A 57,671-nucleotide genomic window follows, 5' to 3' on the forward strand; every position below is an offset into this window, starting at 1 on the left:
CGTTTTCCCACAGGAGTCTACGCTAATTCCACTTCACCAAAGTTAGCCATACAAATTTTCATTAAACATATTCTTTCATTTAGACTTTTTTACCTCATAAGTGATATAGCATCAGCATCAGCATCAAACTGATAATTCCAAAAAACAAATTTCACTTTTTGAAAAACTCTGAAATATAAAACTGAGCCAAGTAACAGAAAATTACTCCTCTAATTCAAACACGGAATAACACTTAGTCAATAAACAAACTTTTGATTTCCTGGGTAATCTATTAATAATGCATATACATTTTTCTGGATGATTTTTATTGAATCATCATAAGAGTTTTGATCATTAATGCTTAACCAACGACTTTTACACCTTTTTTCCAAACTTTTTGAACATGGTTTACGCCAAAAAGATATTGGAGCTTTTGATAGTTTTCCACGTTCCACAACACAATATCCGCTTGCTTCCCTACTTCAATAGAACCAATTTTATCTTCCATTTGAATGGCACAAGCCGCATTGAATGTTGCAGCACATAAACTTTCTGCTGGTGTTAATCTCATTGAAATACAAGCTAAATTCATTACAAGTGGCATCGAAGTTGTTGGAGATGAACCTGGATTGCAATCTGTTGAAATAGCCACTGGAACTCCCTGGTCTATCATTTGGCGACCTTTTGCTGCTTCTTCTCGTAGATACATTGCTGTTGCAGGTAGCAAACAGGCAACAACTCCTGCTTCAGCCATTTTAGTTATCCCTTCATCTGATGCCTTTAATAAATGCTCTGCAGAAATAGCGCCTACTTTTGCTGCAAGCTCTGCACCACCATATGGTTTTATCTCATCTGCATGAATTTTGGGAATCAAACCTAACTTTTTCCCTGCTTCTAAAATTCGCTCAGCTTGCTCTGGGGTAAAGACATCTACTTCACAAAAAACATCATTGAATTTAGCTAAATTTCGCTCGGCAACTACCGGCAATACTTCTTTGATCAAAAAGTTAACATACTCTTCTTCTCTATCCTTGTATTCTTTGGGTACAGCATGGGCTCCCATAAAAGTTGGCACAAGGTCAATTGCATGATGCTGTTGTAAATAGTTCATCACACGTAATTGCTTTAATTCATTTTCTAAATCTAAGCCATATCCGCTTTTCCCTTCAACAGTTGTTACCCCATGTGCTAAAAAGGAATCAAGGCGTTTTGCAGTTTGTTCAATAAGTTCTTCTTCTGTCGCTTCCCTTGTCATTCTTGTAGTAGCATGAATACCACCACCTGCGTTCATAATGTCCATATATGTAGCACCTTCTAAGCGCATTTCAAATTCGCGCTCACGACTTCCACCAAATGCTACATGAGTATGGGGGTCGACTAGACCAGGGGTTACAAGATGTCCTGTTGCATCTACAATATCTGCTTCATAGATTCGTTCTTGATATTTTTTTTGAAGTGCTTCTGTCGTCCCAACTGCTTTAATAACACCGTCTTCTAGCCAAATGCTTCCGTCTTCAATGATTCCTAATTCCGACATTACCTCTTTAGAACGTGGACCCTCATGATGTGAAATGTGCATTGTAGCAAGTTGAGCTGCATGCTGAATCCAAACTGGTTTTGTTATCATCTACTCATCCTTTTTCATCATTGGTATTTTAACGCCTTTTTCTTTCGCAGTTTTTTCTGCTAATTCATATCCTGCATCGACATGTCGCACAACTCCCATTCCTGGATCAGTTGTCAAAACACGTTCAATTCTTTCGCCTGCCTCTTTTGTTCCATCTGCAACAATAACCATCCCAGCATGAAGTGAATAGCCCATACCAACACCACCACCATGATGAACAGATACCCATGTTGCACCACCAACTGCATTGATTAAGGCATTTAATATTGGCCAATCCGCTACAACATCTGAACCATCTTTCATCGCTTCTGTTTCACGATTCGGTGATGCAACTGAACCAGAATCAAGATGATCACGACCAATTACAATCGGTGCAGAGATTTCACCAGATGCAACCATATCATTAATGATTTTTCCGAATCGTGCACGCTCGCCATATCCTAGCCAGCAAATGCGAGAAGGAAGACCTTGGAATTCAATTTTTTCTTGTGCCATACGAATCCAATTACATAAATGTTCATTTTCTTTAAATTCGCGTAAAATGACTTCATCTAATTTATAGATATCTTGCGGGTCTCCTGAAAGTGCTACCCAACGGAATGGCCCTTTCCCTTCACAAAACTGTGGACGGATATACGCTGGTACAAATCCAGGAAAATCAAAAGCTCTATCGAATCCTTCATCCGCAGCTACTTGGCGAATATTGTTACCATAGTCAAAGGTAATAGATCCTTTGTCCATCATCTGAACCATTGCCTCTACATGTGTTTTCATAGATGCTTTTGATTTTATTACATAATCAATTGGATTTTCTTTACGGAACTTGCTTGCTTCCTCCATCCCATAACCTACTGGTACATAGCCATTAAGTGGGTCATGTGCAGAAGTTTGATCTGTTAAGACATCTGGAATAAATCCTTGAGAGATCATTGCTGGCAAAATTTCTGCAGCATTCCCAAGTAAGCCAATTGAAAGTGCTTTTCCTTCAGCTTTTGCTTTTTGAGCTGTTTCGATGGCTTCATCAAGTGTATACACTTTAACATCTAAATAGCGTGTTTCTAGTCGTCGATCAATACGTGTTTCATCCACATCGATCGCGATACAAACTCCACCATTCATCGTTACTGCTAGAGGTTGAGCACCACCCATACCACCTAAACCAGCTGTCACTGTAATTGTATTTTGTAATGAACTCCCAAAATGTTGTTTTGCAAGTTCAGCAAACGTTTCATATGTTCCTTGCACAATTCCTTGTGAACCTATATAAATCCAGCTACCTGCTGTCATTTGTCCATACATCATAAGCCCTTTTTGATCGAGCTCATGGAAAGTCTCCCAATTTGCAAATGCTGGAACAATATTCGAATTTGCAATTAAAACTCTTGGTGCGTTCGCATGTGATTTAAAGATTGCCACAGGTTTACCTGATTGTACGAGTAATGTTTCATCATTTTCTAATTCTTTTAGTGATTTAACAATTGCATCAAAAGCATCCCAGTTGCGCGCAGCTTTACCAATTCCACCATACACAACCAGTTCATCCGGATGCTCCGCAACTTCTTTATCTAAATTATTCATTAACATTCTTAATGCCGCTTCTTGAAGCCACCCCTTTGTATTAAGCTCGCTACCACGATAGCGAATTACTTTCTCATCTGCTTTCCCCATGTTAAAACCCCCTATGCTTTGTTGCCCTTATCATTACATATTTTGAAAAGATTTTTAAGTATTTTTGTACAAAAAGGAAAAATTTCTCGCACGCTAACAGACTGGCTTTTTAGCTGATTAAAGTAGAAAAATCTTGTTTTTTCTAGAAATTTCTTAATGAAATATCTTAATATGCAATCTCTTTCATTTATACTGTGGTGGGTAGAAACTCCTTCCTTTCCGCAGAGTCTCGCGGTTTCTCCCCACTGCTCAAAAAAAAATTAATAGATCACCATTTCATATTCTCTTTAAACAAGTACACTTCTAAAATTGCCAAAATAGTTAGTTGATTAAAGAAGTAGGAATAATTCAACCTAAAAGTAGTAAATTACACCTTTTAAAATGCAAAAAACCGACTACTCGGGTAAGGAGTAATCGGTCCATTTCAAATGTCTTTTCTATTCGTAATCTATTGTAATTTCTAATGCCATTTCTACATTTCCTTGAATAGCTTTACTAATCATACAAGTTTTCTCTGCTTTCTCAGCGAGTCGTACGATAAGACGTTCATCTTTCTCTGTATAATCACGCGGAATGACGATTCGCGGTTTATGTGTAATTTTCATATAAGTGAACACACCATTTGTTACATCAACAATTCCTTCAGAATTCATTGTCAACTCAAGTGGTTCTATTTTTGCTCGTTCAAGCATTGCTGCTAGTGTAATAATGTAGCAAGTAGCTGCTGCACCAAGTAGCATTTCATCTGGATTTGTGCCAATCCCTGGTCCATCCATTTCAGGAGGAATGGATACCTTCGTTTGAAGTTGTCCTGCTGCAATTTCTCCAACAGTATTGCGACCTCCTGGCCATGATGCTGTTAAAGTAAAAATATGCTCAGCCATCTTAAATCCTCTTTTCTATTTGGCAAATGCAAAATATTTTTCTGTATTTGGATCGAATGCAAAACGTTCATTCTTCCCATTCTTTCTCAATGTAATAATATAAACCTCTTTGCCAGAATAATCCACAATCGTCTTCCCAAATACGCGATCTTTTACAACTTTACCGCCTTCTGTACGTTCAATAATTTGCGTTGCATCATCTACATTAAAAGTAGGTACATGGCTTTTATATACAAATGGTGCGATAACTAACAAACCGTAACCAATAGCGATTAATATATACTTTTTTCGAAAATTGCTTCCTTCTACTAATAAAAAATAGCTAATAAAAAAGAAGGCATTTCCCACAACGACATAAGTGATCATATCGTCTAATCCATTCACAAATAAATAATCTCTACCTATAAAATAAAAGCATAGGATTTCAATTACAGAAACAACCAATATCCCTTGCAATAAACGTTTTCTTTTGTTCAACTTCTTTTCACCTCTTAGTGATTTACAACAATTCTAACTAAAGTAGCCATTCTACCACTTCTTATACCTTCATGTATATAACAAATTATGCCATAACATGTTGTGCAAATGCTATTTTTTAAATTCATAATCACATACAGGACGGTAAGATTTCGTTCATTGTTCCCGATGATATCGTCGGGAATTTTGGATAGTTATCAAATATCGTATTTCTTTTTAAGATTTCATGTAAAATGATGGGTAATATTTTTCTCTTATTAACCCGTTCCGGTGCCTGCCCCTCCCTCCGACTGACTGACGAGCCTCCTCATTCGCTTTACAGCTCACTGCGGGGTCTCGGCTGCCAGTTTTTCGGCAGGAGTGTCGGGGCACTCACCTCCACTTTACTTCTGTTCTTACTAAATTGAGTAAACTACTAACTAATAGCATAAAACTCAATTTCGATTTACCCACACACAATCCTCACTTCTTTCTAGTCAGTCAAGTCGAATTTATCATAATATAACGAACTTTATTTGGCAGATGGTTTAATAATTACAATCCTAAATATGAATAGTAATTTGCCATTTCTCTAATACTATAAGTAGAAAATATATTAGTCGGAGTGAAAGCCGTGTATAAAGATAAAGCGCATCATACCAAATTTCATTTATTTTTGTTATTCATTGTTCTTGCTGTATTAATCTGGTCTCTTATTAAACCAAAGACCTACTCGGACTGGTTAGCAGATGGAGGTCCTATCGTAGTTGGGTTGATTATCGTCATAGCAGTATATCCAAGATTTAAATTTACTTCTCTTTCGTATGTGATTATCGCGATTTTATCGATTTTAGAGTTTATAGGCGCCCATTATACTTTTTCAGAGGTTCCGTTATTTGATTGGATAAAAGAAGAGTATGGTTTAAAAAGAAATGACTATGATCGATTAGGACATTTTATGAAAGGCTTTTCTACGATAGTTATTCGTGAGATATTGGTACGAAAAGCCCATATCAAGATAGGCGCTTGGTTAATTTTCTTTACCATGAGCATTATAATGGCGATTGCTGCCTTGTACGAGATTGCTGAAATGCTTACAAGCGTACTAACTAGTGGCTCACAATTTGCTCAAGATTTTACAGGTACTCAAGATGATCCTTTTGATTCCGAATGGGATATGACGATGGCTTTAATCGGATCGATTGTGGGCTTACTTTTACTTTCAAAATGGCATAATAAGTTGTTAAAACAGCTGAAAGAATAATAATTAAATCTACAGATAATAATTGACTGAATGCTGATATTCCTATATATATTAATCGCATTCCAACCATTAATTGAAGTATAATTAAGTTTAAGAAGGGAGTTATCAAATGAAACAAATTCAAATGAATTCCAAGGAATTGAAACGTGTTACAAAAAACCTACAGTTAGAAAACATGTCATTACATCCTTCACTTCAGAAAAAAGCTGTTTCACTCGTTAACTCTGGGATTGATATCACACCATCCGTTATTAAGAAAGCTCTACAAAATGGAAAAGTATAACACAGAAGAGAACGAAGAGTATCTTTTGAAATCGAATTTGTTAGGCATTACAAATTTGGAGAAGCTTGAAGAAGCAGAAGCTTTTTCCTTCTCCATACGTGCACTACAAATTGAGCAGGGTTCTTATAAAATTGAAGGTTTCACATTAAATTCCTTCTTAGATCTTCACAAACATCTTTTCCAGGATATCTATACATTTGCAGGCCAATTTCGCAATGTTCAATTAATGAAAGGGACAACACGCTTTTGTCAATTTCAACACTTACATTCTTATGCAACTGGTCTGTTCCAACAAATGATTGATGAAGCTCCATGGAATTCCCATGAAAACGCAGCTAAACGACTAGCTTTTTTTAAATCTGAACTCAATATGTTACATCCATTTCAAGAAGGCAATGGCAGAACCATTCGGATTTTTTTACAAGCATTTGCATTATCTAAAAGAGTAATTTGGAGTTATGATCACTTAGATCGAGAAAATTATCTAAAAGCTATGATTCACTCCGTAACGGACAATACACTTTTAGCAGAGCTGTTTATTAAAACGATTTCATTTTCAAAATAAAAAGGATTTGGATTTGCCATTTTGCTGATTCAAATCCTTTTTTAGTATCAGTTCATGGCTACTGCCATTTGTATGTATGGTTAGGCATTTTAGGTTTGATAGTCATTTCCTCAAAACAGCTCATCGACAAAAGAGATTGTCAGTGAGCTGTTCTTTTCTTTATTTATGATACCTATTTTGGTCAGTACACATAAAAAATTAGCAATAATCATGTTTGATAAATTGTGTACCAACAATAATCAATAGGATAAAGAGTACAACTATTATTACAAATTCATTCCCATGGTCTTTGCGGCCACATCCACCGTATCCCATAATATTTCACCTCCTTCTTACCTTATAATATATGGCTCGGTAGGAATGGGATAAAGTACAAAAGTGGAAATAAAAAAATTATTTTACTAGGCAAATACATCATTCATTTTTCTTATTACCATGTAATGTAGTATGAACTATTTCACTAAACTGTCCATTAATTTAAGGACATCCTTTCATAACAACATTAACACCAATAAAAAATCACCTCTAAGAAATAAAGAGGTGAAATGCACTGAAAAAGTGTAGTAATATAAAATTTTATAGTATATATCTGCTCTTGAATGAAGTTGAGATAGCTCCGCTTTCCTTGGGGGTGAACTGACGAGCCTCCGCATTTAAACGTCCCCCCTAGGTAATAACAATTTTACCTCGGTTCCTATTCCTTCCTTACTATTTATCGTAATCTCTCCATTATGCTGTGTGATAATACTTTTTGCTATTGATAAACCAAGACCAGTTCCCCCTGTTTCACGGCTACGAGCCTTATCCACCCTGTAAAATCGCTCAAAAATATGATTCTTTTCATCTTCTGGGATTCCAATTCCATAATCTTTTACACAAACAATTACTGATTGGTCATTTTTTTCTAAGAATACTTCTATTCTTTCATTACTATATTTCATTGCATTATCTAACAAAATGATGAATACTTGCTTAATCTTTAATTCATCAGCACGAATAACAAATGAATCATCTTCATAATGGAATGTTATTTCTCGCTTATAAACATATTTCAGTTCATTTAGAGTGTTTTTACACAAAGCAACCAAATTAACCTCTTTTATTTCTAAATCATTTTCCTTTTCTAGAGTAGCTAATTCTAAAAAAGTATCAGTCATCTTTTGAATTCTAGTAGCCTCTGAATGAATAGCCTGAATAGCCTCACCAGCCATTTGGTTATTTACCGCCCCATGCCGTCTTAAATAATTTGCATAGCTCTTTATGACTGTTAAGGGCGTTTTTAATTCATGAGATGCATCAGAAATAAACTGTTTTTGTTTTTCCATATTAGATTGAATCCTATCAATCATACGATTAAAAGTGCTGGCCATGATTTGAAGTTCGTCGTTTGTTCTATTTTGAGTATTAACTTTTTTAAGAACACCACTCTGTTCAATTTCTTCTATGGTATTGATCATATTGGAAATTGGTCTCATGATTATATTAGCTAGCCATCTACCTCCAAGCAAGGACAGTACAGTTGCTATTATTGTACAAAGCACTAAGATCCCACGAAGAATTTCTTTTCTCGTTTCTAGACCCGTTAACCTTTCCCCAATTTCCAAGCTCTCATTCTTTCCATTATTAATCGGAACTCGAACAATTAATACTTCTTCTTCCCCGTTTTCCGCCGAGATCAAACGGGTTTGAGCAGTCTTTTTGTTCGTGTATTTTCCTTTAATCTTTTTTAAGAGTTTCTGATCATTGGTTACTTCATAAATTACTTTGTTATTGGGTTGTATGATTCTGATATATGAATGGTCAGTTAAATAGTCTCCTAATTTTAGCTTTCCATAATGAGAGGGTTGATTTGTTTCGTAGTTTTTTAGAATATCTTCTGACTTTTGAAAAAGAACATTCTCTTCCATGTTAACTGTAGTTTTCATAAATAAAAAATAGACCGCGAAATTGATGAGCATTAGTATGCAAAGCATCCATGCAGTTGTTAGAAGATTAATTTTTGTTGTAATCTTCATCTATTTTCTCCTTTATAGTAAAACCAATCCCTCTAACGGTCGTAATAAGACTGGAAGAAACGCCTTCATTAATTTTTTTTCTTAGATGGGCTATCATCACATCAATTACATTGGTTTCACCTTCATACTCATATCCCCAAATATTCATGATGATGTTTTCTCGTGTAACTACTTTATTTTTGTTCATTACTAGATAAACCAATAACTCGTATTCCTTTGGCGTTAACGAAATGAATTTTTCATTCCTTTTTACTTCTCTTGCATCTGTGTTTATTATCAAGTCCGCAACAGTCAATAAGGAATCTCCATCCTTTGATTCTTCCTTATCAGAATAATCACGAATACAAGCACGAATTCGGGCTAATAATTCTTCAATTTCAAAAGGTTTTGTAACATAGTCATTAGCCCCCTGATCCAATCCTGCGACTTTATCAATCGTAGAATTTCGAGCGGTTAAGAGAATAACGGGAGTGTTACTGTTTTCCTTTTTTAATCTCCTAAGGATATCGATTCCACTTAATCCAGGTAACATAACATCCAATAAAATTAAGTCAATACCAGGCTGTAAGGCAGTTTCTAACCCTGATTTACCTTCATGTTCTACTGTGACTTGATACCCCTCATACTCTAATTCTACTTTTAAGACACGCGCAATCTGAGCTTCATCCTCGATTACAAGAATATGTGTTTTCAACTTCCCCCATCCCCTCTAACCATTTTTTCTATTAGCCCTTTTTCAATTTATTCCTTTTCTACTATAAGTCTTAACATTTCAAACAATAAGAAATTGAAAAACATCCAGACACCACCATATACATATCCCCCCATAATATCACTCGGAATTACATTATTTGTAGCAATATTGACAACTGTTAAGCTAATTAATACTAACAACCCGGTGATAAAAACGAATAAGGATGTATATGAATTTTTCGAATGACGAATAAGTAAAAATATGCAAGTTCCATATATGATTATTAGAAAAGTAGCTTTTAGATCAGGAAATTTTGTGGAATAAAATTCTCCAACGAATCCTTTTGATTGAAGGTAAGAAAAGATCTGTATAACTGATTCATGAAATGGCCATGCTCCAAAAATAGAAACAAAAAGTAGAAGATACTCAAGTAACCTATTTCTATTATTTTTCCAAATACAAATCATCGTTGCCCCAATAATTACACCAAGTACATAAGGGGATTGAAATACAAGCAACCCTTTCATCCAACTTAAATATATTGATGACTTCACTATATAATCAGTAATCTCATTAAACTGAGTAAACTCATTATATAAATAGTCTTGAGCCATTCCCAGCATTAAAGAAACCATACCAATCAAAACTACAGTGAGAAAAATAAGAAAAATCTCTGTTTTTCTTATGAGCTTTAATCTGTTAGTCAACCAATTAATTAAATGTATACATATATTTTTAATTTGAACTTTATAAAATCTAAAAACTAAATATCCAATTAGCAATATCGCCAAAATTACAATAAAAATAACAATATATTTACCTGCTGCTTGATGGAAGTTCTGCCAGTGAGGACCTAATTGTTTTCCTAGAGTAATAAAACAAACTCCCCATAAAAATGATCCAATATAAGCGAGAATAGCAAATTTTCGGAATGACATCTTTGAAATCCCCGAAACATAACCAGTGAAATGTCTAACTCCTGGAATAAAATATGCAAAGACCAACAAATTACTTCCTGAACGGTCAAACCAAGCAGATATTTTTTCATATCTCTCTGGGCCCAAGTGGATATACTTTCCATATTTTTCAATTAGTTTATACCCACCTAACCTACCGATCCAATAAGTTACGGTAATTCCCGCACCAGCTGCAAGAAATTCTGTCAGAAGTGCCAAAGAATAATCCATTTTTCCCTGATATATAAAATAACCTGCAAAGCTCATTAATAATTCACCTGAAATAGGTAAAGCCATAAGTTCTAGAAAAATGCCTATGAATAATATCAAATAACTGTGCTGTTCAAATAAAGTTAGTAAGTAGTCCATATACAAGCCTCCACGTTTTATAAAAAGAAACTCAGAGTAAGTATTCCTTCAAATCTAGATTTAATTACAATTTAGCACGATAAATGTTCGAATGAGCTAAGTTAATGAATTATTAATCTTAAATTAATGGAACAAATAGGTAAACAAATAAAAAAACCTAAACTCTTTTCGAAAAATTATTCTTTTTGCATCTTAATGAATTTTTAATCATTTATTCATAGATTGAAAAGTTTCCTTTCGTATACTTAGACTACCCTTTTGGAAATAAGTTTCATAGTTGAATTCATGACACTATGTAACTGCCAAAAGATTAGCTTTTTTTCATTATGATTAGTGGATTAATAATAAGGGAGGTATACGAATGAAAAAATTTGTAGAGGGAGCCATGCAAAGAGCTATTCTAATGATTGTGTGTGTTGTCCTCATTTTGACCTGGGGTGGTATTTCTGCATTCCAAATGCAACGTGATTATTTACCAGGTATTAATAATACAACGCTTTCGGTAAGTATGCGGGTACCTGGTATTCAAGCAGCTCAGGTAAAACAGCAAGTGACCGATAATTTGGCAAGTGCAGTCAAAACAGTGGATGGATTATCCAATGTGGAATCTACATCGTATGACGGTGGGTTATATATGAGTCTATATTTCCCGATGGATACAGACATGAAACAAGCAGAAGATCAAGTAAATAAAGCTTTGGCAAATGCAGATCTTCCACAAACAATAACAAGCACTCCATCGGTAACCAGATTAACAACAAGTTCATTTCCAATTTTGACTTACAGTATAACAAGTTCAAAATTAGATGAACAAACACTACGTTCTACTGCAACACAAGAAATTGTTAAACAGTTAAAATCTGTTCCAGGTGTAGCAGATGTAACAGTATTTGGGGGAGCAAAAGATGGATATGTATTAACAATCCGCATGAAAGACCTTGTAAAAAACGGATTAACATTAGATGATGTAAATAAATCTTTTGCTTTAGCTGTTCCATCAATGCCACAAGGGAATATTGTAAATAACCAATTATCAATACCTGTTTCTTTTGATGGGTTACCATTAACTGAGAAACAAATGGAAAGCGCAACGATCCAGAACAAGGATGGGAAAGCAATTCCCGTTTCAGCATTTGGTACTATTACACATTCTCTAAATGACGTTAAAACCGTTTCCAGAACAAACGGATCACCAAGTGTTACTTTAAATGTAATCAAAACTCCTTCAGCAAATATCACGGATGTCGCTGATCAAGTCAAAGACCGTGTTTCACATCTGCACTTGGATACAGTAAATCCAAAAGACGTTTCATTCCAACTTTTACTTGACCGTGGGAAAGAATTAAACAGTTCTCTTTTCGGATTGGTACGAGAAGGTTTACTTGGTTGTTTGTTCTCAATGATATGTGTATTCTTCTTCTTCCGAAATGTAAGATCTACCTTATTAATTGCTATTTCGCTTCCAATCTCATTGTTAGCGACCACGGCTTTCTTAAAGTCAATGGGGATTACGTTAAATATTTTAACGGTTTCTGGTTTGATTGTAGCGATGGGACGTATTGTCGATGATTCCATTGTTATTTTAGACAACATGTATCGAAAACGGGAAGAATCGAAAGACAAACCTTTGCTTTCCACTCTTGCATCATCTGTTACTGAAATGCTTCCTGCGATATTAGGTTCTACGTTAACAACGATTGCCGTTTATATTCCAATTGCCTTTGTTGGTGGCGTAATTAGCGCATCTTACAGTGGATTTGCGTGGACAATCGTTATTGCATTAATCATTTCATTCTTTGTTGCAATGCTTGTCATCCCTGCTCTTGCATTTTTGGGATGGAAAGGTGGAAACAGAGAAAAACAATCAATCAAGCTCGATTCAAAAATGAAACCAATCTTGCAATCTGCTTTTAAACATAAAAAAGCAATGCTTATAGGCTCTATCTTAGTATTCTTAGCTGCTGGTATCTATTCTGCTTTTCTTCCAGTAAGTTTATTACCTAGTGCAAAGATTGGACAAATTGCCATTAAAGCAGAATTGCCAAAAGGAAGTACATTAGTCCAAGTCGATTCTGAAGTACAAAAAATTGAGAAAACATTGAAGTCTAATCCGAAAGTCGAGGCGTATTCATCAAACTTTGGCTCTACTATGACACCGCAAAGTGATGATGTTTTTGACCAAGGTGGAGGCTTTATCACTTATCCAAATGTTGCCAACCTTTCTGTTGTATTGAAGAACGACAAGGATGCTGATACTGTCATCAAACAGTTACAAACTCAGCTTCCGACATTATCTAAAAATGTCACTTATACAGTAACCAGCCAGAACATTTCTGGTGATGATTCACAAATGCGTATATTGTTTACGGGTTCAGATCAAGCAACTTTAGATCAAGTAGCCCAAGAAGCAAGAACAAACTTATCAAAAATTGCGAACCTAAGTGTAGATGGGAAAGTTGATTTAACAAATGGTTCACCTAAATACAAAGTTACTTTTGATCAAAAAGCAATTCAAAATAAAGGTGTAAAAGTTGAAGATATTCTAAAAGTCATCAATCGTTACATGTCTCAATCAAAAGATGCAACCATTTCGGTTGATCATAAAGTACTTCCTGTTGACCAATATTTAGATCAAATTGCATCAGGAGTAAACTCTCCGATTACGATAAATGCATCGGCAAAGGATGTTCTATCTTCACTAGCAGCTGAAACGCTTAATGGGAAAAATGGCGAATTGGTCCGTTTTGACCAAATAGCTAAAATAACAAAAGATCAGTCTCCTTCGACTATTAGTGAACGAGATGGTCAACCGTACTCTCTTGTCACAGCACAGATTACTTCAAATGATATTAGTAAAGTATCAAACGAAGCAGACAAAACTTTAAGCAGCATGAACCTTCCTAAAGATGTAACGTACTCATTGGGAGGAATTTCTGAACAAGTTAAACAAATGATTTTCGATATGTCTGTTGCCATTGGATTATCAATCCTTTTAGTATTACTAATCATTTCTTCAATCTTCAAAGGATGGAGAGCACCATTATCTGTACTTTTAAGCATTCCGCTTGCTTTAAGTGGTGTAGTCATTGCACTCACTCTATTCCATGGAGAATGGAATTTAGCAGCATTAATTGGTATTCTGATGCTAACTGGTATTGTTGTAACAAACGGTATTGTTTTAATCGACAAAATTGAAAGAAATCGAAAAGAGGGCATGCCGCTTAAAGAAGCTGTACTATATGGTAGTCTTTCAAGGATCAGACCTATTTTAATGACAGCAGCTGCAACAATCCTTACGTTGTTACCACTTGCCTTTTCTCATAGCGCCGATACAGTTATTTCTCAAACTCTCGGTATTGTTGTAATTGGAGGTATGATTACATCAACAATAAATAGTTTTATCATCATTCCAATTATTTATGAATGGTTGCACAAAAAATCATCAGCTAAGACTAATTCAAGAACCATCAACTAAATAAAAATGGCTCTGAGAAAATCTCAGAGCCACTTTTTTGTTACCTTATTTTATTAGTCCACTGCTCATTGAGTGAAATAGTAACAAACACTCTAGGGGTAACTCAGGAAGAGCCTATACACAGCGTTAAGCATTCACTTTACTAAATTTAATAATTTTAATGATTTCCCCCTAAAGAAACCCTCCATTTAATAGGAACTAAATTAATTTTATTTGCATTAATTAATTGATTAAAATTATTTATCTCTCTAATCTCTTTACAATTCCTTAGCTCTATATTTATCCCTCTTACTATAGCTATACAATATTGATCTCCTAGTTTTTTTTGCTTTCTAACATTCATTAATTGATATATAGAATTGTTGATCAGTATTCTAGCCACTTATAATAACCACTTTTACATACACCTGTTAACTTACATAGATAAGCAACCTTATTCTTTAGTTGGTATTTTCGAATGACTTCATTTATAATTCCGTATTTTTTTCGTTGGTAATCAACGAGAGTTCTTCGCCTTCCTTTCGAGTTCTTCTACCTTTTTTTAAAAGTTCTAATTCATCTTCTAAGTATTTAATACGTACTTCAGCTTTCTCTAATCTCTTTTCATCTGATAGTTTTTTAGACGACGAGTCCTTTTCTTCACTTTCTACCTGCTCAACAAAAAAGGATAACCATGCTAACCCAACTCCAAGATACGTGATTAATGGTAATAATATCTCCTTTAATGAGAATCCAAATAAACCTATCGTTATAGTTGCTATAATTGCTAAATATAATCTGATTCTTGCTTTGATTGCTTTTATTGAAACATCCTTTACTGAAACATGATACATAAAATAACATACTGAAAACACAGCGGTTGTTGAGAAAAATAAGTTATAAAATGACCTACTGAAGTCGAAATTAATATGGAGAATTAGTTTAATAAAGGCAATATAGATGCACTCGATAAAAAAAGAAGCAAAAAATGAATATACTATTATTCCATAGAAAAAAGACCAATGACTAAGCCTATCAAACAATTGTGCTGGATTAACTGCTTCTTTACGAATAAATTTTGGTGGCTTTAACCAGTAAGATCTCAGACTTAAGATAAAAAGTAAAGTGAACGTTGTAATCTCTAATAATCCCATAAGTATTCCATTTAACACCAAACTAACTCCTTCTATGAAATACAACAAACCTCCTATCAAAATAAACATTCCTAATAGTATATTCCCAGCTCTCATCCTCCCTAAAAATCCGGGGCTCTCCAACCAATTTATTACTTCAATTGATACTAAAAATATTTTTTTAAATCTTTCCTTCATAAAAACTCCCCTGTTTTTTTGAAATATTATGTATTTTTATAGTACCATAAAAAGAAGGAATACACTTAAAAATACGAACATATTTTCTATTGGTGTATGTTTGCATTCTTAGAAGAACCATTTATAACAATTTAACAGAATAATTTAGTAGATATAGATATAAAAATCACATGTATTAGGTATACAAAAAGTCGTCCCTATATAACATAGTAAAACGACTTTTCATATTTTTAATACAATTTCTATATAATAAGTTCAAATTTCTTCTTTTCTGCCATCAAATCAATTTTATAAATTTTTTGAACAGCCTCATTTGTTATTATAGTGTAAGGTATGAACCATTTTTTTTGCTTTATGTCGTAAATTAAAAAAGCTATTGGAAATTTCTTCAAAACATATTGGTTTACTAAATAAATAACCTTGGATAAAATCACACTCTTTTTGCATAAGGTAATTTAATTGCGTTTCTTCCTCTACGCCTTCTGCAACCACATTTAATTTCAAATGTTTTGCCATTGAAATAATCATATCTACTAATGGTTCACTACTTGTACTTTGTTGGATTTTTCTCACAAATGAACAATCAATTTTCAAACAATCTATCGGTAAATCCCCCAAATAAGATAATGAAGAGTATCCTGTCCCAAAATCATCAACGGCTAATGTAATGCCTAGTGATTTTAAATCATGAAGAATCGGAATAAGGTGGGCCGTATTCATCGTCATACTTTCCGTTAATTCCAATTGTAATGATTGTGGTGCCAAATCTGTTTTTTCAAGTATCTGTTGCACAGTTTGAACAAAATTCTCTTGAAATAGCTGACATAAAGACAAATTAACAGCAATCTGAATTGGTTTACCTAATTGAACTTGTAGTTTTTTTGTTTGATAACACGCTGTTTCAAGAACCCATGTTCCGATTGGATTAATCAATCCCGACTCTTCAGCAACAGGTATAAATTCACCTGGGGAAATTCGTCCTCTTTTAGGATGCTGCCATCTAACTAACGCTTCCATTGAAATGATTTCGCCTGTTATCGTATCAACTTGAGGTTGATACTCTAAAAATAACTCGTTATTGTTTAGTGCATTATACAGATCATTCTCTAATGTTACTTTTGCTGTTCGCACATCAGACATAGATGTTTCATAAAACGAAATATGATCTGGTATATTTCTAGCTTCGTATATCGCAATTTGAGCAAAATTAATTAAATCATTCTCTGACTCTGCATCTTTCGGATAAAATGAAATGCCAATATTTAAACTATAATTCAATGAAGAATACTGAATTTCAAAAGGTGTTTCCATCAATTTCTGAAGCTGCTTACAAAACTTTAAAACATCATCGTGGCTCTGATAATGATCAATTAAAATAACAAACTGATCATCTCTTAACTTTCCAATGATGAATTCACTGGATAATTGTTTATGTAATCTTTGTGCAACCATGCTCAATAGGCGATCCGAATAAAGAGAGCCAAGGGAAGCCTTAATAGTAGCTAATCTATCAATTTCAAAAACTAATACCGCTTTATCAAACGAATTAACGTGTAAATTTTCTTTTATTTTATCTAATAAATATCGTTCGTTTGGTAATTTCGTAATATCATCAAAATACGCTTGATACTTCATTTCTTTTTCGGAATCCATAAGACTTTTTTCTGTACCCACAAGTTTCTTTACTATATCTTGATGAAGAAACTTAAAATAAATAGCTAACCCTAATTGGACGATAAGCACAATGGAAAAAATGACAATATAGGTGGCTGTTAATTTCACAGTAAAAAGAGTAATTCCAAATAAAACGATTAAAATCAAACTAAAACTGGCATATATTAAATGATCTTTAAATAAGTAAAAATCACTATCACCTTTTCCCATTATTACACCCTCCTTACAATACTAAATACACAGTAACAAAAATGAAAATAAGTAATTAGCATTAATTAAATATCTTCTCTGTTATTTATATTTAATCTTATAGAGAGGCAATAATAATTTTGTGTGTATTATTTTATACGCTATCTTTTTTATTTGTAACCAGCTTCTTTTTTAATAGAATATCTAAGTCTTGTTTGTATTTTGTATAAAAATACTCGTTACCTAAAGATTCGAATATATTCAAAGATTTATTACATTTTTCCATTCCTTCTATAATAGAATCATCTACTATATTAATCATTCCTTCATAAAACAATGATAATGTCAGTTCAAAAAACTCTGTTTTCTTTGTGGTATATGTTTTAGTAGCATTTAACAGCATTTCAGAAGATTGAAACTCATTATGTTTTATACTTAATTCTAGAAGGTTAAATAATAAAAAACTTAGTATTTTTGTATCTGAATTCAATTCCTTATATTTGTCTGCATATTTTAATAAACTTTTAGACATTAAAAAAGCAGTAGCAGGGGGAAATAAAAATAAAAAATTATTTAATACTACCAACTCATAGTAGCACCAGTCATCAATGCTTAGTAAATAATCAGCCATTTCCTTAATATATTCTTTATTTATTTTATTTACATCCAAATCATTTTCCATACAATGACACAAAATATATAAATGTCTTAAAAAGATATCACCATTTTCTTCATATTTCTCATTTACTTCATTTTTGATTTTTGAAATTTCTTCTATATTTTTCCCATAGTATAATTTTAATATATAATTATAGTCATTCATTTTTGAAGTAATTTTATAATCATTTTTAATGTAAAAAAACTCATTGTAAGATACATTACAAAAATCCAATATTTCTGTAAGTTTGTCAGAAGAAATACTATTTTTACCTGATTCGATTCGAGCAATATATGGACGAGTCATGCCAATAGCATTTGCTAATGATTGCTGTGTAATGTTTTTATTTGTACGTATTTTTTTTATAACTTGACCTATTTCCATTTTCTATCCCTCTTATTTTAAGAAATATGTATCATTTTTTTTACATTTTATTTAAATTGCATTTTATCCATTATACTTTCCTATATAACATAATATAAAGGAAGGAAGGAGAATACGATGAAAAAGAAATCTAATTTCGTTAATTTTTTAGTTGCACCTGCTGTATTACTAGTTTCAGCATCAACAATTCAACTTCTTTGGTTATTTGCAGGATTCTAAGATTTTGATCATTTTTTCTGTAAATCTATCTATAATAATCCCTGTTATCCTTGTTCAAATCCTCCATATTATTAAAGGAGGATTTTTTTTATGATGAACCATTAATTTTTAATTTCTAAACAGTCTAACAATTTATTTTATAGTTAATTCTATCACATAAATTAAGTTTCTATCCTTTTTTAGTCTATTTGGCACTTGATTGAAGGTAAACTAGCTTTTTAATGTAGGTGTTATCATTTTTGGTATAATAAAACAAATAATCATTCATAACATTTTGAATAACTCTCGCATTGGTGAAGTACTAGCTCCCACTTGGAAAGATGTAAAATTCCAAGAAAATTAAATCAGCATTCACATCGCGATTAATTATGGAAAGAATAATACCCCTTGTATATAAAATCTACAAAAACAGGAATTGCTCATACAATTAAGATGGATAAGCCTTTAATTGCTATTATCAAAGAGAGGAAAAAGAAGCATATCTAGTTTTTTACGATGCAACTTGATAAACTTATCTTTATTAATACACAGAATGTCTATATCCCACCTCCGAAAACTTAATGCACTTAACTACTGCTGAATTATATTCAAAAGATATACAATTCACCCTTCTTACAACTTATGGATTCAGTCATACATACTGTTCTCTTTAGTTCGAAGCTGATGCAAAGATAAACGAAGTACAAAATCGTTTGGGATATTCTGATATAAAACAACTATGAATATTAACGGTCACCTCTATAGAGAGATTCTAAAATCATCTTAATTTTTAACATAAAACTATATATGAAACAGTTCAAAAAACCCCTTGAAAATCAAGGGGTTTAGATAAATTGCATCAGGAGTAAACTCTTCGATTACGATAAATACTTCAGCAGAGGATGTTCTATCTTCACTAGCAGCGGAAAGGCTTAATGGGAAAAATGCGAATTGATCCGTTTTAACTAAATAGCTAAAATAACAAAAGATCACAGACAAAGCTTTAAACAGCATTAATTGCTATAGAGACAGCTTTATACCTATTATTTAGATTTTTGACTACGCTTGATTAAAATTTAAATTGTGGGGCAAGTAAATTCTATTTTTATCACTACTATTTATAAAATGTTCATTTTCTTTTATATTTGTCTATCATGTTAATTTTTTTTAGGGTACATAAAATCCTTTTTTCTATCTGTCATATGTAAAATAAAATGATCTTTTTCAATCATTCCTACATTTTTAAAATAAGCGTTTCTCTCCTCTAATTCTAGATGCTTATTCAATATATATAATATTCGTCTTTTTTCAAATATATCTGCGCGTTGAAAATAGGTTTTTATTTGCAATGCATCTCCCCTAGATAAATTCTTACAATTAGACAATGCATCTAAAACTGCTCGCCCTATATAATCTCCCGAATTTCTTTTTAAATTGAAAAAGAAATCTAAAAGTATTTCTTTATCAGTGAAGGCACCATTACTAAATAATTTAACTAAATAAATGATAATATATTCAGGAGTATCTTCATCTAGAATAATATTTTTAAAATCTTCTTTTATTTCTTTAATACTAATATGGGATAGATGCTCTTCGTACTTTGTTAATATATCAATTATATATGGTGTGAATTGAGGAAATTTTTTAATTAACAACAATATCTTTGTAATCTCTTCCCATTTTTCTTGGGCTACAACAATTTTTATTAAATTCTTTATTTTCTCGGGCTCAATAATCACTTCATCTTTAATTAAATCAAATTCTTTATCAAAATCTAATAGAGACAACTTTTCAACTTCTTTTTCAGATATTTTTCTAAATTTCAAAGGAATAACACCAGAGTAACCTCTTATAACTTTACTTAAAGAACTTCGATCAGTTATGTGATTTTTAATAGTATTTATACCGACGCTATTTTCTTCAGTTATTGTGTCGGATTCGTTTCGTTCCACTGTAGCGGCTACTACCTCAGAAGTTCTAGCTATTGCTTCAATCTCAAATGTTTTGTTTTTTTCAACAGCTTCGTTTGTTTCTATTGTAGTAGCTACTGTCTCAGTTGCTTCATTTATAACAATTTGTTTAATTTTAGTTTTAGACGAATTTACGAAAAGACCTTCCAATTGAAGTCTTTCAATTAAAATAGTTAGGCTTCTAAAAGCCTCATTTGAATCTTTAGCAAAAATTCTATAATCATCTACAAAACGATAAAATTTAACTTTTTTTCTTTTTAGATAATTATCTACTTCTATTAAGGAAGCTTCAGCTAAAATTCTAGACGCATTTGAACCCACAGGGATACCGTAGGAATCTCTATGACTCCAATAAAGTAAAAGTTCATTCAATAATTTTATAGCATCTCTATCTATAGCTTTGATAGATAATAAGGTGGATTCTAGCCTATGCAGGTTCAATCTGTCATAAAAGTTAGCAATATCACATTCAACGATAATATTATTTCCTTTTTTTATACTTTCTTTTCTTACTTCTTCCTTAAATGAAGTAAAATTAAAATTTTCATCAAATAAGATCTTTGAGCTTTTATTTTTATTAAAACGATAAGAATAAATTTTCTTTTCAGATCTATTCAATCGCTTTGCTTCTATTTCATTGGACATTAGTAAAACAAGTGTCAAATAAAATATTTCATCATATATGTCTGTCAGGGAGCAAATACGAAAAGCCGCCAAATTATTTTTAGGGACTAAAACCTTTCCATGATGTTTTATTCTTGTAAGCTCTAATTTTTTATTTAATATGTCTTGTGTTATTGAATCTACAATATTTTTTTTAGTATTTTCATCTTCTAAAAATGATATTTCAAAAAATGTATTAAAAATTTCTACATCCGTAGTACCTTCAAATAAAATATTATTTATGGCACGATTACATGCATTTCTAATTTGTTCTTTAGCGTACATATTGGAATTCTCCCATCCGTCATTCAACCACATTAATTTCATATTTTTTTAAAGAAACCTCAGCAATTGCTGTCCCCATTATTGTATTTGTAAGAAAAATGGTAATACAATTATAAAGATAATAATTATGTATACTAAGTAGCTTACATTAAGTTTTTTCTCCCCCCCTATAATCATACAAAATATTAGTATGATTTAATTATAAACAAAAACCGTAATAAGTACATAAGGACTATAAAATCGATATACATAAAGGTGAAGCACTTGCACTTACATGAAAAGATATTGAATTCAAATATAATGAAATTAGTATTAATAAGGCTTTATCACTTGGAAAAGATAACCAACAAACAACTTAATTTGAAATCTACTAAAACATTAACGCTAATTCAATTTGCTTTTTTGAGAATTTCTTCGGACGACCTTCCTTAAAACCTGGTTCATGACGGCTTTAGGCTTCAGTGGAGAAAACTTTACTTGTCCAAAAAGATTGTTACTTTGGAAATCTAAATAATATTTTAGACACCATATTCTAGGTATTATAAGTGTAATATATCCAAATCAAAAACTTTTATTTTAAGAAAGCATTAGATATGATGAAAAAGGAAAGGAATGAGGAATATGGCAAATGGCAAACGATCTAATTATATTAAACAAAAACACCCAAAACCAATCCAGCAACAGCTAAATTTTATGTCTGATGTTATTGATAAATTTGTTGATTATGGTGACGTATTTATTGATGGGTTAGATGAAAAGGGATATGAGCTAGGGAATGATTATCCTATTTATACTATGATTTACCAATTTCTTGATGTACTTGATTCTATTAGCATTTTAACTAGAAAAGGGTCTACTGTATCCGTAAAAATTTTATCCCGAACCCTTTTAGAATTGTCAATGAACCTAAGATATATTTTAGTTATGCCGAAAGAAAAAGGAAAAGCATCGTACAATGTCTGTTATCTTGAGCGTTTAAAAGCAAAGTCTAAAATTAGTGACGAAAATACAAAAGCGGGTCAAAATTTTGAAGCTAATCTTCGAAAACTAAATCAAAATTCCAAAAGATATGGTTTAATCATTTCCCCTATTATTTCAGAAAGGAATAACAGTGATAATGATGACCTCTATGAAACGTATCCGCACCTTAAAATTGCAAAAGATGAGTATGACAAGGTACGAAAAAAGTTAAACAAAAATAATCCATACAACAACCTTGAACCTAACTGGTATTCACTCTTTAATGGACCTAATAGCTTTAGAAAACTTCTCGAGAAATTTGATTTAGCAGCATATTACGAAATCTTATATGGACCACAATCAGGGGAATTGCATGGAAGTGAAGCTAATGCTATGATGCAATCGTCCGATAATGGTATTGGAATAACTATGTTACGAAATCCCGAACACCTTCAGAATGCTATTTTTGGGGTTTTAGATATTACACATAGATTGTATGATTTTATCGCAGAAAGTTATATTACAGAGAATAGGAAAAAAGAATACTATAATTGGTACAATGAAACAATTAAAGATAAGCATAAAAAAATTAAACACGAACCCTTATATTTTATAAACCACGCTTATCGAAAATAGAAATAACCAATACACAACAAATGGCCAGGGGATGCAAATTTCCAAGCCTTTTCTTAGGGTTTGCGAAAAAACTGTGTAAGCGGTTTCCTTAGATATGTATACTTCATCTGAAGTAATTTTAATTTTGTACAAATCAGAGGCTGGGAATCATGCTCATTTTTGTAACTTTTTTAGCTCTTGTTTCTTTGAAATAAAATTTGATCAAAAACAACTTACAAACCCGTATTTTACGATAAATAAGAAGAATCCATTGTGAAAAAATATTGATCAAAATGGATTCTTCTCTAGTATATTTAAGTTTGGGTTTGATTTTATAAAAAAGTTTGATTATATTCTACTTTTGATCTTAAACAATAGCGCCCGATTGTTTAAGATAGTTATTCAACTAATCCCCCGTTAGTTTAACGTATAATTTTCGTCACAATGATTGTTTATTCCTTAAAAAATTTAAGAAATCTCGGGTAAAACTTTATTTTTTTTATTTATACCATCCATCTAGGACACTAAAATAATGGAAGCAAACATAATAGTCATCATTTTATCGTGGTACCAGAGTGAAATGTAACTGACTTCCGGATGTATCACGATATTTTGTTCAACGAAAAGTGCTGGAAATGATGGTTTTTTGACAATATCCGAACTTACTTCTGTTCTGGCCGATAATGCCATTTGATGATTTTAAAATGCACTATACGATATTGAAAAAAAGAAAAAGCCTTGATATACAAGGCTTTTAACACTCTTTGAAATCATTTGATTTCATTCTATGGAGACGGTGGGAGTCGAACCACTATCTTAAAGGAATGCTTTAACTTCAGTGTTTATAAGGGATTATATTTATTTTTATAATTCATTGAATACGTATTTGACTACGAGTAATAAAAAATACGCTGCAGGGGCAAGTTTTCAATTAGCAGTACTTACTATTAAAAATAATTTCGAAGTATGCAATTATTTCAAAATGACAACCTTGTAAGAAAGGTTAAAAAGCTAAATCCTAAGTAAAGTGCAATATACTAATCCTCAAATCCTAATTTTAAAGAATAATATAAGTAAATCCTGGAAATAATAATATTAATGGAATCTTACTAAATTTTCAATTTTCATTAGGAGTTGAGAGCATGCCAAGAAGAAAAACACTTGAGGAATTTATAAAACAAGTATTTGATAAATATAGAGGGGAGTATTCAGTTTTAGGTAGTTATAAAAATAGTGCGACAAAAATTAAAATGATCCATAATACATGTGGTTGTATTTATACAGCTAGACCAAATGATATAATACGCCCTAAAGGTTCTCGTTGCCCTGATTGTCATGGAACGCCACTAAAGACAACAGATGAATTTAAACAGGAAGTATTTGAAGCTGAAGGTCTTAAATATACAGTTCTAGGTGAATACTTAAACAATCATACTAAAATTAAAATGAAACATAATGAATGCGGTTATGAGTATACAATTAAACCTAATTCCTTTTTAGAAGGTAACCGTTGTCTTGATTGTTCTAAGAATAAGCCGCTAACACATGCGGAATTTGTAAAACAAGTATATAATCTTACAGGTGATGAATTTACTGTTTTAGGTAAATATGTAAATGCAGTAAAAAAAGTTAGAATGAAACATAATAAATGTGGATATGAATGGAATGTAATACCAAGAAATTTTAAAAGTGATAGAAGAAAATCTCGCTGTCCCATATGTAGTCATGAAAATGCTAGTAAACTTCTATTTAAATCACATGAACAATTTGTTAAAGAGGTATTTGAAGCTGAAGGTTTTAATTATACCGTCTTAGGAAAATATGCAAGATCTAATACAAAGATTGGAATGAAGCATAATGAATGCGGCTTTACATATAAAGTTAAACCTAATTCTTTTCTAGATGGTGATCGTTGTCCTAAATGTAAACAACCTAAGGGTGAAGCTGCTATTGCTAAAGTTTTAGATAAGTTAAAAATTGATTATGATATACAAAATAAATATTGTATTAATCCAAAAACAAAACGTTATTTACCATATGATTTTGCAATTATGAAAAATGGAAAACCGATTGCATTTATTGAATATGACGGTAGACAACATTTTATGCCCATCGATATTTTTGGTGGTGAAGAAGGTTTCATAAATACTAAAGAACGTGATAATATCAAAAATAAATTTGCGGCAGATAGTAAAATTCCACTGTTAAGAATTCCATATTCAGAATTAGATAATGTTGAACGAATAGTTAATGAGTTTATTGAAGAGTTGGGGTTACAAAGTTAAATATTATAAAAATTTCAACTATTTTCAGCTACTGTTATTTTCAGCATTCTTATATTACTTATAAAAACGATTATTAATATTCACAAAGACAATGAAAATTGAACACGATAAGAAGAAGATAGTTTAATACCTTCTTTTGTTAAATAACTTTAGAATGATGTATATTGAATTATGCTTGATAAGTCGTATTCAATTAATGTTTCTAGGGAAATAAGTTTTTTTATAATAATTAAAAAACGTAAAATAATCCCCCCTTTTATGAAAAATAAAAATACCGCTTTTCCACAGATAGCAGACGTACTTACTTCTTTACTAACAGTCCCAAAACTCAAAATAGTGGTGAATATTTGAAATATATTTAAAGTAATAATAAAAACAGCTTAGTTGAAAATGTTAGATAGTCAAGTAAGCTAAAGAAAGACACCTATCAAAAATCAATAGGTATCTTTTTGCGAAATCTAGTTTTATTTCTATAATTATACAATAATTAGACATTTCGCAATAAAATCAAATTTATAGTGACTCAATTTTCTGCATTATTTCCGCAAACTTTTCAGATTGAGTTGGAATCCACTCATTTTTAAGATCACTTTCCAAACTACTTTTTTCTCCTCTTCTATTAAAAGTCACATTTTCAATGCAAAATTTCATTAAAAAAACTATTGATTTTAGCACAAATTTGGAACTAATAAAAGTTCTAAAAAATTCCAATGATTCATCTGTTGTAGTTAAGGTTGTGGATGCCACTTCTTTTTCTTTAAACAATTCATATACTTCCGCCAAATTAGTACTAATATGAGATAATTCTATGTTTAAGTATTTCTCCACTCTTTCAATATTGCTTAATCCCAAATAATCATTAGATTTGTTTTCAAGTATCGAAATTAAATTAGATTTTGCTAACATTGCTAATTTTATTCCTAAAAGATCTTCTTGCTCTTCATGATAACAAATTTCTCTGATAGCACCCAAATGGCTAAAATGTTTATATATTTTTGCAATTTTACTGAATTCCGAAAGAATGTTATTATAATTAACTTCATTAGCATCGAAAAACCTACTTATCATCAACCTTAAAATTTTTTCTTCAAATAAGTAATTTTCAAGCTCGTAATAATCATAATAAAATATTCTTGATTCCTCTCTATTTTTTCCAATTATAAAATCAAAGTCTCTGTCCAATAAACAAAAAAGATTAGGTATTCTTGCTTTATGTCTATCAAATGCTTTAAGTGCAGTTTTTTTCCCTGATACATTTTCATTTAAATCTTCAGCTTTTACAACTCTAAAGGGTAATTGCTTATCTTTATGAAAATAATATTTTCTAATTGCTTGAATATCATCTGATCCTTCAACAATCAATATTTTCTCTTCTATTTGAAACCCAAAGTTTTGACTTTCGGCTAAAACAGCTCCTAATATTTCTTCAGTACCACCAACAGAGTTAATTTTACGCATCAATTTCACCTAACTGACTGACAAAATTTGAATAAGCAATATTTGCTATATACGGTGAGTGAGTTGCAATTAAAAACTGATTATCTTGTATTTCTAATAACTGACTTAATAACTTATGTTGCCAAGAAATATGAAGTGACAATTCTGGTTCATCAATTATAACCAAAGGCTTAAAGGAATTTTTCTTGATTGTTAGACCAATATATGAGAAAAGCGTAACTAGCTGCTTCTCACCGGTGGATAGGCTAGTAAAATTTCGGGATAAAGAAATATTAAAATTTCTCTCATTAAATTCTAAAATTAATCTTTCCTTAAAGAATTTATCAAATGCATTTTGAAGTTGTCTAAACGGTTCTAATATTTTTTCTTGATTATTTAAATGTTCCCTATATAATGTAATTAAATTTATAATAAAATTCTCTTCATTACCAATCGATTTAAAAGATTCAAGTATAAACTCTTTTATAATTTTATCTATCTTTCTATTTACTGAATCCTTTTCCTTTTGTTTAAATTCAGTGTTTATCTCTACTTTTAAACTACCAGCTGCATCATCAGATAGTTTTTGTATGCTTTTTTTCTTATCAAAATATCCTACAATTTCAGATTTATCTAATTGGTCTTTAATCCCCAATTTATCTGACAACTGAATTAAATCATCAGCTGCACTTTCAAATAAAGACTGTTTTTCTACTTTCTTTTTATTAGTATAATTAGAATCTTTATAAATACTTTCAATAATATTTTTTATAAACTTTTTCATAAGCCCATTTAATCCTTCTGAATTAAATTCACGAATCTTTTCTGAATAATTATTAAATATAACTTCTATATCATCGTCTCCGACTCCAATGACTCTTCTATCATTTTGAAGATTACTTAATATCTTATTTGTTTCAATTATTTTCTTGTATGGATGAATGTAATCTTTAAAATAATTTATCTCCAATAAATCCTCTATATCTTTATCAATTCTTCTATAAGTAGGAAAATATAATAATGCCTCTTTAATTTCATTTATTATTTCAAATTGTGGGTTTTCATCTATTAAATCATTTAATTTCTCATATGTATTTCTGGTTTCTTCTTTGTCGGCTGATCTTCCTAGGAGATAAATATATTCATTACCCGTAGACCATGTATTATTTTTCTTTAATAACTTACAAGATATTAGCTCATCTTTAAAAAAGTGATATTCAACCTCTATTTTATTTGTATCAGTATTTTTATTTTTATTTTTATATTTATTTACAACTATTTTATTCAAATTTTTTTCATTTTTTAGAAATTCTATTTCAATTCTTTCAAATCTTAAATTAAATAAGTCCTCAAAATTTCCAGATAAAGAGTTAAATAGACTATTAAGGAGTGTAGTTTTACCAGAACCATTATCTCCAGTTAAAATTGTTAAAACATCATTAGTTTCTAACAATATTTCTTTCTCTTGATTAAATAGATTTATATAAAGACAACTTTTTATCATAAGTTAACCCCTATTCAAATTTTTGATTTTCATCTAATAATAGTATACTATCTTTTAATTGTATAGTTAATATGATCCATGTATTATTAACTACTTTGATTAAAATAAATATTTTATAGATAAAAAAGAAAGCACCATAACTTATGATACTTTCTAATTATTTTTGAGGCTGCCAATAACTCTTTCATTAGTTCTCCTTGTACCACCATATATAGTGTTAAATAGTGGGAACTATCTTTTTCAAGTGAATTAGGAATAGATTCATTTTGTTTTAGTTGTAATTTTCAGCAATCGTTCCAATAACACGATTTTGTGAATAGTTGGATTAATGCACCATATTGCAGATACTTTCCTTCTTCTGAATATTTTACACGCTGTTTAAAACCATAAATTGTTTTATTATTTCTTACATTATTATAAAGTGTTTCACAATTCGTTAAATTTTCTAGATGAATATCATTTTTGCTTCCTATAAATTACTTGATTTTCTTTGTTTAGAAATTTGTAAACATCCCCTTTCATAATTAATCAATCATCAATCTTTCTAGAATCCATGCACTTTGTTGTTCACCATTTATTGTTGGTCTAGCATTATTTATTTTAAACGGAAGGTGATTGTCTTTAAAAAAATCTTTAATTCTATCTAATCCAACTGGGTTATTAGGGTGCTTTTTGTCGAGTTTCAAAGCTTTTAAATCATTTTTAATTTGTTCTTTTTGATTTTTCAATATTGCTATTTCATTAGAACCATTCAAAAGGTTATTAAAATAATTTTCAACGTTAAATAAGTCACTGTATTCAATTACAGTAATAATGGCTTTAGGATACATTTTTTGCAGCATTTGAGTGGCTAATTCAATAATGTTTTTGCTGTAATATAATTTTTTAAGGAATTTATATTTAGTTTTTAAAAATTTCATCCTTAATAGATTAAATCGCTCCCAGTCATCAACCTTGCTTTTATCTTTGAAGCCTTCAACTTTTTTAGCCGGATTATGATTCATTATGCTTTCAAAAGATCCGTATTTCTTCATTAATTCGTTATAAGTATCAAACTCTTTTTCTATTTTCTTCATTTTTAGATACATGGATTGTTTTGTTAGCACTCTAAACACTAAATCCATGTGATAATCAGCTTTTTTGTTAAATCTTACACGACTTCTATATTGTTCAATGGTATTAGGAATTTCAGTACAATTAAAAGTAACTAAAAAATTTGTATCGGCTTGAATATTGATTCCAACGTCCATAAATTTAGTTGTTGCTAATACATTGCAGCACATTTTTTCTTGATCGATAATAGCCGCTCTTATAGCTTCATCATCATCATTTTTATATTTCCAATACTCTTTATGAGATTGAGAAATTAAACCATTAGCTTTATACTCGTTAAAATCATTTTTTGCCTTTTTTATGCTTTCAATATTTGAATTAAGTTCTAACACTTTATAGCCATTTTCTAAGTGTTTATTTTGGATTTGTCTTAATTTATCCATGTTATTTACAACATAAATATTTTTAATCCTATTATTTGTTTTATCAGGTTCACGCAACTTATTAATAGGCTTATTTAGAAATTCTTGCATTTCATCAATATTATCAGGTGTACCTGTTAGAGCAATGATTGTACTATTAATTTCATTTAGAAAATTCATAAATAAATAGCTTTTATAGTCATAGTCGCTATTATCATAAAGGCTATGAAATTCGTCTATTACAACATAATCATAAGTGCTTTCGATTAATTTATTTACTGGGATATCAAAGGAAATTTTAGCGTTGATTGATTGATACATACCGATTGTTAAAGTGTCATTAATCTTTATTAATACTTGATCTTTAGCTCCTTCAGCATATACTTTTATCAACTGTTTCCGTAATGTAGTCCTATTGCAAAGATAAAGTATTTTATTATCATGTTTTTCAGCATACGGAACAAGTTTTTCAAAAATAGCACTTGTTTTACCTGAACCACATTCAGCACCAATTAAATTTATTTCTGTATTCTTTAAGCCTTCTATAAATTCATCAGTGAATTGTTTTGAAACATAATCGTTTTTAACGGATTCAGTTTCAGATGGCTTTGTGTCACTTTCTAATTCATTTACATGTATTTGTTCAGATTTATCATTTAAAGCCGCTGGAAAGCCTTCTATGAACTCAAATTCAGATTCTTCAATTGGTTTATCAATTGTTTCAGATAGTGAGCGTATTTCTATATTTTTTACTTCAGGGAATCCATAAATTACATTAAATTCAGGTTCTTCAGGTGATATATCAGTTGTATCAGTTATTTTGTTGTCTAATAGTGCTAATATTTCAGTCGGTGTATTTTTTTCGATTACAAATGAGCCATTATTAATATTTTCTTTTGCTAATTCAATAGCTTTACATTGCCATTCTTCAGAACCATATAAAGCCGTATTTCCTTCATATAAAAATTTTTGTGCCATTTCTTCGATCATATAATCAATGTAATTCATTATTTATTATCTCCTATACCTTGTAATTTTGAATTTGTACTAAGGTTATAGGCCGTTTATCTGCATTTGTAAAAGAAATTTAATAAAAAAATGTGCAAATATCTATATATGTAGTTATTGCTCAAAATTTTACTAAGTAAAAAAGTGAGCGGATATTAAATAGTAATAGAGTGTTGCTCAATTATTTGCTTAAGTAAAAAAATGTGCGGATACTTATATTAATTAGTATTTTCTCAAAAAATTACTTACGTGAACAAACTTTAGTTTGTGAACAGGACATGCAATAGCATGAACATTTAATCACTAATAATAAATAGATTAGTTATTGCACTATCGCAACGTGTTACAAGTAACACTTGTGCTCACTGCCTTTTGACTAATGCAGCTATCGCTACATCAGCCAAAAGATTTTTCTTAAAGTTATGTATAGATTAGTATTAAGGTATACATCATTAAGAGGTGCTAAAATTTGGACAAACATTGTTTACATGATATTTACAATAATGGTATTAGATGTTATGGGGTTTGCTATATTCGGAAAGGAAAAAGATTTTAAGAATCTTTATACAGGTGGTTCTTCCAGTTTAATTGAACTGATATTCGACCTCACCTTCCACTTATCTCCATTATTAATAAAAAGAATTCTAACCTTTTTTTAGTTTAATTACTGCGTTATTATTTATAATGTGTTTATATTTTTATAATTTTGGATAGTGATATTTTCGTCTACCAATTTCATGCTATAATAATAGAAACATCAATCCTTTTTAAATTTTATTATATTGAATTTATACAGAGCGTTTAAATACGCCATTATTAGAAAGGATTTGATTGATGATGAAAAATATTGATGAAATTATGGAAGAAATCAACAAATTAAAGCCTGATATGAGGGGTATTCTTTTGAATAGAATTTCAATTGAATATTTCGGCATTGATAGACGTTCTAAAGAAGAAAAATTAAGAGAAGAAAAATTTCTAAAGGGTAGCTTATAATAGCTGCCTTTTTTATTTTCAATAGAATACATGAAAATTGTTTTTTCGACTTTTTATATAAAAATGTTCTTTTGAATGAAGGAAATATTGTTATTTTCTTTTAGCTGGAACACTTTGTTTACATGTGTTGCAGCTAAAAGAAAAACATCAGGCAATCAGATATTAAATTGATAGGTGATTATTTTATTAAGTCCTTTATATAGTAATTACTTTGTATTGGTAGATTTCAACTGTTGAAAATCAACAGTTGAAATTTTTCAGTAGTTGAAGCAGTTTTTCCGCTTACAATTTTATATTACACACTTTATTAGAATTTTTTAATTTCGGATTTGCATGTTAATAACTAATAAAGTTCAAAAACTCTTTTACATTTTTGTTCAAAATGCCTATAACCCTTAATGTAATCAAAAACAAAGCAAATAGGAGATTTTTAATAATGGAAATTAAAATTAGTTTAAAAAAATTAGCTACATCATTCAACTTGGAGTATGGTTTTATTTTACAAAAGTTAAATAATTTGATTAAAATTAATGCGGACATTGAAGAATTTATCATTGATGTTAATGATGAAAAATATATATTGAAAGATGGCTTGATTATACTTTTACCATTTTTGAATTTAGAGGATAGTGAAAAAAGTCTATTCGCAATTTTAGCCTTAATGATTGATATGGAAGCACAAAAATTTGAAATTACTAAAGAAAGCACTCATTAATTTGGGTGTTTTTTTTTTTCTAAATTTCTTTTTACACTTTTGGTTTTGATGCCTATAACTATTAGTACAAAAGAAATTAAATTTTCACTACTCAAAAGCCATAAACTTTATTGCTATTTTATATTTTATTATGACTTTGCTTCAGACAGTTTAAAATGAAAGGAACTTTTTATGAATTCTAACACTCACACTCAACCAAATAATAACGATTTAGATATTTCAAAAGAAATGATTCTAGCTGCTATCAAAGAAGCTATTACATCTAATTTTGTATTTAATAAAGAATGGATGTCACTAGCAGAAGCAGCTAAGTATGCAGGTGTATCTTACAATACATTTACGAAATTTCGAGAAATGGGATTAAAAGTATGTCAAGTTGAAGGAATAAAGCGAGTATCTCGTAACGAAATTGATAATTTTTTAGAAAGCCATAGCTTCTAAATAGAATTTGAAGGGGGGTTACCTTTCACGTCAATGTATAATGGCAATAGAGGTAATTCCTCTTCTTTTATTTCTTGCCCCTGCAACGTTATAAGAAGGAGAGTTATTATGACAAAGAAAAAAACATCAACTATAGAAAGCTATACGCTTAATAATGGGCAAAAAAGATACATGTTTCAAATTTATATTGGCGTTGATCCGCTAACTGGAAAACAAAAGCGGACGACTAGACGAGGATTTAAAACAATCAAAGAAGCTGAGTTAGCTTTAGCTCGTTTAAAACTTGAAATTAGTAAGGGTACATATCAAAAGCAACAACCCGAGACCTATCAAGACATATACGAGTTATGGGTAAAACAATATGAAAAGACTGTAGAAGAAAGCACTTTTGTTAAAACTACTGTTATTTTCAAAAATCATATTTTACCTTCTATGCAAGATTATAGAATTGAAAGAATTACTGTAGACGTCTGTCAACTTCATGTAGATGAATGGGCAGATAAATTGAAGAAGTTCCGAATAGTTAAGTCATACGCTGCTAAAGTGTTAGACTTTGCTATCAAACGTGGTTATATTCAAACAAATCCATTTGCTCTGGTTGATATGCCTACTGCTTTAAAAAAGAAACAAGCAAGTACAGAAGAAAAGAAAGAAAACTTTTATTCACGCGAACAACTAATTGAGTTTTTATCATGTTTTAAAAAAGAAAATAACGTTAAAGCGTTTACTTTATTTCGTTTACTTGCTTTTAGTGGGATGCGTAAGGGTGAGGCATTGGCACTAACTTGGAATGATTTAGACTTCAAAAATAATAAAATCCGTATTAATAACGCTCTATCACGTGGTCAAAACAATAAATTATATGTAAAATCTACAAAAACAGGTGTCGCACGTACAATTAAAATGGATGAACGTTCAATGGAAACCCTAAAAGATTGGCGTAAAAAACAAAAACAAGATTATTTAATTCTTGGATTCAACACTATGCGAGCAGAACAACTTGTTTTCAGTAATGAACAAAATGAATATTTACAACCAACAAAAACACGTAAATGGATCTTACACGTACAAAAGAAATACAATCTTGATACGATTACGACACATGGTTTACGTCATACACACTGCTCCTTACTTTTTGAAGCGGGAGTAAGTATTAAAGAAGTGCAAGATCGTTTAGGACATAGTGACTTTAAAACAACTATGAACATCTACGCTCACGTTACGGAAAAAGCGAAAGAAGTGGCTATTCAAAAATTTGAAAGCTATCTCAACATTTAAACTATTAATACATTTTGACTACTTTCAAATGATATTCAATGAAATAAAAAAAGTGTCAAACCCTTATATATCAAGGCTTTTGGCACTCATTGAAACCGAATGATCGTAATATACCGAGATTCGAACCTACCCTTTATTTAAATGTTGTAATATCAATATTAATTAAGATTTTTTAAGCTCTAGAGGAACCTCTGACTTCGTTCTTGACCTCGGTTTACTTGAATTTCATAACTATAATTAACTAATACACGATTATACCATTAAGCTTGACCCCTTATTATTATTCATGTATAATTCAATTAGATAGTTAATTGAAAGGTGATCTTATGGAAAAAGATATTATATATAATGCTACTAGTGAAAATATGCATCAAATACCTGATAATAGTGTAGATTTAATTGTTACTTCTCCTCCATATAATATAAATATCAATTATGGAAATAAAACTGAACAAGGGAAAGTTGTCGCTTCAAAAGGTAAAAAGTATTCAGATAATCTAGAAGAAGAAGAATATCAAAGATTGCTTCAAACTGTATTTTCTGAATGCAGGCGTGTACTTAAACCCAACGGTTCTATTTGGATTAATATTAAAAATCGAACAAAAAATGGTATTGTAGAGCCGCCATTTTGGTTACAAAATCATTTTAATGATATGTATTTAAAAAATATATTAATTTGGAACTTTGATTGGGGTGGTTCTACATCTAAAAGATTTGCACCGAGATACGAATATGTATTTTGGTATACAGCTAGTAATACTGAATATACTTTCAATCTAGAGGATGTAAAAATTCCCGCTCTAAATTACAGACCTGATAGATATAAAAACCAATTGAAAAATCCATCTGATGTTTGGCGAATCCCGATGGTTTCAGGTAACTTTTTAGAAAGAACAGATCATCCTGCCCAATATCCAGAAAAGCTAATTGAAAGAATCATTTTGTCTGGTTCAAATAAAGGTGATATTATTCTAGATCCATTTATGGGTAGTGGTACCACAGCGGTTGTAGCAAAAAAATTAAAAAGACATTATATTGGTTATGAATTAGAACCTGACTACATCGAAATTACTGACAAACGCTTAGATGTGAATTTCAAGTCAGCAAATATTATGGACACTGAACAGATTGAATTGGAGTTTGATTAAAAATGGAAATCATAAAAGATATACATGTTGAAATTGGTAATTGCCTTGATTTATTTAAAAATGTACCTGATAATTCTGTAAAACTAGTTGTAACTTCACCACCATATAATATTAAAAAGAACTATGGTAAATATAATGATGATGTATCATTAGAGGAATGGAAAGACTTGATAGATAATGTTACTAAGGAGGTTTACCGAGTACTTACAGATGATGGAAGTTTCTTTTTAAACCTATCACAGATTCCTTATGGAAAAGATAAAGAAATATTACCTTTACAATATATTGGATATGAAATTGCTAAAAATAATAACTTCTATCTTAGAAATATGATAACTTGGACTTTTAATGGTATGCAAAATCCCACACTACGTTTAGCAGGAAGATATGAAAATATAATGTGGGCAGTTAAAGATTTAAATAACTACATTTTTAATCTTGACGACATTCGTATTCCTTATATCACAAAGAACGATAAACGCTTAACTGGTAAAGGACGAAACCCTACTGATGTTTGGTACTTTGACCATGTAAATAATATGACTAAGAAAAAACTAGGATTAACACATCCAACAATTTATCCTGTGGAAATGATTGAAAGAATTATAATGATGTCTAGTAACGAAGGCGATACAATTTTGGATCCTTTCCTTGGGAGCGGTACAACTGCCGTTGCTGCTAAAAATTTGAATAGAAAAGCAATCGGTTTCGAATTAGACTCCGAGTATTTACCAGAAATAGTAAAAAGGATAAAATATGAAAGCAAACAAAGCGAATTGGACCTGTGAGTCTAATTCGCTTTGTTATTATTAGTATTCTAATGGCTTTACTCCTTCTTTTTTCATCGCACGAATTATTTCGACGAATTCTTCAAAAGTTCCCATTGTATGTAATGGAGAATATATTTTTTCAGTATATCCAACTTTTTTTCTTATTATATAATCGCCTTCACGTTCAGCTCTTTCAAATTCAACACCGTTATCATAAATATAATTTTTTACCTGTTCAGATGTTTCAAAGTATATTCCCTTAAAACAAGGATAATCAATCCAATGTAAATAAAATGTTGGTCTATCTAAATCAGATTCAATTAATTCTAATTGCTTAGTAATTTTTTTGTAATCTAAAGTTGCACTACCTTCATAGCACCATCTTTTAATAACATTAGAAGCATTGATGAATGGTGCACCATGATATTTCACTTCAAAATAAGCCAAAATGCCCTTATCAGTATTTAATATCATGCAATCAGGGTAACTTTTATTTTGGTTATCAGCATGCACTGCCTTTAATTTTAATTTTTTTCCAAAAAAGTCAATTAATAGATCTTCTAGTAATCTGCCTAATTGTACATCCAAAGCCTTTATAGATTTATTTCTAGGCTTTACAAAATAGGGTCCACATTTTTTACACATTAGAGCTAATTCTGAAATTTCACTTTTTAATTGCTTAACTGTTTTTATTTCATCTTCTGGTGACACTTCATCATACATTTTTTTTACGCATTCTTTATTGAAATCATCAAATGTAAACTGATTTTCAAACAGTGTCACATTTTTAAAAAAATCATCAATTCTAGGCTTACTTTCTCTTAATAATTCTTCATACAACGACATAAAACTCACTCCTTTATAACCATATTATACACATTAATTTCCTAAAAAACTTAATTTATGAGATAATACACCTAAATTAAATAGGTGGTGCATAATTTATGAAATTAAATAATAACCAGTACACACTAAATTCAAAGGTCCTTCCAGTACCTTCATTTTTCTCCATCTCAAACCTCGGAGGTGGAGGTAGTGATAAATATAGGGAAACAGTTTATGGTGACATATTAGAAAACACTCCGATTTTACTAAACTTCTTTTATCTTAATCAAAAAAAGATATTTGGCTTAAACGGCTTCGCAGTTCCTTGGCTAAGTAACATCGACTCATATGATACGTTTGGGGATTTCTTAAATTACGTTAGACAAGACATGATTAATTCTTCAAAGTATATCTCATCTTATCATACTCCAGATGCATTGGATTATAATAATAATATACTATTACTAGATTCAGGTGCAGGGAATATTATCAATAATATACACCTAGAATACGATTATATTACTGAAAAAGATAAGTTTATCGAACGCTTACTAGAAGTAATGAAGAATTATTATGATTTCGCTGATAGATTTAAATTTGATATAGTTATTGGTTTTGATATTGGTGGTAAGTATACATTTAAAGGTGATGAACGTTCTCCAGCTATTAAAGAATTGAATATGCATATACTTCGCGATGCTGATGATTTAAATAAAATTTTATTAGATGAAACTATTAAATACTTGAAAAATAAAGATGAATTTTATCCTAAAGTTTTTGCAACTATCCATGGTAAAAATCCAATAGCATATAAAACTTATACTCAACACGTTTTATCAATGGAAAAAAAATATGACTTTACTTTCGATGGCTTTGCTGGTGGTGGTATTGCTAGCGCTAAAAATGCAGAGTTAAGAAGAGCATGGGGTATTTCTTCTAATGTCGAAACAGAGATTATTGCAATCAACAAAAAAAACAAAAATGAATTATATAACGCTATTTTGTCTAGCTATGCTTGCAAAATAATTCGCAAGACTATTAATGACAATCGTCCTATCCATGCATTAGGCTGTGGTGGGAAATTCAATATTCTCCCACTTTATTATGCTGGGGCAACATCTTTTGATGCTCAAACTCCTGGAAGAAGAGCTTATGATGGTAGCGCAGAAAATAATCTTAACGTGAAAAATCCTAATGCAGCAGGCACTTTCAGCAAATACATGGTAGCTGGACTTTCATCGAAATTGAAAGCAAGTAATAATTCAAGAGTATTTGAATATCTAAAGTTACCTCTAGTTGATAATACTACTCAACTTTGCGGATGCCCAGCATGCATTTTAACAGGAAATATTAACTCACTAAAAAGTCTATATACGAAAGTTTCTCCAAGAAATAAGCAGACTGAAGATAGTTATTATGCTAAACAGCTAATAAACATTCACGGTATTTGGCAGCATAATTATCTGAGTAGGCTTGCTCAAGTAACTCCATCTGTTTCAGAAATTATTGATGAATTTTCAAATCACACTACTTTTGTAAACTCTTTGGATTATGTAATAAATAAATTTAATTACGTTTTATAAACGAACATGTATAGTATTGAAAAATGATTCACTCCATTTGCCACAACAATTTAGATTGTTTTTTTCGGGGAAATCGGGCATTTTTAAGTGCCCCCTTTATCTCCGATTTGAATAATAAAATTAAGTTAATAATCAAATAATGTTAATAAATATTAGTAATCAATATTTGAAAAATCATTCTTCTCCTTCATTAAGTAGTACTTTATGCTATCGTTGATGAAATGAGAAATCGATTCAATCTGATCACATTTCAGTAGGCATGTGGATAATCACATGTAGATTGTTTTCTAAATAAGTTGTTACTCTTGTGTGGCGTTTGTTTGATAGTCGGTTCTCCCACATTCTATCTCTTGTATAAATACCTTTCCATCAACCATCCAATATTCCTTTGTCATTTCTATAATCCATTATAAAAGTTATAATCCCTCTATCTATCTACTCGCATATCTATCTTCATGTAGACTTATTATTTGTATTGTTAACTATCTTTATAAAAACATAAAAATAATTTATATGATCCTATAGTCTTAACTGAGCTTACACTTCATAAGAATGCTATCTTTTCAGCAAATTTGTTTCCAGTACAAGTATAAAAAACGCGTATCACATAAAGAAATTGATGCGTTTTTAGAAAAGCATAGATTCTAATCAAATTTTAGAGAGTTTTTTCCCTTTCATGTCAGTGTATAATAGTAATAGAGGTAATTCCTCTTCTTTTATTTCTTGCCCCTGCAATGTTATATAGAAGGAGAATTATCATGACAAAGAAAAAAACATCCACTATTGAAAGCTATATACTTAATAATGGGCAAAAAAGATACATGTTTCAAATTTATATTGGCGTTGATCCGCTAACTGGAAAACAAAAGCGGACGACTAGACGAGGATTTAAAACAATCAAAGAAGCTGAGTTAGCTTTAGCTCGTTTAAAACTTGAAATTAGTAAGGGTACATATCAAAAGCAACAACCTGAGACATATCAAGATATATACGAGTTATGGGTAAAACAATATGAAAAGATTGTAGAAGAAAGCACTTTTGTTAAAACTACTGGTATTTTCAAAAATCATATTTTACCTGCTATGCGTTCCTATAGAATTGAAAAAATTACAGTGGACGTCTGTCAACGTCATGTAGATGAATGGGCAGATAAATTGAAGAAATTCCGAATGGTTAAGTCTTACGCTGCTAAAGTGTTAGAATTTGCTATTAAACATGGTTATATTCAAACTAATCCATTTACTCTAGTTGATATGCCTACTGCTTTAAAAAAGAAACAAGCAAGTACAGAAGAAAAGAAAGAGAACTTTTATACACGTGAACAACTAATCGAGTTTTTATCATGTTTTGAAAAAGAAAATAACGTTAAAGCATACACTTTATTTCGTTTACTTGCTTTTAGCGGTATGCGTAAAGGTGAGGTATTGGCTCTAACTTGGAATGATTTAGATTTCAAAACAAACGAAATCCGTATCAATAAAGCTATTTCCCGTGGTAAAGACAATAAGTTGTATGTTAAATCTACAAAAACAGGTATAGCACGAACTATCAAGATGGATGAACGAACAATGCTAATCTTAAAAGATTGGCGTAAAAAACAAAAACAAGATTATTTAATGCTAGGTTATAATACAATGAAAGCCGGGCAACTTGTATTTAGCAATGAATGTAACGAATATTTACAACCTACAAAAACTCGTAAATGGCTTTTACATGTTCAAAAGAAATATAGCCTAGAAACAATTACAACACATGGTTTACGTCACACACATTGTTCTCTTTTATTTGAGGCAGGTGCAAAAATCAAAGACGTTCAGGATCGTTTAGGACATTCTGATGTACAAACAACAATGAACATCTACGCTCATGTATCAGAAAAGGCAAAAGAAGCAGCCATCCAAAAATTTGAAAGCTACTTAAACATCTAATTATTGAATACGTTTTGACTACGTTTTTGACTACCTTCAAATGATAATCATTGAAATTCAATGAAATATAAAAAGTGCCAAAACCCTTATATATTAAGGATTTTGACACTCATTGAAACCGTATGATTTCGTAATATGGAGACGGTGGGAGTCGAACCCACGTCCAGAAACTCTGATACTTCAGTTACTACGCGTGTAGTTTGTCTATTTAGGATTCGCGCGGCATTATGCCGACAAACAGGCGTCCTGTGCGCTAACTTGGAAATCTCTTGTTGCTAGCTCAAGTGGCACTAGCAACCGTATCCCACTAAAGTTGAGCCTAGCTACGCTACATGGGCGATAGAGCAGTTAGGCAGTTTCGAGCTTACGCTGCGAAAGCTAAGTTATTGTTTGTTTTGCCAGTTATTATATAACTTCCGTTGGTGACGAAGCCGAGACCTCCGACGCGCAACTCAAGCTCAGACATCCCTGTCGAATCCGTAACGTCCCCTTAATATAGGATTTGAAATACTAGCTTCAAAATCCATTAAGGTGCTGATTGCTCAGCGTTTCGGATCAGTATGGTTATCATACTGTGAACTGGCTTATTTGCTATACATAGAGTATATGACAAATTAGGTCATTCTTCAAGTGGTAGATTTTAGAATTGATTTTTTGCTTTAAGAGCGCGGCCCATTTCGCGTTTTGCTTCTTTATTCTTTATGTCAGCACGTTTGTCGTAGTTTTTCTTACCTTTACCTAGACCGATTAATACTTTTGCGTAGCCATCTTTTATGTACATTTTAAGCGGTACAATTGAATATCCATCGCGTTTGACGTCTATTTTTAATTGCATGATTTGCTTCTTATGTAACAATAATTTACGGACGCGAAGTGGATCATGGTTGAAGATATTCCCTTGTTCATATGTGTTGATGTGCATATTGGAAATCCATGCTTCACCATTACGGATTAATATAAAGGAGTCTTTTAATTGTACTTTCCCCTGGCGAATAGACTTGATTTCTGTACCGTTTAATACGATCCCCGCTTCAATTGTTTCTTCGATGAAGTAATCAAATCCAGCCTTTTTATTTTGTGCTAAAACTCTTCCAGTACCTTTAGGCATATGGAGTCACCTCTATAAAATGGATTGAGAAGAGCGACTTGCCCTTCTCTTATTTTTTCTTTCTACTACGGCGTTTTTGCTGTTTCTTTGCAATTCCTTCGTAGAAGCCGCCTTTCTTATTCCCTTTGCTACTTGAATTACCATTAGCTTTACGTTCTTGTTTACGTGTTCTTCCGTTTACTTTTGCTCCACTTGGTTTATATTTGCGATTTTTGCCTTTGCCTTTTTCTCTACCCTGTTCACCGTCTTTTGACTTTGCACGAATGACAACTGGTGCTTGGCGGCGAGTACGAGCTTGTGCTTTAGGCATACCTACGATTTCAAAGTCGATAGCTGATTCATCAATATTTACTTCTAATACGCTGATTTCTACTTCATCACCAATGTGGAAGATACGTCCTGTTCTTTCCCCAATCATGACCATTTGACGATCGTCAAAGTTGTAATAATCATCCGTCATATTGCTAATATGCACTAAGCCTTCGATCGTATTTTCTAATTCGATAAACATACCAAAATTCGTAATAGAGCTGACGATACCTGTGAAATTTTCGCCGATTTTGTCTGCCATGTACTGTGCTTTTTTCAATGATTCCGTATCACGTTCAGCATCTACTGCACGACGTTCACGACTTGATGTATGCTCAGCAATTTCATCCATATGGGCACCCCAGTAGCTAGTCGTTTCTTTGCTTGTATCACCATTGATTAAATAAGTGCGAATTAAGCGATGAACGATTAAGTCTGGATAACGTCTAATTGGTGACGTAAAGTGGGTATAGAATTCTGTTGATAAACCAAAGTGGCCAAGGCATTCTGGACTATATTTTGCTTGTTGCATTGAGCGTAGCATCATTGTTGAAATAACAGGATACTCAGGTTCCTCTTTTACTGATTCTAATATTTCTTGTAATGCTCTAGGTTCAACTGTATTACCTGTACCTCGAATGACTAAACCGAAATTCGTGATAAATTCAAAGAATCGTTGTAGCTTTTCAGGTTTTGGATCTTCGTGAATACGATAGATGAATGGTAAATTCATGTGATTAATATGTTCGGCTACCGTTTCGTTTGCGACAAGCATAAATTCTTCAATTAATCGTTCCGCAACAGTACGTTCACGAAGAAGAATATCTGTTGGCCATCCGTCTTCATCGACAACCACGTAAGATTCTTTAAAGTCAAAGTCTACTGCACCACGGTTCATACGGCGATTGTTTAAAATTTTCGCTAAGTCTTTCATATTTTCAAACATTGGAACTAACGATGCATAGCGTTCTTTTAGTTCTATATCGTCTTCTTCTAAAATTTTAAAGACGTTTGTATATGTCATACGTTCTGTAGTACGAATAACACTTTGGAAAATTTCATGGTCGATGACTTCACCGTTTCCGTTAATCGTCATTTCACATGAAAGCGTTAATCGGTCTACTTGTGGGTTTAATGAACAGATTCCATTTGAAAGACGATGTGGAATCATTGGTATAACGCGATCTGTTAAGTACACACTTGTAGCTCGGTCATATGCTTCACGGTCTAAAGCAGAGCCATCTGTCACATAATAACTAACGTCAGCAATATGCACACCTAACTTATAAGTGCCATCATCATTTTTTGTAACTGTAACGGCATCATCCAAGTCTTTCGCTGTTTCTCCGTCAATGGTTACAATCATTTGATCACGTAAATCACGACGACCTTCTATATCCTTTTCAGCGATTGTATCTGGTACTGCACTTGCAGCGTCTAGAACTTCTTGCGGGAAATCAACTGTAATATCGTGTTTATGAATGATTGACAGAATATCCACACCTGGGTCGTTTTTATGTCCTAAAATTTGTGTCACAATCCCAGTTGCAGATCGGTGCACTCCAGGCCATTCAATAATTTCTGCCACTACTTTATGACCGTCCATTGCACCTAATGTATTATCTTTTGCGATAAATAAATCCATCGATAGTTTTTTATCATCTGGTACAACAAATCCAAATCCACGGTTAGCTTGGAAAGTACCTACTACTTTTGTTGTGCCGCGTTCAATAATCTTAATAACAGCACCTTCACGACGATCTCCTGAAGATGTATTGGATACACGAATAAGTACCTTATCTCCATTAACTGCACCATTTATTTCTGTAGGAGGGATAAATACATCATCCATTCCTGCTTCTTCTGGTGCTACAAAGCCAAATCCTTTTGCGTGACCAATAAAACGACCTTGTAAATAGTTCATTTTTTCTGGTAAACCATATCGATTTGTTCGTGTTCGAACAATGTCTCCTTGCTGTTCTAATTTCACAAGTGTTTTGACAAGTTGTTTGAACTCTTCAACATCACGGAAGCCAAACTGCTCTTCAAACTCTGCAACTGTTAAAGGTTTATAATCATCTTCCTCCATAAAATCCAATAATCTTGTTTCAAGTGTTTGTTCTTGTTTATCCATCGTTCTTCCCTCCTTCTATTAGCATTTGCAATCATTACTTTTTTACTCATGCCAATCAAGTGACTCTAAAAATTGAAAAATATCTTCATCTAATTGTTTTCGTTCTTGATCTAATGTAATCACATGACCTGATTTTTCATACCATTTAATCTGTTTTTCATTAGACTCTGCTTGTTCATAAATATAATTTGCAGATTTAATATCAATGACTTCATCTTTACGTCCCTGAACGACAAAAATTGGGGCATAAATTTCATCGACATGTTCTCTAACTTCATATACTAAATCTCGTAATTGTTGTAATGAAGGCATACCATGTTTTTTAATATATTCTATACTTGCTACAGATTCCTCTTCACTTTTTCCAAAATGTTGATTGAATCGTTCCGCATATTGCACTACACCTTCAAACATCAATTCAGTTGTCCGCATTGTCATTGGAGCACACATTGTTATGATTCCCTTAACTGGGTAAGAATAACCTAATTTCAATGAAAATACGCCACCAAGAGATAATCCAGCAACAGCAATTTCTTTATAACCAGCGTCTTGTAATTTTTGATATCCATCGATCACACTTTGCCACCATTGTTGTGGGTTTGTATGTATAAGTTCTTCTGGTGGAACACCATGTCCTTTATAATGTGGTGCTAGTGACGTATATCCATGCTTTTCTAAGAAACGACCGAGCATACGTACATCTGCAGAATTCCCAGTAAATCCATGTAAAAGTAAAACTGCTCGTGGTCCAGCCTCAAAGAAGAAAGGTTCAGGTAAAACAGGTTTCATGATGCAACCTCCTAAGTATGAATATCAATTTGCACGCCAAATTTTTTAGGCTTGACGGACGCATTCCGCTTTCATCATTATCCAGCTCCACGCCAGTCCCTCGGTTGAAAGTTGGAAAGTCACTCTAGATTCGGGCCATCCAACGCTTGTCCGGGCTTGATCGGCGCGTTCCGCTTTCATTATTATAATCTATATAATAGAAAACGCCTAACCATTAGCGGCCAGGCTGTTTTGTGTGCATTAGATTTTTGCGATCGCTATAGCTAATACGAAGAATAAGACTGATAATACTACAGTAATACGATGTAATATTAAATCTATTCCGCGAGCTTTTGATTTCCCAAAAAGTTGTTCAGCTCCACCAGAGATGGCTCCTGACAGACCCTCACTCTTACTAGATTGCATCAATACTACGATAACTAATGCAACAGACACGATAAGAAGTAACGTCATAATCGCTGCATGCATATGTTCCACCTCCTGATTCGAAACATCACAATAGTCTTATCTTACCAAAAACTGTACGTAATGACAACGAAGTTCTACTTTCCGTAATAAATCAAACCGATAAACTATATTCTTATCTATTATTTTATCATTACTACTATAGTTTGACGATAAAAAAAAATAAAGGCTTCTGAATCATCAACTATATATCTTAAATTTTTAAGGTGGTTTCTAAGTTCAGCAATAATTTTTTCTAGATTGTTCAAAATGATTCAAACCCATCCATAACGTTCTTCATAAAAAACCGCTACTTTTGTTCTTATTTTAAACTACACATTCATAAACTAAATCTGAAAAAAAAATTAAATTAGGAGGCTCTACAATACTCGATCACATAATTTGGTCTTTAGTAGACGATTATATCATTGATAAATTAATCCCCTTTGATTCGACACTTGAGCAAATACAGGAATCGAACAGGCAAGCAGGTATTCCTGATATTAATGTATCAGCAACACACGGAAAATTATTATATCTTTTAGCTAAACTTAAAGGTGCTAAAAACATTTTAGAAATCGGAACTCTTGCTGGATATAGTAGTATATGGTTGGCTCGTTCTCTTTCTGAAAATGGAAAAGTATATACACTTGAATATAATCCAGAGTATGCAAAAATCGCCGAACAAAATATCCGTCAGGCAGGCTACCAAGATAAAGTGGAAGTTATTGTTGGAAAGGCTTTAGAGACGTTACCTATTCTCGAAGAAAAAAAATTATTATTTGACTTAATCTTTATTGATGCTGATAAACAAAATTATTCTCATTATCTAGAATGGTCATTAAAATTAGCAAATCCTGGCGCGCTCATTATTGCTGATAATGTTGTAAGAGATGGCAAGGTGTTTGATGAAACAAGCGATGACGTGCTTGTAAAAGGGGTACAACAATTTATGGATTTATTAGTAAACAATCCTGCGATTGATTCTACAGCGATTCAAACAGTTGGTGTTAAAGGCTATGATGGTTTTATGATAGGGATTGTAAAATAATCAGATGTAGTTGTATTACTTATTTTTAACTGTTTCAGATTATTGAAGACGGGGCTATCTCAAAAGTCCCCTCATCAAGAAATAGCTTAAGAGCTTCGTTTTTTTACCCTGCTGCTACTACTCTACTACCTAGCTACAGGCGGACGCCTCCATCAGGAGTCGCCGCCTTTTTCTCAAACAACAAATCCTAAATTACATAAAAAAGCCCCCTATTTATGCGGATTGCTCACACACAAACAGAGGGCCATGTTATAGAACATAATTCACGCTACCATACGACTAAGTTCTAGCGGTACAGATATATTCTGTACATCACAACTCAAGCAGTACGGTTGGGCTTTTTACTATGTCCAATTATTTTTTAATGTTGTAGAAAGATTTAATACCATTATATTGAGCTGTTACAGACAATTGATCTTCGATACGAAGTAATTGGTTGTATTTTGCAACACGGTCTGTACGAGATGGTGCACCAGTTTTAATTTGGCCAGCATTTGTAGCAACTGCGATATCTGCAATTGTAGTGTCTTCTGATTCACCAGAACGGTGAGAGATGATTGCTGTGTAGCCAGCGCGTTTAGCCATTTCGATAGCATCTAAAGTTTCTGTTAAAGTACCGATTTGGTTAACTTTAATTAGAATGGAGTTACCAACGCCTTCTTCGATACCACGAGATAATTTCTTCGTGTTTGTAACGAATAGGTCATCACCTACTAATTGTACGCGGTTACCGATACGTTCAGTAAGCATTTTGTGACCTGCCCAGTCGTTTTCATCAAGACCATCTTCGATTGAGATGATAGGGTATTTAGAAGTAAGTTCATCATACCAAGCAACCATTTCTTCAGAAGTTTTTGCAACGCCTTCTCCATCTAAATGGTATTTTCCATCTTCATCTGAGTACAATTCAGAAGATGCTACGTCCATTGCTAGCATTACTTCTTCACCTGGTTTGTAACCTGCACGTTCGATTGCAGTTACGATTGTAGATAATGCTTCTTCGTTTGAAGTTAAGTTTGGTGCAAAACCACCTTCATCACCTACTGCAGTGTTATGACCAGATTCTTTAAGAACTGCTTTTAATGAGTGGAAGATTTCAGTACCCATGCGTAAAGCGTGGCGGAATGATTCTGCGCCTACAGGCATTACCATGAATTCTTGAATATCTACGTTATTATCAGCGTGTTCACCGCCGTTTAAGATGTTCATCATTGGAACAGGTAGTTGTTTCGCGTTAACACCACCGATGTATTGGTAAAGTGGTAAGTCAAGGTAGTCAGCACCTGCACGAGCAACTGCTAATGATACACCTAGAATTGCGTTTGCACCTAGTTTACCTTTGTTTTCTGTACCATCTAATTCGATCATCATGTTATCTACTGATACTTGATCAAGTACTGAATAGTTTCCGATTAGTTCTGGAGCAATGACGTTGTTTACATTATCAACTGCTTTTAAAACACCTTTTCCAAGGTAGCGAGCTTTGTCTCCATCGCGCAATTCTACTGCTTCATATTCCCCAGTAGATGCACCAGAAGGAACGATTGCACTACCAAAAGCACCTGATTCTGTGAATACTTCTACTTCTACTGTTGGGTTACCGCGTGAATCTAATACTTCACGGGCTTGTACGTCTGTAATAATTGGCATTGTTTAACTCTCCTCAGTTTTAAAATAATGGTTTTCCTGTCATTTCGAGTGGTTGTTCCACTCCTAATAATTTTAACATGGTAGGAGCTAAATCGGCTAAAATTCCGCCATTTCTTACCACAATATTTTCTTTTGTGACAATTACCGGCACAGGATTTGTTGTATGAGCTGTCATCGGCTCTCCTTCAAGTGTTACCACTTCATCGGAGTTACCATGGTCTGCAGTAATAATTGCTGCTCCACCTTTTGCAAGAAGAGCATCTACCACTCTACCTAAACATTCATCCACTGCTTCAATTGCTTTTACAGTTGGTTCAAGCATTCCACTATGGCCAACCATATCAGGATTAGCGAAGTTTAAGATGATTCCGTCAAAACGATCTGCTTCGATTGCTTCAACAAGTGCATCTGTTACTTCATAGGCACTCATTTCTGGTTTTAAATCATATGTTGCGACTTTAGGAGAATTGATTAGGATACGTTCTTCTCCTTCAAATGTTGCTTCACGACCACCACTCATGAAGAAAGTGACGTGAGGGTATTTTTCTGTTTCTGCAATTCGCAACTGACGAAGATTGTTATTGGATAATACTTCACCAATTGTATTTTTTAAATCATCATCTTGGAAAGCAATCTCACCAATTACCTTATCGCTATATTTCTTAAAACAAACAAATTTTAAGTTTTGCGGATGATTTTCACTTCGTGTAAAACCATCAAAGGATGGATTCGTAAAAGCAGTTGATAATTCGATTGCTCTGTCTGGACGGAAGTTAAAGAAAATCACGGCATCGTTTGATTGAATAGTAGCAACTGGTTTACCATCATTTTTAATCACAAATGGTAAGACAAATTCATCTGTAACGTCATTCGCATAAGATGCTTCTACACCTTCAATTGCAGTTGATGCCTCAATACCTTGTCCATCCACTAATACTTTATAAACCTTTTCTTCACGATCCCAGCGATTATCACGGTCCATTGCATAATAGCGACCACTGATAGAAGCAAATTGTCCGACTCCGATTTCAGCCATTTGACGTTCTGTTTCTTGGATATAGCCTACTGCTGTTTTTGGACCCACATCGCGACCATCTAGGAAGCCATGTACATATACTTCTTCTAAGCCATGGTCTTTTGCTAATTTCAATAAGGCAAATAAATGCTCATAGTGACTATGTACGCCACCATCAGATAATAGTCCCATAAAGTGAAGCTTAGAATGATTTTCTTTTGCGTGATTGACCGCATCCAATAATGCTTTATTTGTAAAGAAATCACCATCTTTAATCGCTTTATGAATTCTCGTTAAGCTTTGATAGACAATACGACCGGCACCAATATTTAAGTGTCCGACTTCTGAATTCCCCATTTGTCCCGCTGGAAGACCTACTTCTTCCCCTGATGCTGTTAATGTGTTATGAGGGAAAGAATTCCAAAAACGTTCCAAATTTGGTTTCTTCGCTTGCGCTACTGCATTACCGAATATTTCGTCGCGTAAGCCTAAACCATCTAAAATAATTAATGCTACTGGTTTATTAGGCATTTGCCCCGGCCTCCAATAATTTTAAGTATGATTCTGGTATTAAACTTGCTCCACCAACTAGAGCACCATCAATATGCTCCATCGATAGTAATTCTACTACGTTTTCTGGTTTCACACTACCACCATATTGAATACGAATCATCTCTGCAGCAACGTCGCCTGCTACTTCTGCTACTGTTTTACGAATGGCTTCACATACAACGTTTGCATCTTGAGCAGTCGCTGTTTTACCTGTCCCAATTGCCCAAATCGGTTCATATGCAATGACAGTTTTAGCAACTTGTTCAGCGTTTAAACCTTTAAGTGCTGCGCCGACTTGAGAAGAAACTTTTACAACTGTATTACTTGCTTCTCGTTCTTCTAATGTTTCACCAACACAGATGATGGGTGTTAAGTTATGAGCAAATGCTGCATGTACTTTTTTATTGACACCTTCATCCGTTTCGTTGTCATATTGACGTCGTTCTGAATGACCTAATATAACATATTGAACTTTGATATCTTCTAATTGAACTGGGCTTATCTCACCAGTAAAAGCACCTTCGTTTTCATAGTGCATCGTTTGAGCACCAATTGCTAAATTTGAACCTTCTGCTTCTTTTACAAGAGATGGTAAAAATAGAGCTGGAGCACAAATCACTGAGTCCACTTTGTCTGTTGCTGGAACAGATGCTTTAACTGCTTCTACAAATTCAATTGTTTCCGATAATTTTTTGTACATTTTCCAGTTACCAGCAATAATAGGTTTACGCATTGTGAAGTACCTCCATCTATAATTATTATTTGTCGTTTAATGCAACAACACCCGGTAATTGTTTACCTTCCATAAATTCAAGGGAGGCACCACCACCAGTTGAAATGTGATCCATTTTATCAGCTACTTGGAATTTTTCGACTGCTGCTGCTGAATCACCACCGCCAATAATTGTATAACCATTTGTTGCTGCCATTGCATTTGCAACAGCTTTTGTACCATTTGCAAATGCATCTATTTCAAATACACCCATAGGTCCATTCCAAATGATTAGTTTTGAATTGTTAATCACATCTGCATATTCTGCAGCTGTTTTTGGTCCGATATCTAATCCCATCCAATCGCTTGGAATTTGATCGATATCAACTACTTTTGTTTCTGCATCTTTCGAGAATTCGTTTGCTACAACAGCATCTACTGGCATATGTAATTTGACGCCTTTTTCAGCTGCTTTTTCGATAAATGATTTAGCTAATTCAATTTTATCTTCTTCTAATAAAGATTTACCGATATCATAACCTTGTGCTTTTGAGAATGTATAAGATAAACCGCCACCAATGATTAAATGGTCTACTTTATCTAAAAGATTTTCGATTACACCGATTTTATCTTTAACCTTTGCACCACCGATAATAGCAGTGAATGGGCGTTCTGGGTTTGATAATGCTTTACCTAAAACATCAATTTCTTTTTCCATTAAAAGGCCAGAAACTGCTGGTAAATATTCTGCAATTCCTGCTGTTGTAGCGTGTGCACGATGAGCGGCACCAAATGCATCATTGACATAAAGATCTGCTAATTTTGCGAAGCTTTCAGCAAGCGCAGGATCGTTCTTTTCTTCACCTTTATGGAAACGAACGTTTTCTAATAGAACGATTTCACCATCATTCATGTTTCCTACAGCTTGTTCCACTGATTCACCGATAGATTCATCTAGTTTTGTTACAGGTTTACCCATAAGTTCAGAAAGACGTTCGCCTACAGCTGTTAGGCGTAGTTCTTCTTTCACTTCACCTTTTGGACGTCCTAGATGGCTAGCTAAAATTACTTTTGCCCCTTTTTCTACTAAATAAGAGATTGTAGGAAGCGCTGCTCTAATACGAGTGTCGTCGGTAATTTTGCCTTCTTCCATTGGTACATTGAAATCCACACGTACAAATACGCGTTTTCCTTTTACTTCGATATCATTCATTGTCTTTTTTTGATACATAATCGTGCCTCCTCCAATTGTCTATAACTTTTTAATTATGATGAAAATAAGAATCATTCTTCACTTATATATGATGAACAAATTTAGCTTCTTCAATCGTTTCAATCTATAAAAAAATTGGCATTGTTACACGGAGAGCGCTGAAAAACTATATTATTCCCATTTATTACACAAAAAAGGTATTACTTGAAGCGGAATCAGCTTCGCTTTCCGCGGGCGAACCGACGAGCCTCCTCGCTTCGCTGTGGGGTCTCGTCTGGCTCGTTTTCCCGCAGGAGTCTACGCTGATTCCACTTCAACAAAGATTGTAATACAAAATTTTATTAAAGAAAGTTTGTCATTTAGATTTTCCAGTATACTCGCAAGCACAACTGCCTGATCTAGTTTAACCAATTTTTAGTCTGGAGTGTCGCTACTTCTCCACAACAAATTGTAAAAAAACAACAAAGCCAAAATATTTTGTTTTTATCAATGAAGCGCTTACTTATTTCATAAAAAAAGGAGAAGTACAATAACTCTTCTCCTTTTTACCCTAATTCATTATATACGTATGGTAACTATATGGCTATGGTTTTTGAATTACAAACCTTGTTTCGCCATGTATTCAGCTAAATCAATTACACGAGTAGAATAACCTGTTTCGTTATCATACCAAGCTAATACTTTTACAAGGTTCCCTTCAAGGACCATTGTAGAAAGACTATCTACAGTTGATGATGCAGTATTACCGTTATAATCGATTGATACTAATGGTAATTCTGAGTAATCAAGAATACCTTTTAATTCATTTTCAGAGGCTGCTTTTAATACTGCATTAACCTCTTCTGGAGTTACGTCTTTTTCTAATTCTACAACTAAGTCAACTAATGATACGTTTGGTGTTGGTACACGAATTGCCATACCATCTAATTTCCCTTTAAGTTGTGGTAAAACTTTTGCTACTGCAACAGCAGCACCAGTAGTAGTTGGAATCATTGATTGCGCAGCTGCACGAGCACGACGGTAGTCTTTATGCGGAAGATCTAAGATTTTTTGGTCGTTTGTGTATGAGTGAACAGTTGTCATCATGCCTCGTTTAATACCAAATTGTTCATCCAATACTTTCGCTACTGGAGATAAACAGTTTGTTGTACAAGAAGCATTTGATACGACAACATCATTTGCTGCATCATATTCTTCGTTATTAACACCCATTACATAGGTTGGCATGTTTTTACCTGGAGCAGATACGATTACTTTTTTAGCGCCTGCTTCAACGTGTTTATGTGCAGTTTCATGGTCAGTAAAGCGACCTGTAGATTCTACTACGATATCGACACCTAAATCTCCCCAAGGAAGTTTTGCAGGATCTGTTTCAGCATAGACACGAACGTTTTTGCCATTTACTACAAGGTATTCACCTTCAGATGTTACTTCTGCATCAAAAGCACCGTGAACTGAATCATATTTTAAAAGATGAGCAAGCATTGCTGCGTCAGTTAAATCGTTTACCGCTACAATTTCAATATCTTGTCGTTTAATTGCTGTGCGGAAAACCAATCGTCCAATACGTCCAAATCCATTAATCGCTAATTTTAAAGTCATAATCTATTCCTCCATTTAATGAGTTTATTGTAGTAAGTGAAGCATCTCTTCTGCAGCAGCTGAATCCGTTATTAAAACAGATTGTTTTGCTCCGTGTTTAAAGTAAGATAGGATGGCTTTAGCTTTATTCTTCCCACCAGCTACTGCAATAATACTTTTACATCTATTTACTTGTTCTAATTGGATTCCGACAGTACGAATTCTTTGTACTGCCTTTCCTTGTTCATCGAAATAATAACCAAAGGCCTCACTGACAGCGCCACTTTCAAGTAAAGATTGTTTTTCTTCTTCACGTGATTTACGTCTTTCTGCCATTTCTAAAGCAGAGCCAATACCGTGAATGACGACATCTGTTTGATCATATAACTCAATCATTTCTTTCACGATTGGTTCTTGAATAATTGCATTATAAGCTGGTTCACTTAAATGTTCTGGTAAATACAAAGTACGATATGTGTTGTCAGTATTCCCTGCAAATGTTGCTGCAATAGTGTTAGCTTGCAGCCTCATCTCAACTCCCATACCGCCTCTAGCAGCGATAAAGTTTAGATCAGTTAGTTTTTCTGAAGGAGTAAGACTATCTGCTATGGCAGCTAATGTACTTCCACCTGTTACAGCGACGATTTTGCTAAGACCCGCTACTAATTCTAATTGTTTTGCCGCTTCCAAACCGAGCAATGATTTAATCGATGGAATTTCATCAAGATCTCCATCTACTATTATTACTTTTTGGATTCCAAGTATTCGTGTTAGTTGTTTTTCCATTGTGGAAATACCTGACCATTCATAAACGAGAGGCTTTAACACTTCTAATACTTCCATTCCTGATTCAGAAATTCTCATACCAGAACGACTAGCTATAATCAGCCCTTGCTCACGTAGTAAATCCGTTTCTTTACGCGCTTCTCTTTCGCCTACTGAAAGATTTTCAGCAAGTCCTCGACGGCCAATGGGACCTATCATTTCAATCATTTGTAAAAAACGATATCGTGTATGAAGAAGCTCAGACATTTCTGGCATCATTTTCAATTGTGCTTCCGATAATGTAGTCATGTCTTATAACTCTCCTTCTTATCAAAGGGATAAATTTTATCCCACTAAAAATTATTTTGTCCCACCTACTACAAAAAAATATATTTCCTGATTTGAGTATACAATTTCATGTCAGCATATGCAACTTATATTCACCAAGAAACGATAAGAATAGACAATTCAGCCTATTCTAATCGGCCCCAATACCTTCTAACAATGTTACATAGTCCAATACACCATACTGAATAATCTCGCCATCTTTTTCAACAACAGGAATCATCATCATATATTTCCGGTGAAGCGCATCGTCCTCTTCAATATTTACTTCTTTCACTCGAAAGGGAATGTCCTCACGTACTAAATGAAGCATGCGTTTACCATCTTCACAAAGACCACAATTCGGTCTGCTGTAATATGTAATTTCCATTTGGATGTTCCTTTCTTTTGCTATTTCTTCTATTATATAAAATAATGTCCTGCGTTGAATACTCAAAAGAATTAGGGGTTTTCAGTTGGCTGAATAAACACAAAACACATATCACATCAGATTCAAACGATATCCAGCTCCCCAAACTGTTTCAATAATCTTAGGGTTATTACTATCTTCTTCTATTTTTTCACGTATTCGATTAATGTGTACCGTCACAGTTGAACTATCACCTATATAGTCGTATCCCCAAATTTTTTCAAAGATTTGTTCTTTGGAAAAGACGATATTTGCATTTTCTGCTAAAAAGACAAGTACTTCAAATTCCTTATTTGGAAATTTTACTTCTTCTCCATTCACATATACTTTCCAACTTTTTTTCAATATTTTTACGTGTCCGATTTGAAAGACGTCATTTGTTATATCATTTCTATGATGAAGCAACCGTTCATAACGATTAATATGCGCTTTGACACGGGCTACCAGTTCTGCCGGATCAAATGGTTTTGAGATATAGTCATCCGCTCCTAGTCCTAAGCCTCTTATTTTATCGATTGATTCTGTCTTGGCTGTCACCATTAGAATTGGTATTTCATATTTAGCTCGTATCTCTTTGCAAAGTTCATAACCATTTTTTCCAGGTAGCATAATATCTAGAATCAACAAATCAAAATGCCCTTGATTCAAAACTTCAATTACTGAATTACCGTCCTGGATGATTCGTGTTTCAAATCCATTTATCTCAAGATAATCTTCTTCTAACATTGCAATTTCGCTATCATCTTCGGCAATTAATACTTTATACATAATCTTCCCTCATTTAATAAATGGTTGGCAATGTAATAGTTATTTTCAGCCCATCCTGGTTTGCAGCTGAAATTGTACCACCATGTTCTTCGATAATATATTTGGATATATATAATCCTAGTCCATTTCCCTCGTTTTTGCTATTTCGTGATTCATCACCACGATAAAACTGTTCAAACAGATGTGACAGTTTACCTTCATCTACACCTTTCCCATTATCCTTAATTTCGAGTACTTCTAAACGATTAATTTTGGATAAAGTAAAAGATATTTGCAAATGTTCACTTTCTGCATATTTTAGACTATTTTCAATGATATTGATTAGCACTCGTTTTATTAAAACCGTATCGATTTCCACATTATGTTCTTCATTTGTTGTGAATAATGAAACTTTAACCTGTTTATTGGCCAAGTCATCACGAATCTCTCCTACAAATTGCTCTAGAAATAATTCAAAATCTAGTCTGTTCTTGACAAATGGCATATTACCTGTTTCTAATTTGGAAAAATCAAATAGACGTTGCAGTAGCACATCCATATCACCAGCTTTTTTGTATGCAATCGTTAAATACTGATGTTGCTTTTCTGGTGTTTTCGCTATACCATCTAACAATCCTTTTATATACCCTTTTACAGAAGTTAGCGGCGTACGTAAATCATGTGAAATTCCTGAAATCATGTCTGTTCGAGCATTTTCATATTTTTCATTACGTTCTCTTTCCTCTAGTAAATGAGCTTGCATTTGATTAAATGCATGACAAAGTATTTCAAACTCTTCAATTCCTTGATAGACAATAGGTTCTCGAAGGTTTCCTGCTTCAATACGTTTTTCTCCATCCATCAAATGATTGATTGGGTTAGTTACTTTCTTCACCAAACGTCTTGTAAACAATTGACTAATGACAATAATGATAATGATCGCGACTACTCCTATAACAAAATACATGCCAAAAATCGTTTCTAATCCGCCATGCTCAAGTATCGTCCAGAATGAGTTTTTCTTAACGTTAATGGTGATTAAATCGTAGTGACTTCCATTAGAATCAAACTCTTTACGAACAATTGTTGCATAATCCCAATGATAAACTGCATTTACTTGTCCTTTTTTTTGTTTACGTAACCCATCTATATATTCAGATTCATGATTTTTTAAATTGGAATAGACTTTCTTTTGATCTTTTGCAACATATAAATGATATCCGTACTTCGAAACTTCTTTACTAATTCCTTGCCAATCTGTATTAGGAATTTTCATATTATTAAACAGGGTTTGTATTTCATAAACATCTTTATTTAGTTGCACTTTTTTGATTCGATTATCGATATAATCTTCGTTAAAGATACTAACAAGTGTTCCTCCAACAATAAATAATAGGATTAGGGGGAGTAAGACCATAATCGTATTTGATTGAAAAATCACCTTATTTATTTTCATTTTATATCTCCCCCTAATATTTTTAATTGAGTCAATTTAATAAGTGCTGAATATTTTCTAAATGAATCCATTTCATAAATCCATTTCGCTTTATAAATACGAACATTTCAACACGTAATGTTCCGCTACAGACGGCGCTTTCCACGGGCTTGGCTTCAATCTCCTCGTCACTGCGTTCCTGCGGGGCTTTCAGCTCAAGCTTTTCCCGTAGGAGTCGCCGTCTTCCGCTCCACAATGAACAAAATTGGATATCAAGAAATGTTTGTATATTTTATTTGAATTTTTTGCATTATGAAATTGATTCCCTGATATTAAATAGTTGATTTGTTTACTAATTATGGTAAAGTTTTGGCTAGAATATATTTTATTTTTACACAATTAGTAGAACTACATGAAACGTAAATTTTTCAATATAAATAGTGGAGTATATAATTTATAGAGGTTAGTAGGGAGGACAACAGATGTCATTAATGGAAAAATTAAAAATAAAATTTCCTATCATTCAGGCACCAATGGCTGGTGTTACAACACCTGAATTGGTTGTAGCTAGTGCCAATGCAGGTATTTTAGGTTCAATAGGAGCAGGGTATTTAAGCGCTGAAGTTACGAGAGCATTCATTGAAGAAGTGAAAAAAGCAACAGCAAAACCTTTTGCAGTTAATTTATTTGTACCAAATGAAGTGCAAACTACAAAAGAAGACTTGGAAGAAGCCTATAATGTTTTGAAACCATATCGAAAAAAATTAATGATTGCAGAAGAAGGCGCTCTTTTATCAACTTCTGACTTTGATGCACAAATAGATGTCATCATTGAAGAAGGTGTAAAAGTATGTTCATTCACTTTTGGGATACCTACT

45 protein-coding genes and 1 other RNA gene (1 of these 46 running past the window's edge) are annotated in these 57,671 nt (G+C 32.6%); 16 read left to right on the forward strand and 30 right to left on the reverse strand.

What is annotated here, in order from left to right; translation table 11 throughout:
• Positions 1–340: 340 nt before the first annotated feature.
• The 4 genes from hutI to ABE048_RS03155 form a co-directional block, all read right to left on the reverse strand.
• Entirely contained in the window at positions 341–1,606 is a 1,266-nt protein-coding gene (gene hutI, locus ABE048_RS03140; protein WP_430309073.1) for an imidazolonepropionase, read from the reverse strand.
• Positions 1,607–3,274, reverse strand: a complete 1,668-nt coding sequence (gene hutU, locus ABE048_RS03145; RefSeq protein ID WP_430309074.1) for a urocanate hydratase — start codon at positions 3,272–3,274, stop codon at positions 1,607–1,609.
• 437 nt (positions 3,275–3,711) lie between these two features.
• A complete protein-coding gene (locus ABE048_RS03150) occupies positions 3,712–4,158 on the reverse strand; it encodes an OsmC family protein (RefSeq protein ID WP_430309075.1) in 447 nt (148 codons plus the stop codon).
• Between the two features lie 15 nt (positions 4,159–4,173).
• The gene (locus ABE048_RS03155) at positions 4,174–4,635 is read right to left on the reverse strand and encodes a hypothetical protein (RefSeq protein ID WP_430309076.1); all 462 of its coding nucleotides are present in this window, start codon (positions 4,633–4,635) and stop codon (positions 4,174–4,176) included.
• A 613-nt stretch (positions 4,636–5,248) separates the two neighbouring features.
• Between ABE048_RS03155 and ABE048_RS03160 the strand changes: the two genes are divergently transcribed.
• The 3 genes from ABE048_RS03160 to ABE048_RS03170 all read left to right on the forward strand — a co-directional run bounded on the left by ABE048_RS03160 (position 5,249) and on the right by ABE048_RS03170 (position 6,726).
• The gene (locus tag ABE048_RS03160) at positions 5,249–5,878 is read left to right on the forward strand and encodes a DUF2238 domain-containing protein (RefSeq protein ID WP_430309077.1); all 630 of its coding nucleotides are present in this window, start codon (positions 5,249–5,251) and stop codon (positions 5,876–5,878) included.
• Between the two features lie 109 nt (positions 5,879–5,987).
• Positions 5,988–6,161, forward strand: a complete 174-nt coding sequence (locus ABE048_RS03165) for a Zn-dependent hydrolase (protein ID WP_430309078.1) — start codon at positions 5,988–5,990, stop codon at positions 6,159–6,161.
• Positions 6,148–6,726: a Fic/DOC family protein gene (locus ABE048_RS03170; RefSeq protein WP_430309079.1), complete on the forward strand. Its 579-nt coding sequence runs from the start codon at positions 6,148–6,150 to the stop codon at positions 6,724–6,726. The genes ABE048_RS03165 and ABE048_RS03170 overlap by 14 nt, the downstream gene beginning before the upstream one ends.
• A 198-nt stretch (positions 6,727–6,924) precedes the next feature.
• Here ABE048_RS03170 and ABE048_RS03175 read toward each other — a convergent pair whose 3' ends face one another.
• The 4 genes from ABE048_RS03175 to ABE048_RS03190 form a co-directional block, all read right to left on the reverse strand.
• Positions 6,925–7,041, reverse strand: a complete 117-nt coding sequence (locus ABE048_RS03175) for a YjcZ family sporulation protein (RefSeq protein ID WP_430309081.1) — start codon at positions 7,039–7,041, stop codon at positions 6,925–6,927.
• A 338-nt stretch (positions 7,042–7,379) separates the two neighbouring features.
• Entirely contained in the window at positions 7,380–8,741 is a 1,362-nt protein-coding gene (locus tag ABE048_RS03180) for a sensor histidine kinase (protein ID WP_430309082.1), read from the reverse strand.
• Positions 8,719–9,435 carry a response regulator transcription factor gene (locus ABE048_RS03185; RefSeq protein ID WP_430309083.1) on the reverse strand — a complete coding sequence of 239 codons (717 nt, stop codon included), beginning with the start codon at positions 9,433–9,435 and terminating at the stop codon, positions 8,719–8,721. Before ABE048_RS03185 ends, ABE048_RS03180 begins: the two co-directional genes overlap by 23 nt.
• Positions 9,436–9,482: 47 nt before the next feature.
• Entirely contained in the window at positions 9,483–10,760 is a 1,278-nt protein-coding gene (locus ABE048_RS03190; RefSeq protein WP_430309084.1) for a DedA family protein, read from the reverse strand.
• Positions 10,761–11,121: 361 nt separating this feature from the next.
• On the opposite strand from ABE048_RS03190, the gene ABE048_RS03195 reads away from it, so the two are divergent.
• Complete coding sequence (locus ABE048_RS03195; protein ID WP_430309085.1) at positions 11,122–14,235, forward strand: efflux RND transporter permease subunit; 3,114 nt, start codon at positions 11,122–11,124, stop codon at positions 14,233–14,235.
• Positions 14,236–14,702: 467 nt separating this feature from the next.
• Here the strand turns inward: ABE048_RS03195 and ABE048_RS03200 are convergent, their stop codons facing one another.
• The 4 genes from ABE048_RS03200 to ABE048_RS03215 all read right to left on the reverse strand — a co-directional run bounded on the left by ABE048_RS03200 (position 14,703) and on the right by ABE048_RS03215 (position 21,566).
• The gene (locus ABE048_RS03200; RefSeq protein WP_430309086.1) at positions 14,703–15,545 is read right to left on the reverse strand and encodes a hypothetical protein; all 843 of its coding nucleotides are present in this window, start codon (positions 15,543–15,545) and stop codon (positions 14,703–14,705) included.
• Positions 15,546–15,854: 309 nt separating this feature from the next.
• Positions 15,855–17,429 carry a putative bifunctional diguanylate cyclase/phosphodiesterase gene (locus ABE048_RS03205; RefSeq protein ID WP_430309087.1) on the reverse strand — a complete coding sequence of 525 codons (1,575 nt, stop codon included), beginning with the start codon at positions 17,427–17,429 and terminating at the stop codon, positions 15,855–15,857.
• 133 nt (positions 17,430–17,562) lie between these two features.
• A complete protein-coding gene (locus ABE048_RS03210) occupies positions 17,563–18,450 on the reverse strand; it encodes a helix-turn-helix domain-containing protein (RefSeq protein WP_430309088.1) in 888 nt (295 codons plus the stop codon).
• 1,355 nt (positions 18,451–19,805) lie between these two features.
• Complete coding sequence (locus ABE048_RS03215) at positions 19,806–21,566, reverse strand: RNA-directed DNA polymerase (RefSeq protein WP_430309089.1); 1,761 nt, start codon at positions 21,564–21,566, stop codon at positions 19,806–19,808.
• A 621-nt stretch (positions 21,567–22,187) separates the two neighbouring features.
• Between ABE048_RS03215 and ABE048_RS03220 the strand changes: the two genes are divergently transcribed.
• Both ABE048_RS03220 and ABE048_RS03225 read left to right on the forward strand, forming a co-directional pair.
• A complete protein-coding gene (locus tag ABE048_RS03220) occupies positions 22,188–23,162 on the forward strand; it encodes a DUF5677 domain-containing protein (protein WP_430309090.1) in 975 nt (324 codons plus the stop codon).
• A 1,121-nt stretch (positions 23,163–24,283) separates the two neighbouring features.
• Complete coding sequence (locus ABE048_RS03225; RefSeq protein WP_430309091.1) at positions 24,284–25,426, forward strand: DUF2726 domain-containing protein; 1,143 nt, start codon at positions 24,284–24,286, stop codon at positions 25,424–25,426.
• Between the two features lie 513 nt (positions 25,427–25,939).
• On the opposite strand, the gene ABE048_RS03230 is transcribed toward ABE048_RS03225, so the two are convergent.
• The 3 genes from ABE048_RS03230 to ABE048_RS03240 form a co-directional block, all read right to left on the reverse strand.
• Positions 25,940–26,884 carry a DUF4435 domain-containing protein gene (locus ABE048_RS03230; protein WP_430309092.1) on the reverse strand — a complete coding sequence of 315 codons (945 nt, stop codon included), beginning with the start codon at positions 26,882–26,884 and terminating at the stop codon, positions 25,940–25,942.
• Positions 26,877–28,367 (reverse strand): AAA family ATPase, encoded by a 1,491-nt coding sequence (locus ABE048_RS03235; RefSeq protein ID WP_430309093.1) that lies wholly within the window; start codon positions 28,365–28,367, stop codon positions 26,877–26,879. Before ABE048_RS03235 ends, ABE048_RS03230 begins: the two co-directional genes overlap by 8 nt.
• 524 nt (positions 28,368–28,891) lie before the next feature.
• Complete coding sequence (locus ABE048_RS03240; RefSeq protein WP_430309094.1) at positions 28,892–30,850, reverse strand: DEAD/DEAH box helicase family protein; 1,959 nt, start codon at positions 30,848–30,850, stop codon at positions 28,892–28,894.
• 837 nt (positions 30,851–31,687) lie between these two features.
• Here ABE048_RS03240 and ABE048_RS03245 point away from each other — a divergent pair.
• From ABE048_RS03245 to ABE048_RS03270, 6 genes are all read left to right on the forward strand, one after another.
• Positions 31,688–31,846, forward strand: a complete 159-nt coding sequence (locus ABE048_RS03245) for a hypothetical protein (protein WP_430309096.1) — start codon at positions 31,688–31,690, stop codon at positions 31,844–31,846.
• Between the two features lie 436 nt (positions 31,847–32,282).
• Positions 32,283–32,561, forward strand: a complete 279-nt coding sequence (locus tag ABE048_RS03250) for a hypothetical protein (RefSeq protein WP_430309097.1) — start codon at positions 32,283–32,285, stop codon at positions 32,559–32,561.
• A 171-nt stretch (positions 32,562–32,732) separates the two neighbouring features.
• Positions 32,733–33,002, forward strand: a complete 270-nt coding sequence (locus ABE048_RS03255) for a helix-turn-helix domain-containing protein (RefSeq protein WP_430309098.1) — start codon at positions 32,733–32,735, stop codon at positions 33,000–33,002.
• 108 nt (positions 33,003–33,110) lie between these two features.
• The gene (locus ABE048_RS03260; RefSeq protein ID WP_430309099.1) at positions 33,111–34,280 is read left to right on the forward strand and encodes a tyrosine-type recombinase/integrase; all 1,170 of its coding nucleotides are present in this window, start codon (positions 33,111–33,113) and stop codon (positions 34,278–34,280) included.
• Between the two features lie 326 nt (positions 34,281–34,606).
• The gene (locus ABE048_RS03265) at positions 34,607–35,428 is read left to right on the forward strand and encodes a DNA-methyltransferase (RefSeq protein WP_430309100.1); all 822 of its coding nucleotides are present in this window, start codon (positions 34,607–34,609) and stop codon (positions 35,426–35,428) included.
• Positions 35,429–35,430: 2 nt separating this feature from the next.
• Positions 35,431–36,216, forward strand: a complete 786-nt coding sequence (locus ABE048_RS03270) for a DNA-methyltransferase (RefSeq protein WP_430309101.1) — start codon at positions 35,431–35,433, stop codon at positions 36,214–36,216.
• A gap of 21 nt (positions 36,217–36,237) precedes the next feature.
• On the opposite strand, the gene ABE048_RS03275 is transcribed toward ABE048_RS03270, so the two are convergent.
• The gene (locus tag ABE048_RS03275) at positions 36,238–37,044 is read right to left on the reverse strand and encodes a hypothetical protein (protein ID WP_430309102.1); all 807 of its coding nucleotides are present in this window, start codon (positions 37,042–37,044) and stop codon (positions 36,238–36,240) included.
• A gap of 98 nt (positions 37,045–37,142) precedes the next feature.
• Between ABE048_RS03275 and ABE048_RS03280 the strand changes: the two genes are divergently transcribed.
• Both ABE048_RS03280 and ABE048_RS03285 read left to right on the forward strand, forming a co-directional pair.
• Positions 37,143–38,606 (forward strand): hypothetical protein, encoded by a 1,464-nt coding sequence (locus ABE048_RS03280; RefSeq protein WP_430309104.1) that lies wholly within the window; start codon positions 37,143–37,145, stop codon positions 38,604–38,606.
• Between the two features lie 758 nt (positions 38,607–39,364).
• On the forward strand, positions 39,365–40,534 hold the full coding sequence (locus ABE048_RS03285) for a tyrosine-type recombinase/integrase (RefSeq protein WP_430309105.1): 1,170 nt from the start codon (positions 39,365–39,367) through the stop codon (positions 40,532–40,534).
• 133 nt (positions 40,535–40,667) lie between these two features.
• Here the strand turns inward: ABE048_RS03285 and ssrA are convergent.
• From ssrA to secG, 5 genes are all read right to left on the reverse strand, one after another.
• Positions 40,668–41,024, reverse strand: a transfer-messenger RNA (tmRNA) gene (ssrA, locus tag ABE048_RS03290).
• A 150-nt stretch (positions 41,025–41,174) separates the two neighbouring features.
• Positions 41,175–41,642: an SsrA-binding protein SmpB gene (gene smpB, locus ABE048_RS03295; RefSeq protein ID WP_430309106.1), complete on the reverse strand. Its 468-nt coding sequence runs from the start codon at positions 41,640–41,642 to the stop codon at positions 41,175–41,177.
• Positions 41,643–41,691: 49 nt separating this feature from the next.
• Positions 41,692–44,085, reverse strand: a complete 2,394-nt coding sequence (rnr, locus tag ABE048_RS03300; RefSeq protein WP_430309107.1) for a ribonuclease R — start codon at positions 44,083–44,085, stop codon at positions 41,692–41,694.
• A 42-nt stretch (positions 44,086–44,127) separates the two neighbouring features.
• Positions 44,128–44,874: an alpha/beta hydrolase gene (locus ABE048_RS03305; RefSeq protein ID WP_430309108.1), complete on the reverse strand. Its 747-nt coding sequence runs from the start codon at positions 44,872–44,874 to the stop codon at positions 44,128–44,130.
• 240 nt (positions 44,875–45,114) lie between these two features.
• Positions 45,115–45,342: a preprotein translocase subunit SecG gene (gene secG / locus ABE048_RS03310; protein ID WP_430309109.1), complete on the reverse strand. Its 228-nt coding sequence runs from the start codon at positions 45,340–45,342 to the stop codon at positions 45,115–45,117.
• Between the two features lie 442 nt (positions 45,343–45,784).
• Here secG and ABE048_RS03315 point away from each other — a divergent pair, with 442 nt between their 5' ends.
• Positions 45,785–46,369 carry an O-methyltransferase gene (locus ABE048_RS03315; protein WP_430309229.1) on the forward strand — a complete coding sequence of 195 codons (585 nt, stop codon included), beginning with the start codon at positions 45,785–45,787 and terminating at the stop codon, positions 46,367–46,369.
• Between the two features lie 354 nt (positions 46,370–46,723).
• Here the strand turns inward: ABE048_RS03315 and eno are convergent, their stop codons facing one another.
• The 9 genes from eno to ABE048_RS03360 form a co-directional block, all read right to left on the reverse strand.
• A complete protein-coding gene (eno, locus tag ABE048_RS03320) occupies positions 46,724–48,019 on the reverse strand; it encodes a phosphopyruvate hydratase (RefSeq protein WP_430309110.1) in 1,296 nt (431 codons plus the stop codon).
• 19 nt (positions 48,020–48,038) lie between these two features.
• Positions 48,039–49,565: a 2,3-bisphosphoglycerate-independent phosphoglycerate mutase gene (gene gpmI / locus ABE048_RS03325; protein ID WP_430309111.1), complete on the reverse strand. Its 1,527-nt coding sequence runs from the start codon at positions 49,563–49,565 to the stop codon at positions 48,039–48,041.
• The gene (tpiA, locus tag ABE048_RS03330) at positions 49,558–50,319 is read right to left on the reverse strand and encodes a triose-phosphate isomerase (protein ID WP_430309113.1); all 762 of its coding nucleotides are present in this window, start codon (positions 50,317–50,319) and stop codon (positions 49,558–49,560) included. The genes gpmI and tpiA overlap by 8 nt, the downstream gene beginning before the upstream one ends.
• A gap of 25 nt (positions 50,320–50,344) precedes the next feature.
• Positions 50,345–51,529, reverse strand: a complete 1,185-nt coding sequence (locus ABE048_RS03335; protein ID WP_430309114.1) for a phosphoglycerate kinase — start codon at positions 51,527–51,529, stop codon at positions 50,345–50,347.
• A gap of 579 nt (positions 51,530–52,108) precedes the next feature.
• The gene (gap, locus tag ABE048_RS03340) at positions 52,109–53,113 is read right to left on the reverse strand and encodes a type I glyceraldehyde-3-phosphate dehydrogenase (RefSeq protein WP_430309115.1); all 1,005 of its coding nucleotides are present in this window, start codon (positions 53,111–53,113) and stop codon (positions 52,109–52,111) included.
• A gap of 24 nt (positions 53,114–53,137) precedes the next feature.
• The gene (locus tag ABE048_RS03345; RefSeq protein WP_430309116.1) at positions 53,138–54,166 is read right to left on the reverse strand and encodes a sugar-binding transcriptional regulator; all 1,029 of its coding nucleotides are present in this window, start codon (positions 54,164–54,166) and stop codon (positions 53,138–53,140) included.
• Between the two features lie 169 nt (positions 54,167–54,335).
• Positions 54,336–54,572, reverse strand: coding sequence for a glutaredoxin family protein (locus ABE048_RS03350; RefSeq protein ID WP_430309117.1), 237 nt, complete (start codon positions 54,570–54,572; stop codon positions 54,336–54,338).
• A 111-nt stretch (positions 54,573–54,683) separates the two neighbouring features.
• Entirely contained in the window at positions 54,684–55,379 is a 696-nt protein-coding gene (locus ABE048_RS03355) for a response regulator transcription factor (protein ID WP_430309118.1), read from the reverse strand.
• Between the two features lie 13 nt (positions 55,380–55,392).
• Entirely contained in the window at positions 55,393–56,814 is a 1,422-nt protein-coding gene (locus tag ABE048_RS03360; protein ID WP_430309120.1) for a HAMP domain-containing sensor histidine kinase, read from the reverse strand.
• Between the two features lie 461 nt (positions 56,815–57,275).
• On the opposite strand from ABE048_RS03360, the gene ABE048_RS03365 reads away from it, so the two are divergent.
• On the forward strand, positions 57,276–57,671 hold the 5' portion of the coding sequence (locus ABE048_RS03365; RefSeq protein WP_430309121.1) for an NAD(P)H-dependent flavin oxidoreductase. The gene runs 615 nt beyond the window's last position; 396 of the gene's 1,011 nt are visible here — the first part of the coding sequence; it begins with the start codon at positions 57,276–57,278; its stop codon lies off the right edge, out of view.

The organism is Rummeliibacillus pycnus (assembly GCF_050459865.1).
GTDB classification, from domain to species: domain Bacteria; phylum Bacillota; class Bacilli; order Bacillales_A; family Planococcaceae; genus Rummeliibacillus; species Rummeliibacillus pycnus_B.

Coding starts and splice junctions, on each gene's coding strand:
- ABE048_RS03260 (WP_430309099.1), top strand. CDS start 33,111: ATGACAAAGAAAAAAACATCAACTATAGAAAGCTATACGCTTAATAAT.
- ABE048_RS03240 (WP_430309094.1), bottom strand. CDS start 30,850: ATGAATTACATTGATTATATGATCGAAGAAATGGCACAAAAATTTTTA.
- ABE048_RS03335 (WP_430309114.1), bottom strand. CDS start 51,529: ATGTATCAAAAAAAGACAATGAATGATATCGAAGTAAAAGGAAAACGC.
- ABE048_RS03355 (WP_430309118.1), bottom strand. CDS start 55,379: ATGTATAAAGTATTAATTGCCGAAGATGATAGCGAAATTGCAATGTTA.
- ABE048_RS03250 (WP_430309097.1), top strand. CDS start 32,283: ATGGAAATTAAAATTAGTTTAAAAAAATTAGCTACATCATTCAACTTG.
- ABE048_RS03345 (WP_430309116.1), bottom strand. CDS start 54,166: ATGACTACATTATCGGAAGCACAATTGAAAATGATGCCAGAAATGTCT.
- ABE048_RS03210 (WP_430309088.1), bottom strand. CDS start 18,450: ATGGAAATAGGTCAAGTTATAAAAAAAATACGTACAAATAAAAACATT.
- ABE048_RS03175 (WP_430309081.1), bottom strand. CDS start 7,041: ATGGGATACGGTGGATGTGGCCGCAAAGACCATGGGAATGAATTTGTA.
- ABE048_RS03275 (WP_430309102.1), bottom strand. CDS start 37,044: ATGTCGTTGTATGAAGAATTATTAAGAGAAAGTAAGCCTAGAATTGAT.
- ABE048_RS03230 (WP_430309092.1), bottom strand. CDS start 26,884: ATGCGTAAAATTAACTCTGTTGGTGGTACTGAAGAAATATTAGGAGCT.
- smpB (WP_430309106.1), bottom strand. CDS start 41,642: ATGCCTAAAGGTACTGGAAGAGTTTTAGCACAAAATAAAAAGGCTGGA.
- ABE048_RS03270 (WP_430309101.1), top strand. CDS start 35,431: ATGGAAATCATAAAAGATATACATGTTGAAATTGGTAATTGCCTTGAT.
- ABE048_RS03350 (WP_430309117.1), bottom strand. CDS start 54,572: ATGGAAATTACATATTACAGCAGACCGAATTGTGGTCTTTGTGAAGAT.
- tpiA (WP_430309113.1), bottom strand. CDS start 50,319: ATGCGTAAACCTATTATTGCTGGTAACTGGAAAATGTACAAAAAATTA.
- ABE048_RS03255 (WP_430309098.1), top strand. CDS start 32,733: ATGAATTCTAACACTCACACTCAACCAAATAATAACGATTTAGATATT.
- ABE048_RS03165 (WP_430309078.1), top strand. CDS start 5,988: ATGAAACAAATTCAAATGAATTCCAAGGAATTGAAACGTGTTACAAAA.
- ABE048_RS03170 (WP_430309079.1), top strand. CDS start 6,148: ATGGAAAAGTATAACACAGAAGAGAACGAAGAGTATCTTTTGAAATCG.
- ABE048_RS03215 (WP_430309089.1), bottom strand. CDS start 21,566: ATGTACGCTAAAGAACAAATTAGAAATGCATGTAATCGTGCCATAAAT.
- ABE048_RS03190 (WP_430309084.1), bottom strand. CDS start 10,760: ATGGACTACTTACTAACTTTATTTGAACAGCACAGTTATTTGATATTA.
- ABE048_RS03285 (WP_430309105.1), top strand. CDS start 39,365: ATGACAAAGAAAAAAACATCCACTATTGAAAGCTATATACTTAATAAT.
- ABE048_RS03360 (WP_430309120.1), bottom strand. CDS start 56,814: ATGAAAATAAATAAGGTGATTTTTCAATCAAATACGATTATGGTCTTA.
- ABE048_RS03280 (WP_430309104.1), top strand. CDS start 37,143: ATGAAATTAAATAATAACCAGTACACACTAAATTCAAAGGTCCTTCCA.
- ABE048_RS03305 (WP_430309108.1), bottom strand. CDS start 44,874: ATGAAACCTGTTTTACCTGAACCTTTCTTCTTTGAGGCTGGACCACGA.
- hutU (WP_430309074.1), bottom strand. CDS start 3,274: ATGGGGAAAGCAGATGAGAAAGTAATTCGCTATCGTGGTAGCGAGCTT.
- secG (WP_430309109.1), bottom strand. CDS start 45,342: ATGCATGCAGCGATTATGACGTTACTTCTTATCGTGTCTGTTGCATTA.
- hutI (WP_430309073.1), bottom strand. CDS start 1,606: ATGATAACAAAACCAGTTTGGATTCAGCATGCAGCTCAACTTGCTACA.
- ABE048_RS03265 (WP_430309100.1), top strand. CDS start 34,607: ATGGAAAAAGATATTATATATAATGCTACTAGTGAAAATATGCATCAA.
- gap (WP_430309115.1), bottom strand. CDS start 53,113: ATGACTTTAAAATTAGCGATTAATGGATTTGGACGTATTGGACGATTG.
- ABE048_RS03205 (WP_430309087.1), bottom strand. CDS start 17,429: ATGGGAAAAGGTGATAGTGATTTTTACTTATTTAAAGATCATTTAATA.
- ABE048_RS03150 (WP_430309075.1), bottom strand. CDS start 4,158: ATGGCTGAGCATATTTTTACTTTAACAGCATCATGGCCAGGAGGTCGC.
- ABE048_RS03235 (WP_430309093.1), bottom strand. CDS start 28,367: ATGATAAAAAGTTGTCTTTATATAAATCTATTTAATCAAGAGAAAGAA.
- ABE048_RS03200 (WP_430309086.1), bottom strand. CDS start 15,545: ATGAAGGAAAGATTTAAAAAAATATTTTTAGTATCAATTGAAGTAATA.
- ABE048_RS03195 (WP_430309085.1), top strand. CDS start 11,122: ATGAAAAAATTTGTAGAGGGAGCCATGCAAAGAGCTATTCTAATGATT.
- ABE048_RS03180 (WP_430309082.1), bottom strand. CDS start 8,741: ATGAAGATTACAACAAAAATTAATCTTCTAACAACTGCATGGATGCTT.
- gpmI (WP_430309111.1), bottom strand. CDS start 49,565: ATGCCTAATAAACCAGTAGCATTAATTATTTTAGATGGTTTAGGCTTA.
- eno (WP_430309110.1), bottom strand. CDS start 48,019: ATGCCAATTATTACAGACGTACAAGCCCGTGAAGTATTAGATTCACGC.
- rnr (WP_430309107.1), bottom strand. CDS start 44,085: ATGGATAAACAAGAACAAACACTTGAAACAAGATTATTGGATTTTATG.
- ABE048_RS03225 (WP_430309091.1), top strand. CDS start 24,284: ATGCCAAGAAGAAAAACACTTGAGGAATTTATAAAACAAGTATTTGAT.
- ABE048_RS03220 (WP_430309090.1), top strand. CDS start 22,188: ATGGCAAATGGCAAACGATCTAATTATATTAAACAAAAACACCCAAAA.
- ABE048_RS03245 (WP_430309096.1), top strand. CDS start 31,688: ATGAAAAATATTGATGAAATTATGGAAGAAATCAACAAATTAAAGCCT.